The following is a 57,671-nucleotide window of genomic DNA, read 5'->3' on the forward strand; positions in this document are numbered from 1 at the left end:
AAAAACTTCTCCTGGCAATCCTGTTTTCAGCGCTGGCCACGGGCTCGGCTCTCGCGCAGCCGACGGAGGGCACCTCGACATATTTTCCCGCCCCGGCCGAAGAGATGGGCCGTCTCGTCATCAACGGCGCGGCAGACACATCCGCCCTGACACCGCTTCTGCTCGATTTTCAGCAGATCGAACCGAACGTCGCCATCGACTACACCGATTTCGTCACCAATGATCTCTATCGCGAGGCGGACGCCGCCTGCCGGGAGGAGAAGGATTTCGGCGACCTTCTGATGTCGTCTTCGGTGGATCAGATGGTGAAGCTCGCCAATGACGGGTGCGCCCTGTCGCATGTGTCGAGCGAGACGCGCGCGGTGGAGAACCATGCCAATAGCTGGCGCGACGAGGTCTATGGCTTCACATTCGAGCCGAGTGTCATTGTTTATAACAGCGATTATGTTCCGCCGCAGGACGTGCCGCATACGCGCGCCGAACTTGCCGATCTGCTGCGCCGAAAACAGGAGTTCTATCGCGGCCACGTCGCGACCTATGATCTTCGCCAGTCAGGCGTTGGTTATCTTCTGGCCTTCCTCGATGCGGAGCAGAATTCCACCGCCTATGGCCGCCTGCTGGAAAGCATGAGCCGCGTCGACACCCAACTGCGCTGCTGCAACAGTTCCGTGCTCTCCGATATCTCCAACCAGAAAATATATATAGGCTACAATGTCATAGGCTCCTACGCCTATGCGGCTACCCTGCGCGATCCGAAGCTGAAGATCGTCTTGCCGCGTGATTATACCCTTGTTCTCAGCAGGGCAGCGCTCATTCCGCAAAAGGCAAGGCAGCCAGCGCTTGCCGGACGCTTCATTGATTATCTTCTTTCGGAACGCGGCCGGCGTATCGCGCGGGAAAAATCCTTCTTCTTCTCGCAGGACGGAACCATGCCGACCGGTGTCGATGGCCCTCCCTCGCTCATTGAAAGCGGTGTTGGACGCCTCATCCGCATCGGCCCCGCCCTTCTGGCGACGCAGGACGCCGCCCAGCGCAAACGTTTCATCGACGACTGGACCGGTGTGATGACGTCCGGAAACAATTCCGGAGCGAACTGATATCTTGGAAAAATAGGACGGCACCCGGCGCATTCGGGCCGGCGGTGCGACAATTGCCGCCTCCATGCTGCGATGGACCGGCGCGTGGTTTCGGATGCCCGCCCTTCGACAGGCATCCTTCAGATCATTATGACGCGCTTCATATAACGTGTCATGTCCGGGAGGCTTTCACCTCCCGGTGCCGAAACCTCAATAATGGACCGAGAGGGAATCGATCGGCGTGCCCTTCGACGGGGTGAACTTGGTCAGATCGATCCCTTCGACGGCTGCCTTATACTCTTCCGCACTCGGCGTGCGGCCAAGGATTGCCGACAGGACGACGACCGGGGTCGAGGCCAGAAGCGATTCACCCTTCTTTTCAGCCGTGTCTTCCACGACGCGGCCCTGGAACAGGCGGGTCGAGGTTGCCAGAACGGTATCGCCCTTTTCCGCCTTCTCCTGGTTGCCCATGCACAGGTTGCAGCCCGGGCGCTCCAGATAGAGGATGTTCTCGTATTCGGTGCGGTTGGTGGTCTTCGGCTTCAGGTCGTCGAATTCGAAGCCGGAATACTTCTGCAGGATTTCCCAATCCCCTTCCGCCTTCAGCTCGTCGATGATGTTGTAGGTCGGCGCGGCAACGACGAGCGGCGCCTTGAACTCGACCTTGCCTTCGGCCTTCTCGATGTTCTTCAACATCTGGGCGACGATCTTCATGTCGCCCTTATGCACCATGCACGAACCGACGAAGCCCAGATCGACCTTCTTGGTGCCGCCGTAATAGGACACCGGACGGATCGTATCATGGGTGTAACGCCGGGAGACATCGGCATTGTTGACGTCGGGGTCGGCGATCATCGGTTCGTCGATGACATCCAGATCCACAACGACTTCGGCGAAATATTTCGCATTGTCGTCGGGGGTCAAGGCAGGCTTTTCGCCCGAGCGGATTTCGGCAATACGCTGATCCGCCTTGGCGATCAGGCCCTTCAGTGTCTGGGCGGCATTGTCCATGCCCTTGTCGATCATGATCTGGATGCGCGACTTGGCGATCTCCAGCGACTCGATCAGCGTCTCGTCCTCAGAGATACAGATCGACGCCTTGGCCTTCATCTCGGCCGTCCAGTCGGTGAAGGTGAAGGCCTGGTCGGCGAGCAGCGTGCCGATATGGACTTCGATGATGCGGCCCTGGAACACGTTATCGCCATGCTGCTTCAGCATCTGCGCCTGCGTCGCATGCACGACGTCGCGGAAGTCCATATGCGGCTGCATCGTGCCCTTGAAGGTGACCTTGACCGATTGCGGGATCGGCATGGTCGCCTCACCCGTCGCCAGCGCCAGCGCCACCGTGCCCGAGTCGGCGCCGAAGGCGACGCCCTTGGACATGCGCGTATGGCTGTCGCCGCCGATGATGATCGCCCAGTCATCCACGGTGATGTCGTTCAGCACCTTGTGGATCACGTCCGTCATCGAATGATAGACGCCCTTCGGGTCGCGCGCGGTGATGACGCCGAAATTGTTCATGAAGGACATGAGCTTCGGAATATTCGCCTGCGCCTTCTTGTCCCAGACGGAGGCCGTGTGGCAGCCCGACTGATAGGCGCCATCCACCAGCGGCGAAATGACGGTTGCCGCCATCGCCTCAAGTTCCTGCGCGGTCATCAGGCCGGTCGTATCCTGCGAGCCGACGATGTTGACCTTGACGCGAACGTCCGAACCGGCATGCAGCACCTTGCCGGGGGTCACGCCGACGGCGTTGCGGTTGAAGATCTTCTCAACGGCGGTGAGGCCCTGACCTTCGATCGCGATTTCCTTGTTCGGAGCAAAGACCGGAGTCGCCTCGATGCCGAGCGTCTGAGCCGCAAAGGTCTGGAGCTTCTTGCCGAAGACGATGGCGTAGGAGCTGCCGGCCTTCATGAATTCCATCTTCTGGGGCGTGAAGGCGGCGGCAACGTCAACCAGCTCATTGCCGCTTTCGTCGCGAAGCTTGCGGTTCTTGGCGTCGATCTTCAGGACAGTGCCGGTCTCGACCGAATATTTCTGCTCGAGGATCGGGTTGCCGTCATTGTTGAGGATCGGCTTGCCGTCTTCACCGAGCTTTTTCACCCAGTTTTTCAGGTTGATGCCAATGCCGCCCGTCACGTCGACGGTAGTGGCGAAGATCGGCGAGATGCCGTTGGTGCCGGCAACGACGGGTGCGAAATTGACGAAGGGCACATAGGGGCTGGCCTGCTTGCCGGTCCACAGCGCCACGTTGTTGACGCCGGACATGCGTGACGAGCCGACGCCCATCGTGCCCTTTTCGGCGATCATCATCACCCGCTTGTCGGGATGCTGCTTCTGAAGCGCGACGATTTCCGCCTGCGCTTCCGGCGTGATCATACACTGGCCGTGCAGCTGGCGGTCGGAGCGCGAATGCGCCTGGTTGCCGGGCGACAGAAGGTCGGTCGAAATATCGCCTTCGGCGGCGATGAAGGTCACGACCTTGATCTCGTCTTCCACATCCGGAAGCTTGGTGAAGAATTCAGCCTTGGCATAGCTTTCAAGCACGCCCTTGGCGACGGCATTGCCTGCCTTGAAGGCATCGCGCAGCCGGAACATGTCGGCGTCATAAAGGAAGACCTGGGTCTTCAGAACCTCACCCGCCTGCTCGGCAAGTGCCGCGTCATCACCGAGCGTGATGTCGAGCAGCACTTCGACGGAAGGGCCACCCTTCATGTGCGACAGCAGTTCCAGCGCGAAGGTGGGCGTGATCTCTGGCACGACCGCTTCGCCAAGGATGATCTCCTTCAGAAACGCAGCCTTGACGCCCGCAGCACTCGTGGTGCCCGGCAGGGAGTTGTAGATGAAGAATTTGAGGGCGTCCGTCCGGTATTCGCTACCGGCATCCTTGATCAGCGCAATGATTTCGGCGGTCAATGCGCCGTCATCAATCGGCTTGGGTGCGAGCCCTTGTTGTTCTCTGCTTTTGATCTCAGCCAGGTAATCCAAGTAAAGGTTCATCGCTATCCCAACGTCCTGATATGTATGGAGCCAAAACCCAGCACCACCGAACTGTCACGTCAATAGGTCTGGGTCTTTTACCGGTTTCGAGTACGCCAACCGGGGCCGGCTGACAAGATGTCGCATTTCAGTATAATCGTTTCAATCGTTCCGTTGTCCGACTGTCGCGACAAAAATGGGCGGCCCTTCTGCGAACCGCCCATTCCTATATCAGACCATCGTCTTGCCGGCGATCAAAAGGAGCCGTGAATCCGCCGTCAAAAACGCGGCAATCATCAAAACTCCTCCCAACTGTCCGCAGAGGTGCTCAGTGCGGCATTGCCGGAAAATGCAGCCCTGATCCTGCCGCCGAGCGCGCGCGCCGGAGATGCCGCGGGCCTGTCGGACGAAGAGACGGTGCGGACCGGAGCGGAAGCTTCACTGTAACCGCCTTCGGACAGCTTGAACTGGGCGATAAGTCCGTTGAGCGAAGACGCCTCGCGTGCAAGACCGTGGCTTGCAGCCGTGCTTTCTTCCACCATGGCGGCGTTCTTCTGGGTATCCTGATCCATCTGGTTCACAGCCGTGTTGATCTGCTGGAGGCCGGAGGACTGTTCCTGTGCCGATTCCGCGATCGCCGCGACGTGCCGGTTGATATCCTGCACTTCGGTGACGATCAGTTCCAGCGCCCTGCCGGTTTCGCCAACCAGCTGCACGCCCTGCTCCACCTGACTGTTCGATGTCGTGATCAGGTTCTTGATTTCTTTGGCGGCACCGGCGGAACGCTGCGCCAGTTCACGAACCTCCTGCGCGACAACGGCAAAGCCCTTGCCCGCATCACCGGCACGCGCCGCTTCCACGCCGGCATTCAGCGCCAGAAGGTTGGTCTGGAAGGCGATCTCGTCGATCACGCCGATGATGTTGGAAATCTGATTGGCGGATGTCGCGATCTGTTCCATCGCCGCGACGGCCTTCTGCACAACTTCGCCCGACTTTTCCGCGCCGACCTTTGCGCGGCCGACGAGATGACCGGCTTCCTGTGCACGTTTGGTGGAGTCCTTCACCGTGATGGTGATTTCTTCCAGCGCCGCCGCAGTCTCTTCCACGGCCGCCGCCTGCTGTTCGGTACGTCTCGCCAGATCATCTGCCGCAGACCGGATTTCGTTGGCGCCGGCATCGATGCCGCGGGCATTCTGTGCCACCTGGGTAAGGGTCGACTGCAACTGTTCTGCCGCCCGGTTGAAATCACCGCGAATACCGTCAAGGCCGGCAACGAACGGCTGAACGATCCGGTAGGTAACGTCGCCCTGAGCGATCTTCGAAAGCGCGGTGGCAAGATTGTCGACGGCAAACTGTACGTCGGCAGCCTCTTTCGCCTTCTGTTTCTCGCGTTCTATCCGGTCCTTTTCAGAAGTCGACCGGTTGGCCTCGGTTTCATTTTCAAGCCGCACACGCTCGATTGCGTTTTCACGGAAGGCCTGAACCGCAGCGGCCATCTGGCCAACTTCATCCTTCCGGTCCATTCCGTCGATTTCGCCTGCCGTATCACCGGCCGCCAGCGATCCCATGCGCTCACGAAGCCGCGCAATCGGGGTGGTGATGCCACGCGACGAGACAAACAGGCCAAGTGCGATCAGGGCCAGGGAAACAAGCGCAATGCCGATCAGGCCCGTCCAGATCGTCGTATCGGTGCTTGCGCTGAGCTGCTGCCGGCCGTCATTCATGACTTGGATAAGCTGCTCGTTGCCGGCGCTGATCTTCGGCGACACTTCGCCGATTTTCCGAAGGACGTTCAGCGCCATATGCTGCGCTTCGGCGGTTTTTCCCGCCTGCATCAGGGCGATGACCTGATTGCCGATCTCCTCGACTTCAACGACACCCTTCAGGATATCGCGGGCGGCATCCGTGCGGGCCGGCACCAGTTCCATGATCTTGTTCTGGCGCTCTTCGAGCTGTTTGCGGTCTGCCCTGAACGTCTTGACCGCCGATTCGAAATCACTGCCGGCGGGATCATTCAGGCTGGCGCGAAGCATCTGCATGCCGAGCGCATTGAGATTGCCGCTGGTCCGGGCGTTCAGCACCGCCGCAAGAGCCTCGTTGGCGATGAAGTCGCTATAGACGCGGTCGGTATTGTTATATTGCAGGCTGACGTAGCTAATGCCGGAAAGCGACATCAAACTCATCAGCGAGATGACAAAAACGACCTTCGTTTTTATCTTGGTATTCTTCAGGAAAGACATGAATGGCCTCGGGGCAAGCGCTCCGCCAGCCGTCCGCATGGGGTGGCCGGGGAGAGATATAAAGAAACATCGCGGGTAGCTGTGCCCTTCATAGGGCTACAAGCGGACATCAACTCAAAACCGCAAAGGCGTGGGTGAGATGGGGTCCGATTGCTCTACCGGCTCCGCCGATGAAACCTTGGAACCTGCGTATTTTAGATTTCACAAAACCACTGAATGAAGTGTTACCCGGCCCATGCAAGTCATGACAATTTGCGACATTGCTAAATTATTTAGACGCTAATTTTCGTCAGCCGATCTGCGTCTCCGGGTGTCACGAAAGCGTTAAGGAAAGTCATTAGAAACGCCGCCGACCCGTTAAAAAATGCACGGCTGTGCAAAGGCGGGCCAGCGCCGTTCCGATCTTTCCAAAAAGGGTCAGCGCTCAACAATTCCACTCGCCGAGAGCACTGGAGACAGAGATGAAACGCCGCACCTTCATGATATCAGCAGCTGGCGCCGCCGCTGGCCTTGCCCTTGCGCCGCGCATGAGCTTCGCCGCCCCGGGCACGATCGACTGGTATACTGGCGCCGACAGCAACATCCTCGATTTCTGGACCAACACGGTCAAGCCCGCTTTCGAGGCGGCCAATCCGGGTATCAAACTCAACCTCGTGGACGCCGGTGACAATGCCGGTATTATCGCCATCGGCGAACGCGCCATTGCAGCAAAGCAGACAGGCACCGACCCGCAGGCTGACTATTTCGAGCATTCCGATCCGCTGCTGCCCGCAGGCGCGATCGATGCCGGCATCTATGTGAACATGGCGAAGGCCGGTCTCTCCAACTATTCGCGCGTCAACCCGCTTGCCATCCGCAGCGAATACAGCCTGCCCTATCGCGGCAGCCAGGTTCTGCTCGCCTATGACACAGCCAAGCTGAAGCCCGCGGATGCCCCGAAGACCTGGGAGCAGCTGGTCACCTGGATCAAGGCCAATCCCGGCCAGTTCGTCTATAACCGTCCCGACAAGGGCGGTTCCGGCGGCAATTTCGTTCGCCGCGCCATCCATCAGGCCAATGGTCTCGACCCCAAGGCTTTCACGGTCGACAACTACACCCAGGAATTCGGCGACAAGGCACTGGGCAAGGCGTGGGATCTGCTCACCGATATCGCCCCGTCGCTTTATGACAAGGGCGCCTATGCCTCCGGCAACACCCAGTCTCTGCAGCTGCTGTCGCAAGGCGTCGTGACAATGACGCCCGTCTGGTCCGATCAGGTTCTGAAGGCGATCGATCAGGGTGTGCTTCCTGCGGAAACGGGCCTCGTTCAGCTTCAGGATCTCGCGCTTTGCGGCGATTTCTCCCGGGCCGTGGTGCTGGCGAACGGCACCAATCGTGATGCCGCCCTCAAGCTGGCGAATTTCGTTCTCTCCGAAGAAATCCAGGGCGCCATCCTCACCGAACTCGGTGGTTTCCCCGGCGTTTCCTGGGACTATGTCCCAGCCGATCTGCGCAAGCGCTTCGCCGACATCATTCCGCAGACCATTCCGACCTTCCCGGCCGGCAAATGGGAAACCGCCATCAATGACGGCTGGTACCGTCACGTTGCTCCGAACGTCGACCGCAAGTCGTGACCGAGGCAGCAGAAGGAGCGGTCCGCCCGCTCATCGACAATATGGCAGGCAGGAGGCCAATCGGCCTCCTGCTCGTCGCCATTCCCGTTTTCCTGATGATCTGGCTGGTCATCTGGCCGGCCATCAACGCCATAGGGCGCACCGTCTGGCGTACCGGGACCAATGGAGAAACGACGTTCGATCTTTCGAGCTACGTCTTCTTCTTTTCGGATCGCTATAGCCTCGACAATCTTGCCGTCACGCTCTGGACCACTCTGGTCTGCGCCATGCTGCTTCTGGTGATCTGCCTGCCGATCGCGCTTTATCTGCGCTTTTCCCAGGGCCGCCTTTCGGCCTATGTGCAGGCGCTGGCGATCTTTCCGATGTTCGTGCCTTCCATCATCCTCGCCTTCGCCTTCATCCGCGTGCTTGGGCCCAATGGCATGGTGGATATTCTGCTCAACGCGGTCGACCTGCCGAAAATCCGCACGCCTTATCTGACCCCCTGGGGGCCGGTCATCGGCCTTGTCTGGGACAATATCCCGCTGACGGTGCTGATTTTGCTGGCGGGCCTCGGCAGTGTCGCCAACCAGTCCGTGGAAGCGGCGCGGGATGTGGGCGCCAATGCGCTACAGGTCTTCTGGCACATCATCCTGCCGCGCATTTCCAATTCCATTCTCGTGGCGCTTTCCTTTTCGGTGCTCGGCATCTTCTCCTCCTTCACCCTTCCTTATCTGCTTGGCCCCGCATCGCCGGAAATGATTGGTCCCTTCATGCAGCGCACCCTTCGCGATATGCAGGACCCCATCGGCGCCATGACCCAGGCCGTTATCGCCTTCGGCTTCTGCATTGCCTTCGGCCTCTTTTATGTGCGCTCAGTCGCACGCAATCAGGGGAAGTAACATGGCCGCTTTTGCACCGGCGCGCAGGCGCCTCGACTGGCCCGGCATATTCTTCGCCGCCCTTCTGACCGTTGCGATCGTCGGGCCGCTCATCGTCGTCGGCACCTGGGCTTTCACCGAAGTCTGGCGTTACCCCAACGTCGTGCCGCAACAGTTCGGCTTCCGTTTCTGGGGCCAGACACTCGGACGCCCCGATGTGTGGAACGCCCTGATGCTGAGCTTTCGGCTGACGACGGTGGTGACCCTGCTTTCGGCGCTGATCTGCCTTCCCGCCGCCTATGCCTTTGCCCGCATGAGCTTTCCCGGCCGCAACCTCTTGTTCTTCTCCTTCCTTGCCGGTCATGCCTTCCCGAAATTCGGGCTGCTGGTGGCAATTGCGGCGATCTTTCTGCAGCTCAACCTCATCGGCACCTTCTGGGGCGTCGTCCTGATCCAGCTCGTCGGCACGCTGATGTTCATGATCTGGATACCCGTCGCCGCGTTTCAGGCCGTCGATCGCCGCATGGAAGAGGCGGCCCGCGATGTGGGGGCCAGTCCCCTGCGGGTCTTCTGGTCGATCACGCTGCCACAGGCCGGGCCGACCATTGCCGCCGCCGTGCTCCTGAGCTTCGTCGGCACCTTCTATGAAACCGAAGGGGCATGGCTCATCGGCGCCCCCGGCATCCGCACGATGCCGGTGCTGATGATCAGCTACATCAACAACCAGATGGTCATCCAGTATGGCGCGGTCCTGTCCGTCGTGCTCTGGGTGCCGTCATTCATTGCCCTCATGTTCGCCCGCCGCGTCATTGGCGGCGGCGCCTTCGCCCGCGGCTTCGGCGGTTAGGAATATTCATGTCCGTACTTCATATCCGCGGGGTTACGAAAACCTTCGCCGGTGGCACCAAGGCAGTCGACAACTTCTCGCTCGACGTCGCCGATGGTGAACTCGTCTGCCTTCTCGGCCCCTCCGGTTCCGGCAAATCAACGCTGCTGCGCATGGTCGGTGGTTTCGAACAGCCGACCGGCGGACGGATCACCATCGACGGCGAAGACGTCACCCATCTGCCACCCGAGCGCCGGCCCACCGGCATGGTGTTCCAGAGCCACGCGCTCTGGACCCATATGAACGTCTTCAAGAACCTCGCCTTCGGCCTCAAGCTGCGGCGCATGCCGGCCTCCGTCATCAACGAGAAGGTCGAAGCGGTACTCGAACTGGTCGGGCTTTCCGGTTATGGCGAACGCGCCACCAGCCAGCTCTCCGGTGGCCAGCAGCAACGCGTGGCGCTCGCCCGCTCACTGGTCCTGGAGCCGAAAATCCTGCTTCTGGATGAACCCTTCGCCAGCCTCGACCAGCATCTGCGCGAGCGCCTGCGGGAAGAGGTGCGCGATATCCAGCAGCGTCTCGGCATCACCACGCTGTTCGTCACGCATGGACAGGACGAAGCCCTTTCCATGGCCGACCGCATCGTCGTGATGGCCAATGGCAGGACCGAGCAGATCGACCGGCCGAACGTCATTTATCGCGAACCGCAGACCCCATTCGTCGCCGGCTTCATCGGCACCATGAACCTGATCGAAGGCGTGGTTTCGGGCGGAAACTTCACCCATGCCGGCCTGACCTTGCCGCTGCCCGTCTCCGACGGTCCCGCCATTCTCGCCATCCGCCCCGAGGCCGTTGATCTGAAGGCATCCGAGACGCCGCAGGCAAGCGTTCACCGGGTAACCGATTACGGCACCCATGGCCTTGTCGATCTCGATCTTCCCGATGGTGTCAGGATCAAATCGATGGTCGCCCATCCCGATCTCTTCCGGGCCGGACAGGGGGTCGATATCCTGCCCCGCTCCGTCACGGCCTTTCGCGACAACCGGCAAATCTACCGGAGCTGACCATGAACATGCCCATCCTCCTCGAACGCGACGGCCACCGCACCTGGCTTAAATGGCATCGCGGCCGCCGCCGCGCCGCCGATCCCGCCTTCACCGGCGAGCGCATCATCGAGGCCATGTGCCTTGGCGCGAGCATCGAAGTCGATCTCGTCATTCACGCCGACCACGGCTGCGCCGTGCTGCATGATCTGACGCTGGAGCGGGAAACCACCGGCGCCGGAAGGGTGCGAGATGCCTCCGCCGCCAGCCTGCGCCAGCTGCATCTGCGCGATAATCAGGGTCAGCCCGTATCCTCAAGGGTGATGCTGCTCGAAGACCTCTGCGCCCTGCTCGCCCGCGAGATCATCCATCCCGATGCCCTGCTGCAGCTCGATTTCAAGGAGAACCGGCACGCCCTCACCCCGCAGGTCATCGCCGGTTTCAGCGCAAGCATCGCGCCATTGGCGGGCTCCATGATCCTGTCCGGCGGGGATTTCGACGCCATCGCCGCGCTTGCTGCATCGGTCCCCGGTCTCAAGACGGGATATGACCCGTGTGAGGAAGACACACTCACCAGGCTGCAGAGGGGCGAAGACTTTTCCGGCTTCATCGAACAGGCGCTCGCTACGGCACCGGCTGCCGGAATGATCTATCTCGATTACCGGATCGTCCTCGCTGCCGAAGATGCCGGCATCGATATCATCGCCCCCGTCCACGCCGCAGGCCGCCGCGTCGATGCATGGACCATCAACAGCATCACGCCGCAATCGATCACCGATGTCGGGCGGCTGCTGCGGCTCAAGGTCGACCAGATCACCACCGATGACCCGGAAGGGCTAACCGAGGCATTCAGCCGATGACCGTCAATTACACCGCCATTCTGGAAGACATGATCGCCACCACCCGCGAGGCCGGCGCATTGACGCTCGAGCATTTCAGGCGCTTCCGCGACATCGAGATCGGCGTCAAGGGACCGGGCGATTTCGTGTCCGATGCGGACCGGCAGTCCGAAACGCTGATCCGCGAACGCCTCCTCGGCCGGTATCCCTGGGGGCTGACCGGCGAGGAATTCGCTCCGGTTGACGGGTCGGATGCCGAACATCGCTGGCTGGTCGATCCCATCGATGGCACCACCAATTTCATCTATGGCCAGCACTACACTATCACCATTGCACTGCGCCGCGGCAACGAGACGATCTGCGGGCTCGTCTATAATCCCGTCGCCGACGAGATGTTCACGACGATCAAGGGCGAAGGCGCATATCTCAACGGCGAACGCCTGCACGTCAATGCCAGCGGCGATATCGCGCTCATGTGCGTCGGCACAGGCCTGCCAACGCCCAATCTTTCGCTTTATCCCGGCGCCTACCAGCGTCTGGACGATATTCGGGCCCCAATCGGCGCGGTGCGGGTCGTCGGCAGCGCCGCCAATTCCTGCGCTTACGTGGCCTGCGGCCGGCTTACCGGTTATTACGAGGAGACAGGGTTTGTCGATACCGCAGCCGGTATCCTGCTCGTTGAGGAAGCCGGCGGCATCGTGACGGACTGGTGGGGGCGCGGGCCTGAAATCTATGAGCGGACCGGCACGCTGATCGTCGCCAATGCCGCAACCCACGCCTATCTTCTCGAACGGCTTCGCGGCGTTCCGCCCAAGGACCCCTGAGCGGCACAGCGCGCGTGGTCAGTACATCCGCCGGCACGTATCCGCCAATATGCGGGTCCTGCGAAGGATAGCGTGATCAATAACCACCCGTCATCAGCACGGTTTCACCGGTCATGAAACTGCAGGCCTGCGACGACAGGAAGATGGCGGCACCCACCATTTCTTCCGGCTGCCCGGCACGGCCCATCCAGTTCAGCGTCCGGACGTATTCCGCCCAGCCTTCGGGGTCCTCATCACGACGGTGGGCATTGCGGTCGGTGTCGATGAGGCCGGGCGCGAGTGTGTTGAGCAACACATTGTCGCGCGCATAATCCCGCGCCTGACTCTGGATCAGATTGTGCTGCGCAGCCTTGGTTGCGGCATAGGCGGTAACGATGCCCTTCGGACGCAGCTGATTGACCGAGCCGATGGAAACCACCCTGCCCCATTTACGGGCCGCCATGCGCGGCAGGGCCGCCTGCAGCATATCCACCGTCGAGCCCAGATTGACCGCCAGCTGAAACGCCAGATCGTCCGGTGTCAGTTCCGAAAGCGCGGCGTTGATCTGGGCGCTGGCATTGATAACAAGAATATCGACCGGTGCTATCGCCTCGGCCCGTTCGATGAGGTCACGACCGGCACCGGGTTCGGAAAGATCGCCCGCCAGTTCCTGCGCCGTGCCGCCGCTTGCAACGATCCGGTGCTGCACGGGCGCGGCAGCGCCCGGCTTTACGCCATGCAGGATGACATGGGCGCCCGCGCCCGCCAGCCCCTCGGCAATGGCGGCGCCTATGCCACGGCTGGAACCGGTGACGAGCGCCGTGCGGCCCTTCAATCCAAAGACGCTTTCGAGACGCATCCTTTATCCTTCAAACAGCGAAATGCGCGCACCGGCAATTCCCGGGCGGCAGGAAAACAGGCCGCCGGAGAGCGGCGCGTCGGCGAGTGTGGAGGCAGGCAGGCGCGTGCGGGCGCTGGTGATGAACAGCGTCGACAGGTCCGGCCCGCCAAAGGCGATGCTGGAAGGGCGCGGCACCGGCATGTCGATCACCTGGTCCAGCTTGCCGTTCGGAAGATAACGGCGCACGCACCAGCCATCCCAGATGGCGCACCAGACACCGCCTTCGGCATCCACGGCCAGACCATCCGGCCGGCCATCGGCCACCGGAATGCGGGCGAATTCGCGGCGCTGCGACAGCGCGCCCGTCGCCGGATCACAATCATAGGCATGGATGAGGCCGGGCACGGTATCGACGAAATAGAACGTCCTGCCATCCGGGCTCCAGCCGAGACCGTTGGAAACGATGATGCCGCCTTCCTTGCGCTCGGATGCGCCATTGGCATTGATGCGATAAAGCGCACCCGTGGGCTTGGAAGCATCGATGCGCATCGAGCCGACCCAGATCGCGCCATCCGGCCCGCATTTGGCATCGTTCAGGCGGTTATCGGCAATGCCCGCCTCCGGGCTGACAAAGGGTGTCAGCCGGCCGGAGGCAAAATCCAGCCATTCGACGCCATCCTGCGACGCCACCAGCAATCGCCCGCCGGTGACCGGAATGACGGCGCTGACCAGCTTGCCAGTCTCGCAGGTTTCGTTGCGGCCGGTGGCAGGATCGAAGCGGTGCACCGCCGGATGCAGGATATCCACCCAGTAGAGCGCGTTTTCCCCCTCGTGCCAGACCGGGCTTTCCCCCAGCTGCGCACCCCAAGGCAGAATGCAGCTGAGTTCGGCGCTGGGGCGGCCCGTTGCCGAACGCGGGCGTGGCCGCGAACTGATCGCCACGGCCCCGGCTGCCCCGGTAATGCGGCGGGCTGCGGCAATCAATTCACGCCCGGCGGGATGGATATTGGAGGAATCCAGCCGCGACGACGGCCCGAGTGCAACGAGCACGCCCATCGGCGTATTGTCACGGCCCATGACAGGGGCGGCGACCGAATTCACGCCCGGCAGATGCTCCTCGTAGGAAATCGAATAACCCCGCGCCCGCGTCAGCGTCAGATCGGCCTGCAGCGCATCGAGGCTGGTAATGGTTTTGGCTGTCTGCAGATCGAGCGTCAGGCGATCCAGCAGCGCACGGCCAACGGCGGGGTCCTGAAAGGCGAGCAGCGCCTTGCCCGGTGCGGTGCAATGCAGGGGCACGCGGCGTCCCACCTCGACGCGCACCGAAAGACCGTTCGGCGAACGTTCGGCGAGATATTGCGTCATGGTGCCGTCAAGCCGGCACAGCGCAACCGTCTCACCCAGTTCAGCCGCCAGCCGCTCCAGTTCCGGCGTCGCCGCCGAGACGAGATCGAAGCTCTCCCAGACCTTATGGGACATTTCCAGAAAACGCTGGCCCAGCACATAGGTGCCACGGGCCTCATCCTGACGGACGAGGCCATAAGCAATAAGGGTGCGCAGGATGCGCGCGAATGTCGGCTTCGGCAGACCGGAGGCGCGCAGCAGCTCAGCAAAACGCAACGGTTCCGGCGCATCGGCGACCATGTCGAGCAGGGTCAGGCCCTTGGCCAGCGCCGCCGTGCCGCCCGGCGTCTCCGGTTTCATTGCCTCTGCTCCTTCGCGAGTCGCTGCCGCCTTGCGGCCGCCGCGTCGTCCAGCATCCGGTCCATCGTCCATTCCGCTTCAAACCCCAAAGTGTTTCTGATCCGCTCGTTGGACGTATGGTAATAAACGCCGTCGCCGGGAAAATCGACTGTCACGATGGGCAGGCCGGTCAGCGCCGCAATTTTCGGCAGAAGCACGGCGAAATCGGCCGGTTCATCGGCACCGAGATTGAAGGTCCCGCCCGCCGCCTCTGGGTGATCGAGAGCAAGCAGAATGCCCGCCACCATGTCGCGCGTATCGGTTATATGCATACGGAACGGCCGGCCTTTTTCATTGCGCGCCAGAATGTGCGACGGCTCAGCGATATCGCGGGACTGGAGCAATTCGGCGATGGCGGTGTTTCCGAAATTCTGCTGCTGGCGAATGCGCGGCCGCAGGAAAAAGCGGGGACCGGAAAAGAAACTCTCTTCATCCAGCAGTTCCGCCGCATCCTGCGTATGCGAAAACCGCAGGATCACCGTTTCCATGGTGCCGCTTCGCTGGTGAAAGCGCACCAGCTCTTCGCCCATAAGCTTGGTCACCCCATAGGGCGAATTGGGGCAGAGCGGATGGTCCTCGGTGACCGGCAGGAACTCCGGCCGGTTTTCCGGATAGACCTCACCCGACGAAGCGAAGACGAACCGCCGCACGCCAACCGCCGAAGCCGCATCCAGAAGCCGGCGCGTGCCCTCGACATTGACGGCGAACATGCGGTCGCGATCCGCCGGAGCCCATGACATGAAGGCGCCCAGATGCAGGACGGCACTCACGCCCCTGATAGCCTCGGATAATGCCTGCGCATCCTCCAGCGACCCGACGACTTCCTCGCCGCCGGTTGCCGATGGCCTCAAATCAAAACCGCGAACGGCGCGGCCCTGTGCGCGCAAGGCGGCGACAACGGCACGGCCGACACGGCCTGCCGATCCGGTAACGAGGATCATAGCCGTGCTCCGGTCTTTGCATCGAAGAGATAAAGCTGGGCCGGATCGAAACCGAGCCGGAGCGCCTCATTGCCGGGAAGGCTGCCGGTATGCGAGACGCGCGCGATCAGCCCCTTGGACTTGCCCTCCTCGCCATCCGCGACCCTTGCGCCTTCCGCATCGAAATAGACGTATTTTTCCGATCCGAGGCTTTCCACCAGCGTCGGACGGACATCGAAGGTAACAGGTGCATCGCCCAGAACGAGATGTTCCGGCCGCAGGCCGACAATCACGCCGCCCTGGCGGCCGACGGCACCCGGCAGGGAGACCTGTTGCCCAAACAGGGTAACAGTGCCGTCACGCAGTTCCGCATTGAGGAAATTCATGCCCGGCGAGCCGATGAAACCGGCAACGAAAAGATTGGCCGGATTGTTGAAAAGCTCGTCGGGTGCGGCAATCTGCTGGATGATGCCGCCCTGCATGATGACGACGCGGTCCGCCATCGTCATCGCCTCGACCTGATCATGCGTCACATAAACGGTGGTGACACCGATGCGCTTGTGTAATGCGCCGATTTCGGCACGCATGTGGACGCGCAGCTTTGCATCGAGATTGGACAGCGGCTCATCCATCAGGAAGGCCTGCGGCTGGCGCACGATGGCACGGCCGAGTGCCACGCGTTGGCGCTGGCCGCCCGAGAGATCCTTGGGTTTGCGATCGAGATAGGGTGTCACTTCCAGAATGCGCGCCGCATCATCAACCCGGCGGTCGATCTCGGCCTTGTCGGTGCCGCGCATCTTCAGGCCGAAGCCGATATTCTGGCGAACGGTGAGGTGCGGATAAAGCGCATAGTTCTGGAAAACCATGGCGATGTCGCGGTCACCCGGCGCCAGATCCGTCACTTCGTTGTCGCCGATGAAGATCTGGCCTTCGCTTGCCGGTTCGAGGCCGGCGAGGATTTTCAGCATCGTCGACTTGCCGCAGCCGGAAGGCCCGACCAGCACCACGAACTCGCCGTTCTCGATCTCAAGCGAAAACGGCCTGAGCACGTTGAGAGCGCCATAGGACTTGCTGACGTTGCGAATGGAAATATTGGCCATGCTTATTTCTCCGCGCCAGCGGTAAGGCCGCCGACCAAATAACGTTCCAGGAACAGGTAGATTGCGATGATCGGCAGCGCGATGAACACGGATGCGGCGGAAATGTCGTTCCAGTAGGTGACATATTCGCCCTGCATCGTGGTGATGCCGAGATTGGCCGTCCAGTTGTCCGGCGAGTTGACGAGGAAGGTGCGCGCATAGGCATAGTCTGCCCAGCTGAGCACGAAGGCATAAAGTGCGGTGGCGGCAAGCCCCGGCGTGGCGATGGGAAGCACGACGCGCACCATCGCGCCGATCGGCGAGCAGCCGTCGACCATGGCAGCCTGTTCCAGTTCCTTCGGAATGGTGTCGAAATAGCCTTTCAGCATCCATGTGGCGAAAGGAATGATCATCGTCGAATGCGCCAGAACCAGCGTCCACAGGCTGCCGATCAGGCCGAAGCTGGAAAAGATCGAAAACAGCGGAATGACCAGCAGCGTCGCGGGCAGCATCTTCGCCGTCAGGACGAAGAGGCCCATGGTCGCGCCACCCCGCATGGAATAACGCGACAGCGCGTAACCGGCGCTGACCGAGACCAGCATTGACAGCGCCACCGAGCCGATGGCCGCCAGCATCGAATTCCAAAGCCACAGCAGGATCGGTTTTGCCGCCCAGACGCGGGCGAAGATGTCCCATTGCGGATCGTCCGGCCAGAAGGTCGGCGGCAGGCGGTAAAGCTCATCGGTGGTGGAAAGTGCCGTGACCAGCAGCCAGTAGACCGGGAACAGGATCATCACCAGCGTGAAGATCACAGTCGCGTAAAGGGCAAGGCTCTGTAAAAATGTCCGTTTCATCAAAGCCTCCTCAATAGATCGATTTCGAACGCCGGCCGAGCATCAGGAGGCTCGCGACGATGCAGATCACCAGCGTCAGCACGCCGACGGCGGCGGCACGGCCGAAATTGTGATACTGGAAGGCCTGGTCATAGGTCATGATCGACAGCGTCTGGGTTGAACGCAGCGGCCCGCCGCCGGTCAGAACCTTGATGATGGAAAAGTCGCGGAATACCCACAGCAGCGTCAGCACCAGCGTCACGCCCAGCACCGGCATCAAAAGCGGCATGGTGATCCAGCGGAAACGCTGCCACACACTCGCGCCATCGACCTTGGCCGCCGCATAATAATCGGCGGGGATGGACTGCAGGCCGGCCAGACACATGATCGAGACGAAAGGAAAACCCTTCCAAACCATGGTGATCGCCACGGCCCAGAATGCGGCCGTGGAACTGCTGATCCACGGGATCATCTGATCGGTGAAACCGAGCTTGATCGCCAGCCAGCCGAACAGGCCGAAGGAAGTGTCGAACATCCACGCAAAGATGACGACCGCGATGATTTCCGGCACCGCCCAGGGCAGCGCCATTCCCAGCCGCGCGACGGTGCGGCCCTTGAAACGGTTATTGGCGAGAAGCGCCGTGCTGAGACCGACGGCGACGCTGCCGGCGGTAACGACCACGACCAGTTTCAGCGTTACCCAGCAGGCCAGCCAGAATTCCGGCGACGAGAACAGCCAGGTGTAATTGCTCAGCGAAAACGGCCGGCTGGCGCCGCCAAGCCTTGGTATCTTGACCTGCTGGAACGACAGGTCGATGGCCAGCACGAGCGGCCAGACGATGATGGCGGCAACCATCAGGACCGCGGGCGCGATCAGAATATAGCCGAGGAGATGTTGCCGGCTGGGACGCGCAAGATCGAAGAACTTGCGACGCCCAGCCCGAACGGGTTCGGTCATGGATGGTCCTCCTGCCGGATGCGAATGATGGCCATGGCCCTTTACGGGGCCATGGCAGGACAACAAGATCAGGACAATGGGGGATCAACCCTTGATGGCTTCGGCCTTTGCCTGCATGGTTTTCGCCACCTCCGCGGGATCGAGATCCTGAATGATCATCCGCTGGCTTTCTTCCATCACCATCTTGCTGAACTCGTTGTAGAAAAGCTCAAGCCCGGTCGGAATGCGGTCGATACCGGCTTCCGACGCGGCCTTCATTGTTTCGATCAGCACCGGAAAATGCGGGATGGTCTTTTCAACACCCGAGACATCCGCCTTCGGGCTTGGCGGGGTGTTGCCGCCAAGGGTGGCGTAACTGCGCTGGAATTCCGGCGTCATCGTCAGCTTGATGAAATCCCAGACCAATGCCTTCTGGTCGTCGGGAATATCGGCCGGCATGGCCAGCACGTTGGACGAGCCGCCAAGCGGCGGATGAAGCGGCGGCGCGACATAAACGATGTCACTCTTGGCCGAACCCTTTTCAGTCGTGCCATAAAGCCACGGTCCATCGAGCCGCATGGCCATCTTGCCATCGGCAAACAGCTTGCGCACGTCGCTGGCGCTCATGTCGACCGGGCTGATGCCGCTCTTCATCACGGTTTTCCAGCGCGAAAGGCCCTCGACCATCTGGGGCGTGTCGATGGTGATGTTGCCATCCTTGTCAGTCCAGTAGGCGCCGGCATCGATGATGTAGTTCAGCATTTCCGTCAGATATTGCCCCGGACCACCCTTGGTTTCGTGGCCGGTGCCGAACTGGTCGATGATGCCGTCGCCGTTCAGATCCTTGGTCGTGGCTTTTGCAGCGGCCAGAAACTCGTCATAGGTCTTCGGAACCGCGACGCCCGCTTCTTCCAGCAGCTTCTTGTTATAGGCCATGACGAAACCGAAATAGTTGGTCATGATACAGACGGTTTCGCCGTTCCATTCGCATTTCTGCTGGCCAGCCCAGCCGGTCATGTCGATGCCATCCTTCTTCAGCCACGGGTCGAGCGGTTCCAGCCAGCCGCTATCGGCAAACATCTGGAATTCGAAGGACGCCAGATGTACGATCTGCGGCGGCTGGTTGGCGGCGAAAAGCGTGGTCATCGTATCCGCGTAGGAACTGCGCTCCGCCTTGGTGAATTCAATCTTCACCCCCGGATGCTGTTTCTCGAAGGCGGCGATGGCGGAATGCCACCATTCGCCCGTTCCGGCATCGTCGGTCTGCCAGGAAATGAACTTCAGCACGGTATCAGCCATGGCGGGCGCAACAGCGCCCATGGTCATCAAGACGGCGGTCGCGGTGCTGAGCGCCAGCTTTTTCATTCTTTTGGTCATGGTTTCCTCCTCCAAAAAACCAAATCAGATACGTTCAATCAGACCGAGCGCCGCCTCCGACGGTCTTACCCCAAGTCCCGGTCCGGACGGCAGGTGATACCTGCCTTCGCGGCAATCCATGTCGCCTTCCAGCAGGCGGCGGTTCGGCTCGAAGATCGAGTGCTGGAATTCGTGTCCCTTCAGCATCGACAATGTCGACGACGCCTGCAGGCTGGCGGCAAGGAAGATACCGGCGCCAACGGTGGCGTGCGGGATCACGTCAATGCCGTGTTCGGCGGCAAGGGCACCGATGCGGATGAAATTGGTGATGCCCTTATGGCCCATTTCCGGCTGCACGATCGCGATGCGGCAGCGTTCGATGCGGGCGCGCATATCCCAATGGGTGCGCCATTCCTCACCGACGGCAATCGGCACGTCGGTATTCTTCGAAACCTTCTCCAGACCGGCAATGTCCTCCGTCCAGACGGGTGCTTCGGCGAACCACGGGTCGAAGGGCTGCATTTCGGCAATCAGCTCCAGCGCCCGTTCCGGCGTCTGGTTCCAGTGCATGTCTGCGGCGATCTTCGCCTGGGGCCCAAGCACCTGCCGGAGATTGGCAATTTCCGCCGCCGGGCCGTCATCGGCCACCGGCGTTGCGAATTTGAAGGCGTTGAAACCGCGATCCTGCCAGTATTTCGCCAGTTCCCCGCGCGCCTTCAACGTCCTTTCAGGCAGGCCGGAAACATAGGCCGGAAACGTATCTACCCCGCCGCCGAGAAGGTCGCGAACCGATTTTCCGGCTTCCTGCCCGGCAATATCCCAGAGCGCAATATCGAGCGCGGCGAGCGCATCGACGTAAAAGCCGCCGGTATAACCGCGCACCCGCATCATGTCGTAGAGGTCGTCATAAACAGCCGAAGGATCGGACGCATTGCGGCCGATCACGAAACCGGCGAGAAGATCATTGATGAGGGCGGCGACCGCGCCGGGGGCGACGATGCCATAGGTCTCGCCCCAGCCGACGGTGCCGGCCTCGGTCGTCATGCGCACCAGCACGCTGCGGTCGAAGGTGGGGTAGACCGTGCGATTACCCTTGCGCACGATGTAGCCGTTGGGATTGACCACCTCGCCTTCCCTGAGTGCGCCAAGATAGGGCACCATGCGCGGCTGGGTCAGCGTGAAGACTTCGACGGTTGCGATGGGGCTGTTCATGCGGCCTCCGCAGCAACAAGGCCGAGTTCGACCAGATTGGCGTCAATATCGGCAATGGCCGCCGCATCAAGCTCGGGTGTCGGTGCACGCACACCGACACCTTCGATCACGCCGCGACGGGCGAGTACATATTTGGTCAGCCGCATGCGATAGACCGCCTGCAACACCAGAAGCGGCAGGGTGCGGACATAGATCCGGCGAGCCTCTTCCTGCCGCCCGGCAACAAGCGCCCGGTCGATGGCCACATGTTCTTCGGCGATCTCCAGCGCCGGCATGGCCGCCGTAGCACCCCGGGCATATTCGTCGAGAATGTAACGCGCGCCGCCGCCACCGATGACGCCCTTCAGTGTCGAAGGCGCATGGGCGATGATGTGGCTGATGGCCGGGCCGGCGGGAAGCGTTTCTTCCTTGACATAGGCCACCTGCGGCAAGGCGCGCACGATCTCCACGATTGCCTGCGGCGAAAGGTCGGAGCCGCGCGGCGCAGGCGCGTTCTGCAGGATGATTTCAACCTCGGGCAGCGCCTCGACGATCCGGCCGAGGAATTCGATCAGCGCCGGCGCATCCGTGCCGACCGATTTGGGCGGCTGCACCATCAGGTGGCGAATGCCGAGCGCCGATGCCGCCCGCCCGTGCTCGACCACCTCACGCCAGTCGGCCGCACTGGCGCCGGCCACAACAGGCACCCGACCGGCCACCGCATCCACGACGATCTTCAGCAGCGTTGCGCGCTCGGCGGCATTCAAAGCCTCCACCTCGCTGGCGAAACCGGGAAACACGACACCATCCACGCCCTTGTCGAGCGCAAAGACCACCAGCCGCTTCATACCCGCTTCGTCAACGCCACCATCAGCCAGAAACGGCGTGGGCAGAACAGGCAAAATCCCCTTGAGGCCAGCCACCATCTTTCTCCTCCCAATTAAGTATCATATTTTGATACCTTGAACTCACTAATTGACACTACATAGACTCGCGCCCTATGACAAGCCCCAAGATGAAATGAACGAGGAGGTTCAAGACATGGCAGCAGCGGCGACATCGATCATCGTTGATTGGGGAACGACATCACTGAGGGCGGCGCTCGTTGGTGAAGGCGGCGAAGAACTCGCTCATCTGGAAACCGCCGACGGTATTTCGAGCCTTGGCAAGGGTGAGCATGAGGCGGCGCTGATGGCTGCACTCGCACCCTGGTTCTCGCGCCACGGGGCCTTGCCCGTCGCCGCACTCGGCATGATCACCAGCCGCAACGGCTGGGTTGAAGTCGCTTACGTGCCGTGCCCGGCAGGCCCGGCGGAACTTGCCGCCGGCACGGTGCGCAGGACGCTGCCGAACGGCTCCGACCTCGTCTTCCTGCCGGGTCTCAACGACCCCGCCCGCCAGCCCTTTCCGGATGTGATGCGCGGCGAAGAAACCCAGATCGTCGGCCACGGCCTTGGCGAAGACGCCACCCTCATCATTCCCGGAACCCACAGCAAATGGGCGCGGGTGAAGGCGGGGCGGATCGACGGTTTCCAGACATTCGTGACCGGTGAAATCTTCAACCTGCTCATCAATCATTCCTTCATCGCGCGCGGTTCAACGCAGCCGCCGGTCGATGATCCCGAGGCCTATCGCTGGGGTCTGAAAGAGGCAAAACGATCCGCCGCCATGCTGTCGCTGCTGTTTTCAGCGCGAACCGGCGGGCTTGCCGGCCGGCTTTCGCCGGATCAGCTGCGCTCCTATGTGCGGGGACTGGTCATCGGCCAGGAGTTTCGGCAGGCCCGCGATGCCGGATGGTATGCGGAGGGAGACGAGGCAGCTATCGTCGGCAATGACGGGCTGAACGATCTCTATCTGGTTGCCGCAGATGTATTCGGGCTCAGGACATCGATCGGCGCGGACGACATCCTGACAAAAGGGGCGCTCGCCGTCCTCAAGCAGACGCTTTCCTGAGCGCCGACCATCGTCGGGTGCAATTCCGACAGATCAGGGTTCAGGCAGAGCCTGTTCCTTTCATGAAACGAGGCGGCCCATAAGCCGCCTCGTTTTGGTATCAGCACAAGCCAGACCTCAGGCAGGTCGTTCTTCACCCGCATTCGGCCGCCAGGTGATCAGCCTCTTCTCGGCAATATCGAGAATAAGGTCGATGATGAGACCGAAGACGGCGGGAATGCGGGCCACCAAAGTTTTCACCGCAAACCGCCCGCAACGCGGACGATCCGGTTGCTCGGAATTCCATCCGCCATTTCCCGATACCGCCCTCCGACGCAATATTTTTTTATGACAGGGTCCTAAAGAGCAAATCCTGCTCGTCTAAACAACGAGAGAGAATTTGAACGTCCTGTCTCTCGGTGTGAGGAGAACCATGTGATGTATCTGACCAGGGAATCTGAAATCGCCATCGGCATTCTGACGAACTTCGTACACGAAACAGAGGAAGCCCATACGACGCGAAAGCTTGCTCATCGGCTTGGGGTCACAAAAGATCACGCCGCAAGGGTGGTCGCAATTCTGGTCAGAAACGGGCTGCTGCAAAGCAGGCGCGGACGGACCGGCGGCATCGTTCTCAATGTGGATCCCGAAAGTCTTTCCGTGGGCATGATCCTGCGGGCGACACAGCCGACGATTGTCAGGCGGCCGCGCACACGCAATGCCAATCCTTCCGGCACGGCAGGCATTTTCCACATGCTGGCGGAGGCAACCTCCGACTATTTCATCGAACTGGCGGACACCTGCAAGATAACCGATGTCACCCCGACGAAGATCGGCAGTTCAAAGTGTCGCAGCCGACGAATGACGCTGCCAGCGCCATCTGCGGGAGAAACCGAAGCTGTAAGCCGGTTGAATGCGACAATCTGAAATCATGTTGAGGAGAGTTGCATTTGATACGCATCGTCAGAGCCAAGTTACACGGCATCACCGTAACGGGAGCCGATCTTGATTATCACGGGTCGATCACTCTGGATCCCGAGCATTGCGACCTCGCAGGTATCAGGCCTCTTGAATTCGTTGATATCTGGAACAAGCAAAGCGGCGCCAGAATTTCGACATATGTGATTTTCGGCGAGGCAGGATCAAAATGCTGCATTCTGAATGGTGCGGCAGCACGCACCTGCCAGCGTGGCGATCAGGTCATCATATGCTCGTCGTCTTACGTTCAGGAGAGCGCGCTTTATGACACCGCGCCCATGGTCCTCACATTCACGCCGAAAAACGACGTCAAGGATGTTCTGCGCTATCGCGTCAAGGAAACGGCACGTCGTCCCTTCGACTTCTTTATCGAAACCCTGCCCAATGGGCAAAACACCGATATGGAAGACGAGGACGTGGCAGATCGAGCCATAGCCTGAAAAAATGCGCCGGCCTTAACCGGCTGGCGCGACTAGCTGCGATAGCCGGACTGTCTGGCGACCAGAGGCTGAGGCTGGTCATCATCTGTCATGGAGATCGTTGCCTGGTGGCGGGACGCCATCAGGCCGCAATCCAGACAACTGACACGGAGATTACTGTCAGGAGCAATCAGATCGGCAACCGTGAAGCGATCGAGAAGGCGGGCAAAAAAAGACGATGTCGTGGAGACGATACGGCCAAGCAATGCTTCGGCGTCCGACTGGGGCGATGAGAGGTTATCTGCGCCTTCCCCGAGCAATTCGGGCTGTATCAGCCGCAGCACCTCGGTCAGCTTCACTGCCTCCGGCTCCCTTGCCAGTTTAAGGCCGCCACCGGGGCCTCGTTCGCTCAGCAGCAGACCGTTTCGCGCCAGCAGGGCGACAACCTGATAGGTGTGGTCTTTCGTAGAACCGATTTCCTGCGAGACCTTTTGAACCGATACGATTTCGTTCCCCTGTCGCGCGCATACTGCAAGTATGCCAAAGGCGATTTCAGTCTGCCGTTTCAGATGCATCGTTTATGAACGTCCTCATGACGAGTTGGGGATCGTCGATCCGGTTCTCACACTACCGTGTTATATCGCTCCGTTCAATTGTTCCAGGGATATAAGCCGGCCTCCGGCATGCCGTATGGATGATCCTGCCCCTATTGCCTTACCTCGCGCGCGAGCCAGCGCTGCAGGAACAGGCCGCCCTTTATGGTTTCCTCGATAATCAGCGCCCACCATACGCCCGTCACTCCGAGATCGAGGAACGAGCAGAAAAACCAGGCCATAGGAAGGCCGAGCCCCCATGTCACGGTCAGGCTGACCAAAACCGGCCAGCGGACATCTCCGACAGCCCGCAGCGATTGAAACAGGATCGTGTTGAATGCAAATCCGGGCTGAATGAATATCGTCAGAAACAGCAGGCTGCCGACCAATTCGATGATCGCCGGGTTGTCGGTAAACAACCGGGTATAGGGAACCGAGGCGAGCCAGATCAGCGTGGCAAGCCCGGTTGTTGCGGCTGCAGCGATGCTTGCCGACCTGAGAGCCTGACGGGTCGCCGCGTCAAGCTTGCGTTCGCCAAACCGGTAACCGATCAGAACTTCGTTGCCCTGACTGATTGCCATGACGACAACGATCAGAAAAGCCATGGCAAGCATCGTGTAAGTGCGCCCCAGCACGGCCTCGACGCCGAATCTGGCGACCAGCCCCAGAAGAATGATCTGGTAAAAACTGTAGGCGATGTAATCGGTCACGCTCGGCAAAGCGATTGCGATCATCCGCCGGGCCATCGCCAGACGCGCAATCGTATCTGCAAGCGAAAAACGCAGCCCGAGCTTGCGCACCAGAACCGGTGTCAGAACGGCAGCGGTCAGCAGGCGAACGCTCAGGGTGCCGATTGCCGCGCCCGTCACGCCCATGCCCGGCAGAGGCCCGGCTCCCAGAATGAGAACCCATTCAGCAATGAGATAAAAGGCCGATACCCCCACCCCGAATGCCAGGATCAGCCTGCTGTGACCGAATGCGCGCAGGCAGGCCAGACCGGCAGCAATGAAGCCGTTAAAGATCATGGCAACCGCGACGATGTTTAGATAGAGGCCAGCTTCAGCACTCAGCGACGTCGAACCCGCCAGTTGCTCAAGCACGAGGGGTCCCGCAACGATCAATGACAGCCCAAGCGCAAGACCAACGATCGTGTTGGTCAAAAGCGCGACCGCAACCACCTGCCGCGCCGCCTCCACCTCACCCCGGCCAAGGTGCCGGGAAATGACGATGACGGCGCCGATGCCGATAAGTCCGGATAATTCAAACGCTATCAGCAGAACCTGTTTGGCGACAGCAACGGCGGCTGCGGCTTCTGCGGAATAGGCACTTATGATCGCCGTATCGGCCAGATTGACGAAGAAGCTCAGCAGCGAATGAAGCAGGAGCGGAAAGCTCAGCTGGAATAAGGTGTGCTTTCCATGCGTGTTGATGTCTTCTGTCCCGGCGGTTGCGGCGCCCTGTTCCATGGCTGTTATCCTGATCGGCTTCATGGACAGGTCAGGCGAAATTGCCTGACCTGATGCGCCGCTGCAATTGCCGTTCACGCCCCTGTACCCTGGTGTCGCTTCGCCCCCGTCCACTCTCCGATGGCTCGGCTTTGCCGTGCTGCAGATCGATTATGTGGCCAGCGAGCGTTTGCAGTGTCGGAAAACGGAAGAAATCCGTGACTTCCAGCTCGATGCCAAGCGCATCGCGAACCCTCGCGGGCATGGCGACGATCAGCAGGGAATCGCCTCCCAGCTCGAAAAAATTGTCGCTGACGCCAATATCCTCGCGCTTCAGCATCTGCTGCCAGACGGCGTGCAATGCCTGTTCGACCCGGTTTCCCGGAGAACTGATTTCGGAAACCGCCCTTTCAGAGCGATCCGGCAGCGGCAGACGCTTGCGATCCACTTTGCCATTCGCATTCATGGGAAACTCTTCCAGAAGAATGAAATGCGACGGCACCATGTAACGCGGCAACCGAGCCGAAAGCGCCCTGCTGAGCCGGATACCCATGGCACCCTTGTCGACCTTGCCGGAGCGATCCTCAAGGAGAACATAGGCCAGAAGCTGCTCCCTGTTCGCATCGAGCAGAACCAGAACCTGATCGACCCCCTCTTCTTCCTGAAGCAGGCTCTCGATTTCTCCAACCTCGATGCGATAGCCGCGCAATTTGATCTGGAAGTCGGTTCGTCCGACGAATTCCAGATTGCCGTCCGGCCTGCGCACGACAAGGTCACCTGTTTTGTAAAGGCGGGAGCCCGGCGTCAATGTCCGGTCATAGGGATCGGGAACGAATTTTTCGGCCGCAAGCGCCGGCCGGTCCCAGTAGCCACGGCTGAGGCTTATGCCACCAATGTGCAGCTCTCCCGGCACGCCTTCGGGAACGGGATCCATATAGGCGTCGAGGACGAGGAAGGAGGTGTTATCCAGACGGCCACCGATCGGCACCTTGCCGCTTCTGGAATGTGCCTCCTCCACCAGCAATGCACCAGCCCAGATCGTCGTCTCGGTCGGGCCATAGACATTCCAGAGAGAACCGATCTTTTGGATGAGCCGGCCGGCAAGCTGGGCATCGAGAGCTTCGCCACCGCATAGTCCGGTGAGGGATTTTTTTCCTTCCCAGCCGCTGTCCAGCAGCATTCTCCATGTGGCGGGGGTCGCCTGAAAATGCGAAATATCATATTCGCCGATTGTCCTTCCCAGCTTCTCGGGTTGAAGCAAAAGGTCCGGTTCGCGCATGACGGCCGTGGCGCCGACGCTCAATGGCCAGAGCATTTCCAGAACGGAGATGTCGAATGCCGGCGTCGTCACCGAGAGCATCCGATCTCCAGCCCCTATACCGGGGTGGCGCGCCATGGACTGGAACTGATTGAGCAGGCCCGTATGCGTAATCGGCACTCCCTTGGGTCGCCCCGTGCTGCCGCTTGTGTAGAGAATATAGATGTCACTGTTATCAGGCATCGCCGGAAGCCGGGCATCCGGCTGATCTTCAAGATGATGAACAGGATCGATGCAGGCAATGCCAGGGAAAAGCCCCGCATTGTCAGTCAGCACCAGAACCGCTGCGGCATCCTCCAGCACGTAACCGATCCTGTCTGCCGGGTGGCGCGGATCGATCGGAACATAGACCGCGCCGGCCTTTATGATCGCAAGGAAAGATATGATGCAGCTCGCCTGCCCCGGCAGCGAAACCGCCACGCGCATTCCCGGTTTCACTGGCCGGTCCAGTGTCAGAAGCGCTCTTGCGAGATTATTCGACGCCTCTTCGAGCTGACTATATGTCCAGCTCCTGTCCAGGCATTCAATGGCAATCTTTTCGGGATGGAGACGTGCCGCACCGCTTATCATGTCGTGCACCCCCTTGACCGGGAGAGGCCGCGCCACGAGCGCGCCCGCCGACAGAAGACCCTCACGCTCGCCGACGGAGATATATTCGAAGGTCGGTAAAAGCGCGTCGGGGGAAGCAACGACCGACCGCAGCAGGTTTTCAAAATGCTCCAGCTGCCGCTCCATTCGCACCGCCTCGAATCGGCCGGACCGATACTCGACGGTGACGAGCGCGCCCGATGCGCGCTCCATGATCATCCAGCTCATGTCGAGCTTTGCTTCCGCGACCGGTATCGCTTCCTGCCTCACCCGCAGGCTGGCATTGCCCAGATCGAAGCCCTGCGCATTCTGCTGCCTGTAGCCCTGGGTCTGGACCTGAAAGGAAATCTGGAATGGCGAATTTTCCACCCCTTCGCGGTTGCTGCCCAGCACATCCATCAACTCCGCAAAGGGATAGTCCTGATGTTCCAGCGCGTTGGCGAAATCTTCCTGTATGCGTCTCGCCCAGTCCCGGAATGACATGGCCGGGCTGAGATCATTGCGCAACACGATCGTATTGGTGAACAGGCCAATCAATCCTGCCAAATCGGGATCGCTCCGACCGGCAACGGGGACGCATACGGCAAGGTCACGGCGACCGGTATAGCGATGGTGCAAAAGCTGGAAAACGGCGGCAAACACCACAAAGGTCGTCGTACCGAGCCTGGCGGCCAGAGCAGACACTTCCGCCATCAGATCCTGCGAAATCTCCTTCACCAGCGTTTCGCTGGCCATGTCAGCCGTTTCGTGGCGGGGATAGTCGGCCGGAAACTCCTGCGGCTCGAGATTTTGCAGCCGGTTGACCCAGTATTGTTTTTGCCGCTCGTAATCCTTTGTGCCGGACCATTTTTGCCTCGCGCGGACAAAGTCGCCATAGGATTGCGGCAAGGGATCGAGGGCCGGTTCCTGACCGTTCGCCACAGCAGCGTAACACAACGAAAATTCACGCATGAGAATGCCGCGCGACCATCCGTCGGCAACCGTATGATGAAAGACGAACACAAGAATATGCTCGTTTTCTCCAAGCTGCAGCAGATGCGTGCGCATCAGCGGCGCCTTGGACAAATCGAAAGGGGTGCGGGCGATCCGGCCTATCGCATCGTCACAATCGGAAGCAGACATGTTCCGGCAATCGGAAACGACCAGTTCGGGCGCCATACTGCCGTGAACCTGCTGCCACGGCCTTCCTTCTTCGAGCGGAAACGCCGTGCGCAACGGCTCGTGCCGCGCGACGAGAATTTGAAGCGTGCGGATGATGGCGTCATGGTCCAGCGGGCCATCAATATGCCACCTGAACGGAATGACATAGGCCGAACTATCAGGGTAGATCTTCTGCTGCAGCCAGAAATGCATCTGCGATGACGTCAGCGGCAATCGCCCGGCAGCCCCGGTAGCGCCGTCGTCGGGAGCAACATCCTGCCAGGACATGCCACGTGATTCAAGCTGCGAGCGCAGCCGTGCCCGCTGCTCCGGGTCAAGATTTGCGATGCGGTTACGCAATAGAGCAATCGTCTCGGCATTCGACATCATCGCAAATCCTTCAGACCGCTCTGGCAACACGAACCGGCGGGCGGTTCGCTTCCACGAGTTTCAGCAGAAATGGCAGGCTGCCCATGACGAGGTCGTAATCCTGAACGAAATCGATCAAGCAGGCGATTTCATCGACGCCCATTTCCGCCAATGTATCCACCGTCGACTGGCAGCTTTCCGGCGTGCCGATCAGCGACCTGCCTTTCATGAAACCCTCGATGCCGAACTCGATCAGGCTGTCGAGGTCGTCATCGCTGAAATTATCGAGCGTAATGTCGACACCCATGCTCCGCCCAAGGCCTTCGAGAAGATGATAATGGGTGCGAAGATAATCTCCGAAAGGTTTGGAAACATTTGATTTTACCTTACCGGTATCATCGCCCAAAAATGTGTGGACCATCATGCTGACGGTTCCCGCCGCCGGATCATGCCCATGTTTTTCCCGTGACTTGCGGTAGGCCTCGATCTTTGGCGCAAGCGACTCCGTCGTCTCACCAAGCAGGGCCGTCAGAACATTGAGGCCGCGGCGGCCTGCTTCGATGAAAGTCTCCGTGGACTGGCATGCAACCCAGAAGGGGATGCGCGACTGCACGGGCCGCGGCAGGGTTTTTGCGTCAACGATGTTACCGTCCGCATCCTCGAATGCGACCGCCTCACCGGCGAGAAGACGGCTGATCTGCTCATAAGAGCGCCACATGGTGCTGCGGCGGTTCCCGTGCGGTTCCTTCGAGAAGACGAATTCGTCTTTCGTCCAGCCGGCCGCTATCGCGATGCCTGCCCTGCCGCCGGACAGATTGTCGACGACCGCCCATTCCTCCGCCACGCGGGCAGGATGATGCAGGGCGGCAACGACGCTGCCGGCCCTCAGCTGTACCTTGCGCGTGACCATCGCCAATGCGGCACTGACGATCGAGGGATTGGGGTAGAGGCCCCCAAATGCGTGGAAATGCCGTTCCGGCACCCACAGTGCCTCCAGGTCATTCGCATCCGCAAACTGCGCGCTGTCCATCAACAGGCGGTAGTTTTCCTGACCCGGACGCGACCCGTCACCGTCAAAATAAAAAAGGCTGAATTTCATCAGAATGATCCCGATTGTGTGTGAGCGTTATCGGCGTCTTCAACGCCCGGCCTCGACGTCATCAAGCATCGAGGCAAGCATATCCGCCTCATGGTTGCGGGCGTCGAGACCCTCCTGAATGACCCTGGCGAGGCCGGCGGCCGTTGGTGCGTCGAAAAGCAGGGCCCGCATTGGGATTTCGACGTCGAAGCGCTTTCGAAGCCGGGCGACGACCTGGATGGCGAGCAGCGAATGCCCGCCGAGTTCGAAGAAATTATCGGCAACGCCGATACCATTTATCCCGAGGAGCTCCGCCATGATGGCGACGACTTCTTCCTCAAGCGGCCCCTGCGGCGCGGCATAGGCGGCCGACACCCCGCTGCGGGCGGATTTCTGGCCGTTCACCGTGGCGTCGTCGGAACCCTGGACGTCCGCTGCCGGACGGTTTTCGAGATCATAGGGCGTGACGACGATTGACGCCGGCGAAGCCTGCGAAAGCACCAGCGCCGTGACCTGCCAGACCTCCTCAGGGGTTATTTCCCGATGGGCCGCATGGCCGGCCTCCGTCGCGTGAACCGATGCGCAGGCATCCCAGTTGACGGATTTCCAGAGCGGACCGGACGCGTGCCCTTTTGCGGAGACGAAAGCATCCAGATAGGCATTTTCCGCGGCGTATCGGCCAAGGCCTTTGCCGCCAACGATTGATGATAGCGACGACTGGACAAGCACGAAAATGTCGCTGCGCTGTCCAAGAACACGATCAAGGGCGTCAATGGTACCGGATTTTACGGTCTGAAGGCTTTTGGCGTCGAAACTTTCATTGCCGAGCAGCCCGAAATACTGGTCACCCATCGCGGCTGTGTGGAAAACACCCTTCACGGTGCCGAGGCTTTCTTCTCCCTCCTCCAGTACGGAGCGAAGCCATTTCGCCTCACTGACATCCCCCGAGAAGAGAAGATAGTCCTTGCCAGGGGTTCCGAGCGATCTGAGCGTCTGGATGAAAAGGCTGACCGGATGACGGGGGCTGTGAGATGCAAGCCAGCGCTCCCAGTCCGGCACCAGCGGAATTCCCGCACGACCCGCCAGAATGACTTTTGCTCCAGCTTTGATGAGCGCGCGGGCATAGACCAGCCCCAGCCCTCCCAGAAGTTCGCCTATGACAAGATAGGTTTCACCGGGCTTTGCAAGGGAACCGGCTTCAACATCGCTGAGTTCGACCCGCTCATGGGAGAGCGCAAACAAAATACCGTCGCGAAGGGCATAAATCTGCTCCCCTTCGACCAGAGGCGAAGAGACGACATCCCGAAGGCATCTTGCGGCATTTACGTCCGGCAGACCCTGAACATCGATACTGCGGCACGATAGTCCCAGCAGTTCCTGGCTCAGCATTCGCGCCAGACCGTTAATCCGGGCTTTGGCGGGCTGAACGCCATCGGCGGCAAAAATACCGTGCATGGACCTTCCGATGAATGTCACATCCGGACGCTGGTTGCCAGCGGCAAGCGTTCTGGCAAGAGCAAGCGCAAAATTCCACGCGGCGTCCGGCAGGTCCGTATCCGCCAAGCCGAAAGCGCTGATGATCTGATCCGGCGTCCAGTTCTTTTTGGCGAGATCGTCGAACAGGGCAAGGAGATGCTCGGCGCTTGCCGGATCGATCGTATAGGCTTTCTCCGCAGCGCTGAATGTCGCTCCCTCACCCACAAGAACCGCATCGATCCCGTGCGGAATTTCCGGAAGAGCCGCGCCGAAAACAAGCCAGCGACCTTTGGCGGCTGCCGATACGCCGATTTTCAACGGCCGCGTCTTCCACACCGGCTGATGGAACCATTCGGCCATCGGTCTGTGGGTTGCGGCAACAGCCGTTTCCCGCCCAACCGTGGGTGGCGCAATCCAGTATGATTGCCGCTCGAAATGATAACCCGGCAAACCCACACGGCGGCGCGGCGATCCGTCGTCAAGCGCCTCCCAGCGGACATCGATGCCCGCCAGCCATAGCTGTCCGAACGCCAGCAACGCATGGTCGGCAGCGTCGACCGTTCCGGCCGCATCCGGCAGGGATGTTACGATGCGGCAATCATCATTCGCCTGCTGGCGCGCCAGCCTTGACAGCGTCGAGCCGGGCCCGACCTCCAGCAGAACGGGAGCGGAAAGTTCGAGAAGGTGTTTCATCCCGTCGCTGAAATTGACCGCCCTGCGAAGATGTTCGGTCCAGTATGCCGGGCTGCGGGCCTCCTCAGCCCGCAGCCAGTTTCCGGAAAGATTGGACATCACATCGATTGCCGGTGCAGAGAGAGCGATGCCATCGAACAGGCCCGCAAACTCCTCGAGAATCGGCTCCATCGCCGCACTGTGAAACGCATGCGATGTCCTGAGCAGCCGGCAGCCGGCCCCGTCCTTCTCCAGTCGTTCGGCAAACCGGCGCAGAACCTCCGTGTCGCCAGCAACAACGCAGCTACCCGGGCCATTCACGGCAGCTATTTCCAGCCCCTCATCCAGCCGGGCGCGCAGATCAGCCTCGGTCAACATGACCGACAACATTCCGCCGGCGGCGCAACCCTGCATCAACCGCCCCCGTGCCAGCACGAGGAACATGGCATCCTTGAGGGAGAACACGCCGGCGAGGCAGGCGGCGACATATTCGCCAACGCTGTGGCCAATCATGGCCCGCGGCTGCAAACCCTTGTGCATCCACATTCTGGCCAGCGCATATTCGACGGCAAATAGCGCAGGCTGGGCACGGTCCGTGCGGTCCAGCCCGGTATTGGAGGCATCCGGCCCTGCAAGAAGCAACGCCCGGATTTGAAGATCGTCCGGTATCAATGACAGGCATTCATCGAGTGCTGCCCGGAAATGCTCTTCGCGCTCATAGAGTGACCGGGCCATTCCCACATGCTGGCTGCCCTGCCCCGAGAACATGAATACCAGGCTTGGGTCATGCTGCGGGATCTGGCCTATGGCGTAACCGGGTCCGGAGGCGGCTTTCAGTCTCTCGGCGGCGTCGGATAATGTCGTCGCAAGCGTGATGGAACGGTGGTTGAAGGTCTCTCGTCCCGTCTGCAGTGTATGGGCAACATCGGCAAGGGACACCCCCTGATGTTTTCCGGTTTTCGAAAGCGCATCCGAAAGGGAAGATTGCATTGCGGCGAGCGAAGCCGCCGAACGCGCCGAGAGCGGCAGCAGCAACGCGCCCGTCTCGCCTTCCGCCGATTCCTGTCGTGCGGGTGCTTCCTCTATGATCACATGGGCATTGCTGCCCCCCATGCCAAATGCACTGATGGCGGCGCGGCGTGGCCTGTCGGCATCGGCTTTCCAGTCGGATTTGCCTGCCGCCACCCGGAAGGGGCTGCTTTCAAAATCGCAGGCGCCGCTGGGCGTCGTGAAGTTGCCGCTTGCCGGCAGGCATTCATGCCTCAGGGCAAGGACAGTCTTGATGAGCCCGCCAATGCCGGCCGCGGCATCCATATGCCCGACATTTCCCTTGAGCGAACCGAGGAGGCAAGTCCGGCCTTCGGCGCGAAGCGACGGCCCATAGATACGGTTCAGCGCGGTCAGTTCGATCGGATCGCCGATCGCGGTCGCGGTCGCGTGGGCCTCCACATAATCCACTGCCGAGGGAGCTATGCCCGCATTGGCCAGCGCCTTCTTGAGAACAGACGCCTGACCTTTGACGCTCGGAGCCGTCAATCCGACCTTGGAGCTGCCGTCGTTACCGATCGCCGACCCGGCAATAACGGCATAAACCGTATCGCCGGCCGCCCTCGCATCGCCAAGGCGCTTCAGGATCACGGCGCCAACACCGTTGGTGAATATGGTGCCGCTGGCAGCCGCATCGAAAGGCCGGCATTGGCCATCGGGGGCACCGATGCCCCCTGCCTCATAGAGATAACCAGCAGGCTTTGGCTGGCCAACGGAGACAGCACCTGCCACCGCCATCTCGCATTCGCCCGAAAGCAATGCCTGAACGGCGAGATGCACCGACACCAGACCGGTGGCACAGGTTGCCTGAACGCCCACACTCGGCCCCTCAAGATCGAGGTGGTAAGCCACGCGCGATGCGATCATGCCGGAAACATTGCCGAGCCCCGCCTGCAGCGGTGCCACGCTGTCGCGCAGGGACGGGTCGGAATGAATATGGGTGAAGTGATAATTCAGCGAACCGCCGGCATAAACACCCGTGCGGCCCCGGCTTTTCCCGCTTCCATAACCGGCATGTTCCAGCGCGTTCCAGGCGCATTCCAGAAATACCCGTTGCTGCGGATCAAGCAGCTGGGCTTCCCTTGGCGCATAACCGAAAAACCCGGCATCGAAAGCGGTCGGATCGCTGAACCCACCCCAGACCCTGACATAGTCGGGCTGCCCCGACAATTGCGGGTCGATACCGGCGCTTTCGAGATCCGCATCCGTGACCGCCGTTAATCCTGAGCCGCCACCGGCAAGCAGCTGCCAGAAACCGTCAATATCATCGGCACCGGGAAAACGGCCTGCGAGGCCGATGATCGCGACGCGCTCATCATGGCGTTTCTGGAAAATCTCCAGACGCTCCCGCGCGTCGCGCAATATTCCGAGCAATGTCGCCTGATCGGGCTGACTGCCGGCCCCGGCCTGTTGTTTTACGTTCATCGGCGATGGCTCCGATCATCGATTGCATGAAAAGCGTGAGATTATTTTCGGCCTGTTCCAGCCTGCAGAAGTGATGACAGGGCAGCCAGCTCGGACGACAGGTCGCTTTCTTCCCCCGCTTCGTCCGACCGGGAATTCTGCGCCGACCTCTCCTGCACTTGCGTCGTTACCTCGGGGGCGAGGAGATCGCTGCACAGATGCTCCACCAGCGCATCGATCGTCGCATGCTCGAAAAACAGCGTCGGTTGCGTTCTGATACCCAATTCACGCTCCAGCGTTCCGGCAAGGCCGACAAGCGCCACGGAATCCAGTCCGAGATCAAAAAAACCGGCATTTGCAGCAGGCAGGGTTCCGGCAGGAAGACGGGAAAGCCATGAAACTTCCTCCCTGATCCACTGCCGAAGCAAAGCCGGATGCCGAGATCGGTCAACCCGAGACAATTGTTGCGCCCAGTCGACAACCGCACCCGGATCGGCAACCGGCGTGAAACTCGCCTGCGGGGCGGCCTCCCAACGCTCGACCACCTTGAGATTGCCGTTCAGCAGATCCTGGCGGCAGGCAAAACGCCGGACCTTACCGCTCGGCGTGCGCGGCAGGCTGCTGGGGCGGATGAGGACGATGGTGGCAAGCTTGAGCTTGTGAACACGGGAGATGGCCCCGCGAATGGCGTGCAGAACGGCTTCGGCATCCAGATTGCGCAGACCATCACGGGTAAGCTCGCAGACGAGACCGACCTGTTCCTCACCATCCACATCAAGCGCAAAAGCACCCGCCCGCCCCTGTGCGAGCGCGGCATGCGACGAGAAGGCGGTCTGCTCTATGTCCTCGGGGTGATGGTTCTGCCCCCTGATGATGATGAGATCCTTCAGGCGGCCGGTAATGAAATATTGCCCGTCATGGCGAAAGCCAAGATCGCCCGTGCGGCGCCAGCCACCCTCGCCGGCAATTTTCTGGTCAAAGCTTTCCGCGCTTGCTTTTGCCCTCGCCCAGTAACCGGGCGTGACATTCGGACCACGGATCCACAATTCGCCGACCTGCCCATCGTCGAGCAGCCGGTTTTCCTCGGGCTCCATGACAACGATCTCGATATCCGCTCCGGGACGGCCGCAGGCCGCAAGTTCGATTGCATCATGCTCATCTGCACCAGCAGGGAGCGGCAGCGCCGTTCCCTGCTTTGCCAGCGTTTCACGCTCGAAGCTCCGCAATTGCGGCGGATCAGACGGGGCATTTCCGGTCAGAAAAAGCGTGGCTTCGGCCTGGCCATAGCAGCAATAAAAGGCTTCGTGCCGAAAGCCATGGTCGGCAAACAGCGCGCTGAAGCGCCTCAGCGTATGCGGGCGCACCGGCTCCGCACCATTATAGGCGATCCGGACCGTGGAGAGATCAAGCTGCGCGGCCGCTTCTTCACTGTAGCGGTCGGCACAATGCTCATAAGCGAAATTCGGTCCGCCTATGATGGTCGCCCGGTTTTGCGTCGCCAGTTCAAGGAACCGCAGCGGCCGTCGCAGAAAGCTCGCAGGCGCCATGATCGACACCGGAAATCCGTTAAAGATGGGTGACAGGATGCCGTCGATCAGTCCCATATCGTGATAATGGGGCAACCATGTCGCGGACCGATCCTCCGGGCCATAATGAAACGCGAGGCTGATCTGCCGCAGATTGGCCATCAGATTGGCATGCGTGACCATGACGCCTTTCGGGTCACTGGTCGAACCGGATGTATATTGTAGAAATGCAATCCGGCTTCCGTCGAGGACCGCTGGAAGGCTCGAGGAAGGCGTAAGATCCTGCAGCGGAATATTGGGATCGGCGCCTGAAGGCGCAAGGCAAAATCCATGGCCGACGGCCCTTTGAAGCGGTTCCAGCAGCTCCTTCAATTCGGCGGCGCACACTATTCCCGAGATGCCGGCGTCTTTCGCAATATGCAACCAACGGTGTATTCCCTCATTCCGCCGCGGCGCCGGGACAGGCACCGGAACGGCACCGGCATGCAGACATCCGAGAAAGGCCGCGATGAAGGCGAGACCCGGCGAGTAAACGATGAGGACCCGGCCGCCCTGCCCGACAAGACCCGTTCTGGACACCTCGTCGGAAACAATTTTAACGCGAGCGTTCAATTCCCCCCATGTCCAGCCATCACTGCGACTTTCGTCGATCGCACCTGGATCGTCAGGATAAAAACGGAAGGCCTCATCTGCTGGACGGTCGGCAGCGATGTCCTCAAGCCTATGTATTATTGTTATAAAACCTCTTTCCCCAGATGGCTTTCGAGCGAACATCGGTATGATCTGCATCTGAAAAAGCTCCTGACGTCGGGACATCAATATTCGCGACGAGCAACCATAGGATGCTCACCGTTCCAATTGCCCATACTTATCCGCCAGCGGCAGTCGTCGCTGCTCGCCGCGTCTCGATGACAACAATTACCTCTTGCATATAATTCTTGAATCGCCTAGTCAAGAATAAGAAATTGAAATTGACGACCGGTTTCAGGCAGCTGAATATGCAATTAATAGTTGTTTTGCCGATGAGAACACTGCTGCTTGACGCCAGCCTGAAAGGGCTTGTCGCTGGTTCTCCGGATCGCGTGACGCCGATACAGCCAAGGGACGGCTTATGAATTACATCGAGCCAGTCGAAACCCTCATAACCCGGCTTCATCAAAACAATATCCGTGTCTGGATCGACGCCGGCAGCCTGAAATGCTCGGACCCTGACGGTCGCCTGAACGATGCCGTGATGAGCGAAATCCGGACCAGAAAAAACGACATTCTGGCATTCCTCAACATGGCGCACGCGGAGGCCGGTGCACCCGGCCAGAACAATATTCCTGCCCGCCACGAGACCCGCCCGCCGCTTTCATTCGCCCAGGAAAGACTGTGGCTGATCGACCAGATCTATCCGGGCTCTGCATTGCATCACATCTGCATTGCGCTCGACGTTCAAGGCACCCTCGACCTCGATGCGCTGAGGGCGGCGCTTGCCGCTGTCATGAACCGCCACGCGGTGCTTCGCGCCCGCATATACAGCGACAAGGGCGTGCCCGGACAAACCATATCCGCAGATTGTGACACGCCTTTTTCCGTCGTCAGTATTTCACCTGCCGATGCGGCAATCGAAGATGTCATTCATGCGGAAACGAGCAGACCCTTCGATCTTGCCGCCGAACCGCCCATCCGCCTGCTCGTCGTCAAGTGCGGCGATGGCCGCCATGTCCTCGTTTTTACGCTGCACCACATATGCGCCGACGGCTGGTCCACTGAAATCCTGCTGAGAGACCTCGGCGCGTTTTACAGCGCGCAGGTGTTTGGCAGCGCGACGCCGGAAGCTGCGTTGCCGATACAATATGGCGACTTCGCCGCATGGCAGCGCCAGCGTCTGGCGGCGGAAACGGCAGGAGCACTCGAGGAATTCTGGAAGCAGCACCTTTCGCAGCCTTTGCAGACAACGCAGCTGGTAACGGACATGGCGCGCACTGCAGGCCATGGCCATGCAGGTGAACTGCATGACTTCTCGATCGACAAAGCGACGGCCGATGCGCTGCGCAAGATTGCCGCAGCGCATGGCACGACGCTGTTCACGGCGCTTTTTACCGCCTTTAACCTGCTGATCCACCGCTATACCGGGCAGACCGATCTGGTGATCGGCACGCCCGTCGCCAGCCGCCCGCATGTGGAGACGGAAGATCTGGTCGGGCTGTTCGTCAATCCTCTCCCCGTCAGATCGCGTGTCGATCCCTACGGCAATTTTGAAAAGGCCCTGCGGCAAACACATGAGACCCTGCAGCAGGTCATCAGCCATCAGGACATGCCGTTCGAGCGCATCGTCGATATGGTCGGCGTGCAACGCGACCCCGACAGCCACCCGCTGTTTCAGATAAAATTTCAGCTCGACGCAGCACCACGCGAGCGCATCCGGCTTCCCGGGCTGGAAATGCGCCGGCTGGCGCGCCAGGACAAGGTTTCGAGGCTCGACCTGTGCCTTGATCTACGCGAGACGGAGGCCGGGCTTTCCGGCACGGTCGAATACAAGACCGCACTGTTCTACGCCGAGACGATCGGCCGGTTCGCCAGCCATTTCCAGCAACTGCTGAAATCCATCATCGCCAACCCCTCCCTGCCGATCGCAACCCTTGCGCTTTTGACACGGGAAGAACAACAGCAGCGGGTTTGCGACTTCAACAGCACGGCGCAGGAAAACGCTGGCCCGCACTACTTTCATGAGCTGTTCGAAGCGCATGTGGCGCGCGCGCCGGACGCCGTGGCACTCATCATGCCGTGCGCGGAAACTGATGGCATCCTGACATATGGCGAACTCAACGCGCGCGCAAACAGGCTGGCGCGGCTGTTGCAGCGTAAAGGCGTTACGCCGGAAACCGTCGTCGCAATCTCGTTGCCGCGCGGTTTCGACATGATCGTCGCCTGGCTTGCGGTCTGGAAAGCAGGCGGTGCCTATCTGCCTCTCGATCCGGATTATCCCGCGGAGCGGATTGGCGCGATGCTGTCGGATGCACGCGCCCGGCTTGTCGTCAGCCACAGCTCGATCGATCTCCCAGCGACAGCCGACCGGCTCAATCTGGATGAGGATTTCCCCCACGACGAACGCGCCGACAATCTTGAAACGGTGACGCATCCGTCACAGCTGGCTTATGTGATCTACACGTCGGGATCGACAGGCAAGGCAAAGGGCGTCCTTGTCGATCATAGCGGGTTGATCAATCTGACGAGGGACAAGATCCGCGCCTGCGACATCAGGCCCGGCGATTGTGTGCTGCAATTCTTCAGCTTCAGTTTTGATGCCTCCATTCCCGAACTCGTCATGAGTCTCGGCGCCGGCGCCAGACTTCTCCTTCTGCCCGGATATGCGACGCTTCCCGGCGCCGAACTGGCCGATATCCTGCACACGCGACAGGTAACGCACCTGACGATGACGCCATCCGCCCTGCTTTCCCTGCCGGTCGACGATCTGCCATCGCTGCGCACCGTTCTGGTCGGGGGAGAGGTTCCGATGCCGGAACTCATCGAAAGATGGGGAAAGAACCGTCGTTTCATCAATGCCTATGGCCCCACCGAAACCACCGTCAATGCCAGCATGGTCGACATGGGAGGCGGGCGTGCCGGCCTGCCGGTGCTGAGGCCTGCGGCAAACAAGCAGCTCTATGTGCTGGATGATAATCTCGAGCTGTTGCCCTTCGGCGTGCCGGGAGAACTTCATATCGGCGGTTGCGGCATTGCCCGCGGTTATCACGACCGGGCGGCGCTGACGGCCGAACGTTTCGTTCCCGATCCATTTGCCACAAACGGGAGAGCGGGCGTGCTCTACCGCACCGGCGATCGCGCCATGCTGCTTGCCGATGGCCGGATACACGTGTCAGGGCGGCTGGACAGCCAGGTCAAGATCCGTGGATACCGCATTGAGCCCGGGGAAATAGAGGCCGGCCTGCTTGCCCACCCGTTCATCGTTTCGGCGACTGTGGCGGTACGTGACGACGGACGCGGCGGCAAAAGGCTCGCCGCCTATGCGGTTCCCCAAACCGATCAAGACGTGGCAGTCAGACCCACGCCGTCGGAGATCCGCGCATGGCTGGCACACCGCCTGCCGAAATTCCTTGTGCCCGACACGTTCGACTGGCTTGACGCGTTGCCGCTCACCGTGAACGGCAAGATCGATCCCTCAAGGCTTCCCGCGCCGCGCGCCGAAACAAACCCCGATGGCCGGGCGCCGGAAGGCGAAATGGAAACCCGGATAGCCAGCGCATTCGGGCATGTTCTGAATATTGATCAGGTTGCCGCAACCGATGACTTCTTCGCGCTTGGCGGCCACTCGCTGCTGGCCACGCGTTTCTGCGCCGTCGCGAAAGAAAAATTCGGACTCGATATCGGCGTTCTCGATCTTTTCAATGCCTCCACAGTGGAAGCGTTGGCGAACCGCCTGCGGACCAGAGACGCCGGCGATAGCGGCAGCGACGAAGAAACCCTGCTGCTGAAGCGCGACATAAAGCTGGATGACGCAATCCGCCCGAGTGCGACGGCAAGAGCGGAAAGCGGTACCGCCCACGTCTTCCTGACGGGCGCGACCGGCTTTCTCGGCACCTATCTGCTCCACGAGCTGCTTCGCGCCCCTGCGAGAAAAGTCACCTGCCTGGTGCGTGGCGATGACGGAATGAACCGCCTGCGGCAGGCCTTCCGGCAATATGACCTGCCCCAATCCGTGCTGACGGAACGTGTGACGACTTTGACGGGCGAGCTTTCCAAACCAAATCTCGGGCTAGCCGCGGCAGACTACGACCATATTGTCCGGAATGCCGACTGCATTTTCCACAATGGCGCGGAAGTGCACCATCTGCATCGGTATGAGCGGTTGCGCGAGACCAATGTGCTTGGAACCCGCGAAGTTCTCAAACTGGCCTGCGCCGGGGCGGGGCGGCATGTTCATTACATCTCGACACTCAGTGCGCTGACGCCGCGCCGCGGTTCCGGCAGCGATGCCAGACCTGTCTGCGAACTGGAGAGCGTGGAAGGGTTTGCCCCACCCGCCGGCGGTTACAACCGGAGCAAATGGGTGGCGGAGCATCTCGTCAACGAAGCCGGAAAGCGGGGATTGCCGGTAACGATCTACCGGCCGGGAGCGATATCCGGCGACAGCGTTACCGGCGCCTTCAACGGCTCGGACATATTGTGCCGTCTGGTTCAGGCCTATCTTTACACCGGCACAGCGCCAGAAGGCGAAAGACTGCTCGATATGCTGCCGGTCGACCATGTGGCCCGGGCGATTGTCCATCTTTCCGGCAAGCCGGCTTCGGCGGGACAAGTTTTCCATCTCATTCATTCCTCCCCCGTTTCAAGCGCCCGGCTCTTCGAGGCCTGCGAAATGGAGGGGATCGAGCTTGAGCGGGTTTCGCAGCGGGAATGGCAGGACATGCTGGGCGATGTGGCGCGTGGAACGCCAGACCACCCGCTTTATCCATTGCTGGGACTGCTGCGCTCGCCTTCCGCCGCCGGCAAGAGCGATGAAAAACAGACGCGCAACTTCGATTGCCACCTCACGCAGGCGGCAATGTCCGACGCACCATTCCGCGAACCGGCCCTGACATTCGAGCTTTTGCGAACATATCTGCGCGCATTTGCCAAGGCCAACTTTCTGAACGCGACGTCCGATGACGCGCGAAAGCAGGGTGAACGATGAGCACAGTCATATCAAGCGAAGCCGGCAATTACGACCATTGGGCCTGGCTCTACAACCACACGCTTGGCCCGCGCTATAGCGAGCAGAAGATCGAGCCCCTGGCACGCGCGGTTCTTTCGCAACTGCCCGACGGCGCTTCGGTTCTCGATCTCTGCTGCGGAACGGGACATCTTGCAAAGCTGATGGCTGCGCGCGGATATGCCGTGACCGGGCTGGATGGTTCGCAGGACATGATAAACCATGCCCGCGGCAATGCGCCCGATCTTGAATTCGTTCTGGGGGACGCAAGGGATTTCACCTTTGAACACCCCTTTGACGGCGTGGTGTGCACCAGCGCATCGTTGAACCACATCCAGAATCCCGAAGACCTGCGGAAGGTTTTTTCAAGCGTTCGCCGTTGCCTGAAGGATGACGGAATTTTTGCTTTCGACATAAACCATCCCGGCCAGATGGTGCGCTACTGGCGCGATGTGCCGGCTGAGGGTGAACTCACCGACGATTATGCCTGGCTGATCACGCCTCGTTATAATTCACGGTCGAACGAGGGGTCCTTCACGGTTGAAATCCATACGAGGTCAAAAGAGGCGGGCTTCTCCCCGGTGGAGGCGGCATACAGGCTGGCGGCCCGGCTGCTTTCCAATCGCCGGCGGCTCGCTCTCATCGCCCGCTTCGGCATTCCCGGAAAGAACTGGCAGCGTCACTCCGTGACCAACCCTGTCTGGGGGCACAATCTGGAAACCGTGACCGAACTTCTCCGGGCATCGGGCTTTTCGGTGAAAATGCGAAGCACCGATGGCGGTCCGGTGACCGACGAGAGGGCGGTCTACTTCCTCTGCACGAAGATTGCCGGCGACGGCGCGGGGCAGGAAGTCACACAGGAGGCCGTCGAATGAATATTCACAACAATCCCGGCCCAGCGACTGCCCCCGCGACCGACCCTGTCACCACAATCGTTGCCAGCTTCAATCTCAAGACACCGGGTTCGAAGCGCGCCGCCGCCTATAACCGGGATTTCCTTTCGGACAAGAGCTCGATCGGCCTTCCCTTCACGATGCAAACCAAAGAGGCCCTGTATCCCATCGTCGCCACCCACGCGGAAGGCGCCTATTTGCAGGACATCGACAACAACAGATATGTCGATATTCTCATGGGCCTCGGGACCAATCTCTTCGGCCATAATCCGTCCTTTATCCGCACGGCAATCGAAGCGCAGCTGGCCAAGGGCTTTGCACTTGGGCCGCAATCGGATCTGGCCGGCGAGACCGCGGAACTGTTTTGCCGCATCACCGGAAAAGACCGCGTCACATTCAGCAATACCGGCACCGAAGCCGTGCAGACGGCCATGCGCATCGCCCGTGCAGCAACGGGGCGCGACAAGATCGTGCTGTTTACAGGTTCGTATCACGGCCATTCCGACCCTGCCCTACATAAGGCGACCAAACTGGAATATATCCGCAGGGGCGCGTTGCTGCGGTCTCATCCGGCATGGCTGGTGGCGCTGAAGCCGCTCCTGAAACGCATGGTGCTGACGAAAGCAGTTCCCGGCTTTTCGGGCGTCGCCCCTTCCTCCGCTCGCGATATCGTGCTGCTGGAATACGGCAATCCCCGCTCCATCGATTATATCAGGCGTCACGGCGAAAGCCTTGCCGGTGTGCTCGTCGAGCCCGTTCAGAGCCGGAACCCGGAACTGCAGCCGCGCGAGTTTCTGCATGAGTTGCGAAGCGTGACCCAAAAGACCGGAAGCGCGCTGATATTCGACGAGATGATCACCGGCTTCCGCGTCGCACCCGGCGGCGCGCAGTCCCATTTCGGCATAGATGCTGATATTGCCACCTATGGCAAAATCGCCGGCGGCGGGTTGCCGCTGTCGCTCATCGCCGGCAAGGGGCGGTTCATGGATTTCGTCGATGGCGGAGCATGGGCTTACGGCGACAGCTCCTTCCCGAAAGTGGCCCCGACATTTTTTGCCGGAACCTATTGCCGCCATCCGCTGGCGCTCGCAGCCGCAAAGGCGGTTGCGACGCGGTTGCTGGAAAACGGACCGGCCCTGCAAGAAAGCCTCAACGCCAGGACCCAGGCATTCGTGGAACGGCTGAACGGCACGCTCAGGGATGCGGGGTTGCCCGTTGCGTTCATGAGCTTCGGTTCGTTCTTTGCCATATCCGCTGCCCGCAGCCGCATCTCGCCGCAGGCTGTCACCATGCTCTCCTTCCTTCTTCTGACCTCCGGCGTTCACCTTCGTGCCGGAGATCGCGGCGGTTTTCTCTCAACCGCCCACAGCGATGACGACATTACCTTTGTTCACGACGCTGTTCTGCAAGGCCTGACGGCTCTGGCGGACCATCGTCTTATCGACAGACATTGATCGGAGTGACCACCATGAGTTCCCAGACCCCGGCTGAAGACCTGCACTACAACGTCGTGATCAGCGACGAGGAGCGATATTCGATATGGCCGGTCTACAAGGCGGTCCCGACAGGGTGGCGACCGAGCGGCTTTTCCGGATCGAAGCAGGCGTGCCTCGATCATATCGAGGTGGAGTGGACCGACATGCGCCCCTTGAGTTTGCGGCGGCTGATGGACGGCGAGGCAGTAAACACAACCAGCGTGCAAGAATAGGACGTGACCCCATGGACGACCAACCATGGCCAAGCCCGGTGCCCCGCGAGGACGCCGGACCGGACAGGGACTGGCTTGCGCAGGATGCCATTCTTGATCTGCTCCTGCCGGAGGCACTGGCACCGGTAATGGTGCCGGAAGAACACGAAAGAGCCCGCCTGCAGCACATCATCTGCGAGGCGCTCGAAGCGTTCACGCTGCATCATCCCGAATGCCGCGCGCGCATCGCCGCGCTTCTGGGCAACATGGAAAAGCCGATGTCAGACCCCGGCGTCGTGGATATCAGCGGCCTGCCGCTGACGTCCTTTCACGCCAATGACTACGACCGGTATTTCCGCGTGAACCGCATTACCACTGCCCAGCCCGCCCATGTTCTGCTGCGCAGCTTCCTGCAGGTCGCGCTGTCGGTTACCGATCTTTTCTGCCGGGCGCCACACCTGTCGGAAAAGGCCGCTAAAGCCCAGTTTGATGGTTTTAAGGTTCATGCAAGGCTTCTTGCAAGGTGCTTTGGCGTGGAGTGTGCAAGATGACCATTGCTTCCCCCTCGCCTTCCCGGATCTGGCGCGAATTCCACTGGGCGTTCTTCATGAACGTGCAGGGGCTGGTTCTGTGCCTTCGTCGTTTCAATATGCAGGTGCATGAGGGCAACCATGCCGAAGCGGACAGGGAATTGCGGGCCGCCGCGGTGCTTCTGCGCACATCTGCCAGCTCCATGGACCTCGCCGCAAGCTTCAGCAAGGCGGATTACGAAAATACCATCCGCGTGTCCATGACGCCGCCATCAGTCGAATCCGATGATTTCAGCGGGCTGATGTCGTTTGATCATGCCGTCCTCATTCAGGTCTGGCGTGAAATGAAGGACGTGTTCGCCACCCTGCCGGTCGAACTCCATGACGCACACGCGGAATTCGTCGCAGCCTACAAATATCTGGCGGAAGGGCATGTCGGCGTCTGCTCACGTTTCGTCGGCTCCGACGCCGGAAGCCTGCGATACGGCGACCGGAAGGCAATCGATACGCTCCAGCGTTTCGAACGCGGTCGCCTCGGCATGATCGATCCGCCCAAAAAAGGCTGCCCGTTCCACAAGTAACGTGCGTGTTCAATTTCTAATCCAGCGAGAACTGCATATGTCCGACTATACCAGCGCTTCAAACCAGGATCGGAATGCCTTTCGGGTCGCCGTCATCGGTATGGCAGGCCGCTTTCCGGGAGCCTCCGACATTGAGAGCTTCTGGGATAATCTGGTTCATGGCCGGGAGTCGGTCAAAGAATGGACCGACGAGGAACTCAGCGCGCTGGGTGTTCCGCCCGAGCAGCTCATCGATCCGGATTTCGTGCGGGCTTCAGCGCCGCTGGAGGGCGCCGACCAGTTTGACGCCGAATTTTTCGGCTACAGCCCCAGCGAGGCGGAGATTCTCGATCCGCAGCAGCGCCTGTTTCTCGAATGCGCCTGGGCGGCGCTGGAGCGCGCCGGATATCAGGGCGACACTTTCGACGGTTCCATCGGCGTCTATGCCTCGAGCGGCTTCAACACCTATCTTCTGAACCTGCACGCCAATGCCGCGGTGCGCCAATCGATCAGCCCCTTTGAACTGTTCGTCGCCAACGACAAGGATTTTCTGGCGACGCGCACGGCTTACAAGCTCAATCTGCGCGGACCGGCCATGACGGTGCAGACGGCCTGCTCTTCATCACTTGTTTCCATCCATGTCGCGGCCCAGAGCCTCATTGCGGGCGAATGCGATATTGCGCTTGCGGGCGGCGTGACGGTTTCCCGTTCGCACGGATATGTAGCGCGCGAAGGCGGAATATTGTCTCCTGACGGGCATTGCCGGGCATTCGATGCGGATGCCGCCGGAACCGTTCCCGGCAGCGGCGTCGGCGTTGTCGTGCTCAAGCGCCTTGAAGATGCGCTTGCAGACGGCGACACGATCGATGCCGTCATCATCGGTTCGGCCATCAACAATGACGGCGCGCTGAAGGCGAGCTTTACCGCGCCGCAGGTGGACAGCCAGGCCATGGTCATAAGCGAGGCCCACGCGGCTGCAGGAATATCGGCCGATTCCATCGGTTATATCGAAGCGCATGGCACGGGAACATCGCTGGGCGACCCCATCGAGATCGCGGCGCTGACGCAGGCCTTTCGCAAGACGACGACGCGCACCGGATATTGCGTCATCGGCTCCGTGAAGACCAATATCGGCCACCTCGATACCGCCGCAGGCATTGCGGGTTTCATCAAGACCGTGCTTTGCCTCAAGCACGGCAAAATCCCCGCAAGCCTTCATTTCAAACAGGCAAACTCAAAGATCGACTTCCCGGCAAGCCCCTTTGCGGTCAATACGGCCCTGCGAGACTGGGATGCTAAGGAAAGCCCCCGGAGAGCCGGCATCAGTTCTCTCGGTATCGGCGGAACGAATGCGCATCTGGTGCTGGAAGAGACACCAACCGACGCAGGCGCGCGCGCCAAGACGCAACCGGCATCGCCGCAGCTTCTGGTATTTTCGGCGCGCAACGATGCGGCGCTCTCGGCACTGCTTTCGGCACAGGCGAAAGCGTTCGAGGCGAACCCGGAACTTGCGATCAACGACGTTGCCTTCACGCTGCGTCATGGCCGGAAGGCTTTCAGCCATCGCCAGTCGCTGGTTGCGGATGATCTGGCGTCAGCCGCAACGGAACTGCACCGTCTTGCTGCGCAAAAACCATCCATTGCCGGCAGCACGCCGTCCGCGGTTTTCCTGTTTCCCGGACAGGGAAGCCAATATGCCGGAATGGGCAAGGATCTCTACGAGCGGGTGGAGCTTTTCCGTGCGCCTTTCGATGCCTGCGCGGATCGTCTTTCGAAGATCATGCAACGCGATTTCCGCGCTGATCTCTTTGCCGGACATGAGGATATCCATGATACGGAATTTGCCCAGCCGGCGCTGTTTGCCGTGGAATATGCCCTTGCAAAGGCATGGATGGCGCAGGGTGTGATACCGCAGGCGCTCCATGGCCACAGCATCGGCGAATATGTGGCGGCCTGCCTGGCGGGCGTCTTCGATCTGGATACGGCACTTTCGCTCGTGGTGGCGCGCGGCCGGTTGATGCAACAGGCCGCCCCGGGCGCAATGCTTGCGGTCGTTCATCCCGACGCGCCGATCGACCGCTGGCTTAACGCGGACATCGCCCTGGCGGCCAGCAATGCGCCGGGCCTCAGCGTCGTTTCAGGCAGCACGGATGCCATCGCAAGGCTCGAAACGGAACTCAAACAGGCGCGTTACGTGACGCGGCGGCTGAAGACCGGACATGCGTTCCATTCGCCGATGATGGCGCAGGCCGCAGCGCGCTATCTGGAGGAACTGCGAAATGTCAGGCTTTCCCCGCCATCCATTGCAATGATCTCCAATGTGACGGGAACGTGGCTGAGCGCCTCGCAGGCGACGGATCCGAATTACTGGGCCAGACATCTGGAACAGACCGTGCGTTTCGACGAGGGGATGCGAACCCTTCTCGGCATAGACAATACAGTCTTCATAGAGGCCGGACCCGGCTCGGCACTGTCGGGTCTCATCAGCGAACAGGCTATCGCGGAAGACCGGATCATACCCTGCCTTGGCCGTGCCAGCCCGGAAAACGAGACGGGCCAGTACCTTGCCGCACTGGGACGATACTGGCGGACCGGGGGGCATCTCGACTGGCAGGCCGTATCGGCTGAAGGCAGCCGCGTGCCACTCGCCACCTATCCTTTTCAGGGGCAGCGTTACTGGATTTCCGCCCAGACGGCAAAAAATCAGGCGCCCGTCTCCACCGCCGTCGACAGCGCCAGAATCTATCGTCCGACATGGCAGCGCCTGTCGCCGGCAACCCCGGCAGATAGCAGAAACCGCCGTGTCCTGATCCTTGATGAAGGACGCATCGGCAAATCCCTCGCCTCACGGCTGGAAGGCGCCGGCGCTCAGGCCTATCGCGCCATTGAAGGCGACAGGTTCGACGAGTGCGATTTCCGCTGCTTCAGCCTTGCCGGACATTCCGCGGCGGATTTTGCCCGGCTGCTCGACACAATGGGCGAACGCGGGGCTCTGCCACAGGACATCCTATATCTCTGGCCGCTGAAGCCTGGCCGGCGGGACGAGGTTACGACCCTGCTCAATCTCGTGCGGGCGCTCACCGCACAGGGGCACAAAAGTAATCTGACGCTGGTGACCAATGGCGCAACGGATGTCACCGGTCTGGAAAATCTCGACGAGCTGCAGTCTCAGTTGTCGGGCGTCCTGAAGGTTGCGGGCCAGGAATATGAAGACCTGACCTGCAGGCACATCGATATCATGGTCGCGCAGGACATGGCGGATCAGGCGGTTGCGGATCGCCTCCTGGCGGAATTCAACGGAACCGGCCCGGCGGTCGCCATAAGGGGCCCGCATCGCTGGTCGCATGGATTTGCGCCGCTCGACCTGCCTGAACCGCAGGCAGCCGCCCGCCTGAAGAAAAACGGCATTTATGTCGTGATCGGCAATATCGCCGAAGGTGTCGGCACTGTCTGGCTGGATCATCTGGCGAAAATATCCGGCACACGCCTGTCCGTGCTGCACTCCATCAAGGATGCGGAGACCGCCATTCAGTTGGATGCAGCTATCGATACGCGCCGGATCGACTGCAATGATCCCGTTGCCATCGGCGCAGCACTCGATGAGGTGGTGTCGAAGCATGGCCGGATCGACGGGATTTTTCTGAGCATGCCTCAGGCAAACCGGCAGGCGGCAGCGCCGCTCTCAATGATGGACGACACGCATCTCAGCTACAATGAAGCGGTTCGCATCGCGCCGCTGCGGGCGCTCATAACGGCGATGGAGCAACGGCGGGCAGGTTTCTGCTGCATCCAGTCATCGCTCGCAACCGTCATCGGCGGCGTGGGATTGGCCGCCTATACATCGGGATATCAGGCGGTGGAGCTGCTTGTGGCTGCCCAGTCGCGCAGCGCGAGAATGCCCTGGTTCGCCATTGGTTATCCGCTCATCGATGTGCTGGCCGCCGGCAAACGTTCCTCGCTCGATACCAACGCCTATGCGGTTGCCTCTGATGATGCCTGGGACCTGACGAGAAGGATCATCGAGAACGGCATTACCGGCACAACGATGCTTTCGCGCAGCGACATCACCGTCGCCCCGACGGCGGTCAAGAAGGCGCAGCTGTCGAAGGCGCCTGTTTCGGGCCGTGCAAGGCCGGCGATGTCCACACCCTTCATCGCCCCGCGCACCCACACCGAAACCACAGTCGCGGGCATTTTCGAAGAACTGATCGGCGTGAGCGGGATCGGCGTCGATGACGGATTTTATGAGCTGGGCGGCCACTCGCTTCTGGCCATCCGCGTTGTCGCCAAGCTCAGGGAAACATTCCCGGTCAAGATCGAAATGCGCGAACTCCTCTTCGAAAACCCGACGGTCGCCCGCGTGGCGAGCATGATTACCGCCCATATGCCTGATGAAGGCGACCTGGACGAGATGGCAGCGCTGTTGATGGAAATCGAAAGCCTTTCCGACAGTGAAGTCCAGAGCGCGCTTGGAGGAGCAGAAGCACGATGAACGAATTCTACGCCAAACTCGCGAACCTTTCGCCCGAGCGCCGTCGCCTCATAGAGCAGCGTCTTGCCGAGCGGGGATATCAGTCGGCTCTCGACTCCGCCATTCCGGGACGTGAGGAAGGCGATGGTGATCGGCCCCTGTCCTTTGCGCAGCAACGCCTGTGGTTCATGCAGCAGCTTGAACCTGACAACACGGCTTACAACATGCGCAGTATCCTGCGGTTTCGCGGAAAACTCGACAGGACGGCGCTGGAAGAGGCGCTGGCGAAGGTCGTACAACGGCATGAGCCGCTGCGAACGCGCTTCATTCCCGGCGCCGACGGCTTTCCGGAACAGGATATTCTTGCAGCCGGCGACGCGGCAATCGAATTCCTCGACCTCGCGCAGGACACCGATGCGGAAGCCACAGCCAAGCAGCACATCCTGCAACGGCTTTCCGAACCCTATGACCTGAGCCATCCGCAATTGCGCGCAATGCTGGTGCGCCTTTCGGCCGAAGATCATCTGCTGGCGGTCGGGCTGCATCACATCACCGGCGACCGGTGGTCGATGACCGTGCTCGCCCGTGACCTCGCGGGCTTCTACAAGGAGATGACCGGCCAGTCACACCATCTGCCTGATATTCGCGTTCAATATGCCGACTGGGCGATCTGGCAGGGAAAGATGCTGCGCGGCCCGGTGCTTGAAAACCAGCTCGCATACTGGAAAAAGGCGCTCGGAACGGATCTGCCGGTGCTGGACCTGCCATTCGACCGTCCGCGACCGGCCATCGCCACTTTCTTCGGCGCACAATTTGCGGTTTCCGTCGACCCTGCACTTTCAGGACAGCTGAGGGCGCTGGCACGGGCACATAATGTCAGCCTCTACGTTCTGCTTCTCTCCGCTTTCAAACTGGTGCTGCATCTCTATTGCGACAGCGACGACATCGTCGTGGGCAGCGAAGTCGCAAACCGCGACCGGCCGGAAACCCAGGCGATGATCGGCCCTCTGGTCAACACGCTGGTGCTGCGTACCGATCTTGCGGGCAATCCGGATTTCTCCGGCCTGCTGCAGCGCGTCGGCGAGACCGTCCGCACCGGTCTGGCGAACCAGGACGTGCCTTATGAGCGGATCGTCGAGGCTCTCAATCCAAAACGCTCCCTGTCCGAGATGACGCCGCTGTTTCAGGCAAAATTCGATCTTCAGCACAATCTGGCAAGATTGCCTGAACTCGACGGTCTTGCCATCGAGACACTGCGCCTGCCCGATGGTGCTGCAAAAAACGAAATCCGCTTCAACCTCGAGGACAATGACCCCGACATCGGCGGCAAGATCGAATATGCAACCGATCTCTTCAATGAGGAGACGGTCGCCACGATCTGGCGGCGTTTCGAACATGTATTGCGCACGATCGCCGAGGACCCCGCCCGCCGGATATCGGAATTCTCCCTTCTTTGCGACGACGAGCATCAGGAGCAGATCCGCCGGTCTGCCGGTCAGGCTCTGGCACAGAGCGGGCTTTGCCTGCACGAGGTGCTGACGGCGCAGGCGGCGCGCACACCGGAAAAATCCGCAGTGGCTAGCGAACATGGCGGCCTCACCTATCGGGAGCTCGATCAACGAAGCAACGCGATTGCCGCTGCGCTCGCCGCCGGCGGGTTTGGCCGCGGCTCCATCGTCGGCGTCTGCATGCAGCGCACGCCGGATCTCATCGCGGCCCTGTTCGGCGTGTTGAAAGCCGGCGCGGCCTATGTGCCGCTCGACCCGGACTATCCGTCCGAGAGGCTCGCCTTCATTGCACGGGATGCGGCCATCAGGGTCGTCCTGACGGATAGCGATCGGCTGGCATTCGACGCCACGGATGAACTGACCCTCCTTGAGGTCGGCAAACTTCCCGATGCGGTCTTTTCCGCCGCTCACGCCTGCGATCCGGCCGATCTCGCCTATATCATCTATACATCAGGCTCGACGGGACGACCGAAGGGCGTGGCGATCACGCATGGCAATGCCGCCGCCCGCATGCAGTGGACCGGCAGCAATTTCACCGGTGACGAGCTGGCAGGCGTTCTGGCATCGACCTCAGTGTGCTTCGATCTCTCCATATTCGAGATTTTCGGCACGCTTTCCTGTGGCGGTCAGGTGGTTCTGGCCAACACGCTCTTCGATCTGCCGCGTTTGCAGCATGTCGCCGAGGTCAGCCTGATCAACACCGTTCCGAGTTTGCTGCGCGAATATCTGCGCCACGACACGCTTCCGACATCCGTTCGCACCATCAATCTCGCCGGGGAGCCGCTGCCGCCGGTCCTGCTTGAAGAACTGGCAAAGAAGGCACCACAGGCGCGCATACACAATCTCTACGGGCCTTCGGAAGATACGACTTACTCGACGGGCGCGATGGTTTGCGCCGTCAACGGGGAAAAAACGGTTTCCATCGGCGCACCCCTGCCGGGCACGGAAGCGTATGTCCTCGACCGGGCCGGACGTCTCCGGCCTGACGGTCTTGCGGGCGAACTATATCTCGGCGGAGCCGGTGTCACCCGCGGATATCTGCGACGCCCGGGCCAGACGGCCGAGCGTTTCGTTCCGGACGCTTTTTCCGGCAGGTCGTCCGCCTATCTCTACCGCACCGGCGACCGGGTCAGACGCCGCGCGGATGGCACGCTGGAATTCCACGGACGTCTCGATAATCAGGTCAAGATCAGGGGCCTGCGGATCGAGACCGGCGAGATCGAGCACCGGCTCGAGGATATCGACGGCGTCAACGAGGCCGTCATTGCAGTCATAGGCGATGAAGCAAGCCCGGAACGCCAGCTGGCCGCCTATATTTCGCTCGATGCTGGGCGACAGCTGACAGTGGACGACATCCGCTCTGCACTGGCAAGGCAGCTGCCCTCCCACCTCGTCCCGGCCTTATGGACCATCCTGCCGGCCATGCCGCATCTGCCGAACGGCAAGATTGACCGGAGCGCCCTGCGCGCACTTGAAATAAAGACGCCAGAGGGAAGCGGTACCGCGCCGCGAAACCAAATCGAGGAACGGCTTGCAGCCATATGGCAGGACGTCCTTCAGACCAGCATGATCGATGTCGAGCGCAGCTTCTTCGAGATGGGCGGACATTCGCTGCTCGCCATCAGGATCATTGCCCGCATCAAGGCCGATTTCGGGGTTTCACTGCCGCTCAAGGCAATTTTCGAGACACCGACGATCGCCGGGCTGGCAAACCGGCTTGATAATGAGGCCGCGGACACCCTCAACGTCGACGGCCTTGCAGTGGTCCATAATCCTGAAGATCGCCATGAGCCGTTTCCGCTGACGGATATCCAGCATGCATACTGGATCGGCCGCAACCAGGGTTTCGAACTCGGCAGCGTCGGTTCCCACGGCTATCGGGAATTCGATATCGACAATCTCGATACGGGTGCGCTGGAAAACGCCATAAACGGTCTTGTCGCGCGCCACGACATGCTGCGCGCGATCGTTGATGCCGACGGGCGGCAGCGCGTGCTGGCAGACGTTCCCCATTACGCGCTGCCGGTCGTGGACCTGCGTGATGCGGCCGATCGGGCCACGTGCCTGTTGGACATCAGAAACAGGCTGTCTCACAATATTTTCAAGGCGGACCGCTGGCCGCTGTTTCACATCGAAGCTGCCCGGCTCGATGAAAAAACGACGAGGCTGTTCGTCAGTTTCGATGTTCTCATCGGTGACGCCTGGTCGCTGAAATTGATGGGTACCGAGCTCGCGGCGCTCATGCAGAAACGCGCGCTTCCCGAAATCGGACTGACATTCCGGGATTATGTTCTGTTTGAGAAATCCGCGCATAACAGTGCAGCCTATGAGCGGGCGCGGGAGCACTGGTCTGCCCGGATAGCCGCCCTGCCAGCCTCACCGGATCTGCCGCTGGCATGCAACCCATCGCAGATCGAGCATCCGCGCTTCACGCGTCGCCGGGGCCGGCTTGCCGCGAAAGAGTGGTCACGCTTCAAGGAACTGGCCCAGAGCGCCGGCCTCACCCCGACAGCCGCGATCATGACGATCTTTGCGGAGGTTCTGGCGCGCTGGAGCAGGCGTCAGGATTTCACCCTCAATCTCACCGTCTTCAATCGTGAGCCGGTTCATCAGGACGTGGAAAAGATCGTCGGCGATTTCACGGCGTCACTCCTGCTGGGGCTCGATTTTTCGGCCCGCGCCGACTTCACCACGCGTGCCCGTCAGGTTCAGTTGCGCCTGATGGAAGATCTGGAACACCGGCTTTTCAGCGGCGTTTCCGTGCTTCGTGAGCTGGCGAAACAGAACGGGCGCTCCGGCGGCGCCCTGATGCCCGTGGTTTTCACCAGCGTTCTAGGCCAATCCTCGAGAGACGACAATGCTCCGCGTCTCGATACACGACTGGTGGACAGCGTCAGCCAGACGCCGCAGGTCTATCTCGACCATCAGGTTTCCGAAGATCAGGGCGAGCTCGTCTATAACTGGGATGCGGTCGAGGAACTCTTTCCGCCTACCATGCTGGACATGATGTTTGCCGCCTATGAGACCCTGCTGCGGGCGCTGGCCAGCGACGACGCGGCATGGCAGACCGAGCCTGATATCGTTGATTGCCAGGCGTTCGAAACGCTGAACGACAGGGCGAAAATCGCGCTTCCCGACGACACGCAGCTCCTGCATGAGGCATTTTTCGAGAGAGCTGCGGAAAGCCCTGACAAGATCGCCGTCTGCGCAGGCGGCATCGAACTGACCTACGGACAGGTGGCCGAACGGGCGCTGGCGCTGGCGGCTGATCTGCAGAAGGCCGGTGCAGGTCCGAACGACCGGGTTGCCGTTTCTCTGCCGAAGGGCGCAGGTCAGGTAATCGCCTGCCTCGGCATTCTGGCAAGCGGCGCGGCCTATGTGCCTGTTGACCCCGACCTGCCTGCACAGCGGCGTTTCGAGCTTGTGGAAGACACGGCGGCCGATCTCGTCATCGCCGAAGGAGGCGACTGGCCGCAGCGGGTAACCGTGATCGCGGTCCCCGAAGATGGCGGAGCCAGACCTTCTCCCTCGGCGACCAAACCATCGGATCTTGCCTATATCATCTTCACCTCGGGTTCGACCGGCAAACCGAAAGGTGTGATGATCGATCATCGCGGTGCGCTGAATACGATCCTCGACATCAATCGCCGCTTTGGCGTTTCAACTGAGGACCGGGTTTTCGCGCTCTCGTCGCTGAGCTTCGATCTTTCTGTTTACGATATATTCGGTCCGCTTGCGGTTGGCGGCGCCATCGTCATTCCCGTGCGCGAGGAAGTGTCGGACAATGCCCGCTGGATGAAGCTTCTGCTGCAACATCGGGTGACTGTATGGAACTCGGTGCCGGCCCTTGCGCAATTGCTGCTGGCCGAGCTGCCGGCGCTCAGGGAAAAACCACCCCTGCGCCTGATCATGATGAGCGGAGACTGGATTCCCGTCAGCCTGCCTCCCTCCCTGAAAGCACAATTGCCAGATGCCGATCTCATCAGCCTCGGCGGGGCAACCGAAGCTTCCATCTGGTCGATTTTCCACCCGATCGGGGAAGCACTGCGGGACTGGACGAGCATCCCCTACGGCCAGCCGCTGGCAAACCAGCGCTGGTATGTCCTCGATGATCAGGGGCGGCCCTGCCCGCCATGGGTCACGGGCCGGCTGTTTATCGGCGGCATCGGTGTTGCGCGTGGTTACTGGGGGCGGCCGCAGCTGACCGCCGATCGCTTCATTCCCGACAGTTTCGCGGACGAAGAAGAGGCTGGAAACGGCGCGCTGCTGCTTTACGAAACCGGCGATCTCGGGCGGCTGCGGCCGGAGGGACTGCTGGAGTTTCTGGGGCGCGAAGATTTCCAGGTGAAGGTCAACGGCTTCAGGATCGAACTCGGGGAAATCGAGACCGCGCTGCTGCAAAATGAAAATGTCGCCGAAGCCGTGGTGACGACGACAGGCCAGCCACCTGCCCTCGTTGCCTATATCGTTCCGGATACCCAAGGCAGCCTCATCGGCAAACTGGAAGCGAAGTCGGGCCGGTCAGGTGATGGCGGCTTGGCCGATGGCAGATTGGGCGATGCCGGAAGAACCATCGACTTGGCCACGCCGGACGGCCTGTTCCATGAAGCGATTGCCCGGCAAAGTCATCGCCGGTTTTTGACCGCCCCGGCCGAGCTTCAGAGCATCGGCCATCTGCTCGCCAGCATAAGGGCCTTCGATGTCCCCGGCACACCGCTGAAAAAGGCGCTTTACCCGTCAGCGGGCGGACTTTATCCGGTTCAGACCCATATTCTGGTCCAGGACGGCCGGATCGAGGGGCTGTCCGCCGGCTGGTATCGTCATCATCCCGCCGAACACCGGCTGGAATTTCTGGCGGCCGTTTCGCAGGAACAGATCGCGGCAATCGCCGGTAAAAGCGACGATATAGTCAGGCAAAGCGCTTTCCTCGTGGTTTTCACCGGCCTCAAGGCGGCCATGGCGCGCAGCTACGGGCAAAAGGCCAGAGACTTCTGCCTGCTGGAAGCCGGCCATATGGCGCAGGTGATGATGCTGCATGCGACGCGTCTCGATATCGGCCTGTGCGCGGCCGGCGGCGTCGATCTGACCGCCATCGCATCGGCACTGGCAACCGAAGAAGACGAGGAGCCGCTTTACGTACTGGCCGGCGGTTCCATCGAT

The 57,671-nt window shown here is 60.7% G+C and carries 35 protein-coding genes and 1 pseudogene (2 of these 36 cut by a window edge); 18 read left to right on the forward strand and 18 right to left on the reverse strand.

Features of this window, described 5'->3' with window-relative positions; translation table 11 throughout:
- Positions 1-1,097 carry the 3' portion of an ABC transporter substrate-binding protein gene (locus M0412_RS22895; RefSeq protein ID WP_269702892.1) on the forward strand. The gene continues 4 nt to the left of window position 1, outside the view, so the window shows 1,097 of its 1,101 coding nt (coding positions 5-1,101); the start codon falls outside the window, past its left edge; the stop codon is at positions 1,095-1,097.
- 189 nt (positions 1,098-1,286) lie between these two features.
- Here the strand turns inward: M0412_RS22895 and M0412_RS22900 are convergent, their stop codons facing one another.
- On the reverse strand, positions 1,287-4,076 hold the full coding sequence (locus M0412_RS22900) for a bifunctional aconitate hydratase 2/2-methylisocitrate dehydratase (RefSeq protein ID WP_142843090.1): 2,790 nt from the start codon (positions 4,074-4,076) through the stop codon (positions 1,287-1,289).
- Between the two features lie 275 nt (positions 4,077-4,351).
- Positions 4,352-6,295, reverse strand: a complete 1,944-nt coding sequence (locus M0412_RS22905; RefSeq protein WP_269702889.1) for a methyl-accepting chemotaxis protein — start codon at positions 6,293-6,295, stop codon at positions 4,352-4,354.
- Positions 6,296-6,756: 461 nt separating this feature from the next.
- On the opposite strand from M0412_RS22905, the gene M0412_RS22910 reads away from it, so the two are divergent.
- Genes M0412_RS22910 through M0412_RS22935 form a run of 6 tightly spaced genes read left to right on the forward strand, consistent with a single transcriptional unit; the run spans position 6,757 to position 12,300 of the window.
- A complete protein-coding gene (locus tag M0412_RS22910; RefSeq protein ID WP_065116457.1) occupies positions 6,757-7,908 on the forward strand; it encodes an extracellular solute-binding protein in 1,152 nt (383 codons plus the stop codon).
- Between the two features lie 41 nt (positions 7,909-7,949).
- Positions 7,950-8,789: an ABC transporter permease gene (locus M0412_RS22915; RefSeq protein WP_236774484.1), complete on the forward strand. Its 840-nt coding sequence runs from the start codon at positions 7,950-7,952 to the stop codon at positions 8,787-8,789.
- A gap of 1 nt (position 8,790) precedes the next feature.
- Positions 8,791-9,615 (forward strand): ABC transporter permease, encoded by an 825-nt coding sequence (locus M0412_RS22920; RefSeq protein ID WP_110760116.1) that lies wholly within the window; start codon positions 8,791-8,793, stop codon positions 9,613-9,615.
- 8 nt (positions 9,616-9,623) lie between these two features.
- Positions 9,624-10,658: an ABC transporter ATP-binding protein gene (locus M0412_RS22925; protein ID WP_269702885.1), complete on the forward strand. Its 1,035-nt coding sequence runs from the start codon at positions 9,624-9,626 to the stop codon at positions 10,656-10,658.
- A 2-nt stretch (positions 10,659-10,660) separates the two neighbouring features.
- Positions 10,661-11,497, forward strand: coding sequence for a glycerophosphodiester phosphodiesterase family protein (locus tag M0412_RS22930; protein ID WP_269702883.1), 837 nt, complete (start codon positions 10,661-10,663; stop codon positions 11,495-11,497).
- A complete protein-coding gene (locus M0412_RS22935; protein ID WP_269702881.1) occupies positions 11,494-12,300 on the forward strand; it encodes an inositol monophosphatase in 807 nt (268 codons plus the stop codon). Before M0412_RS22930 ends, M0412_RS22935 begins: the two co-directional genes overlap by 4 nt.
- 76 nt (positions 12,301-12,376) lie before the next feature.
- On the opposite strand, the gene M0412_RS22940 is transcribed toward M0412_RS22935, so the two are convergent.
- The 9 genes from M0412_RS22940 to M0412_RS22980 all read right to left on the reverse strand — a co-directional run bounded on the left by M0412_RS22940 (position 12,377) and on the right by M0412_RS22980 (position 22,105).
- Entirely contained in the window at positions 12,377-13,138 is a 762-nt protein-coding gene (locus M0412_RS22940; protein ID WP_269702879.1) for an SDR family NAD(P)-dependent oxidoreductase, read from the reverse strand.
- A 3-nt stretch (positions 13,139-13,141) separates the two neighbouring features.
- The gene (locus M0412_RS22945) at positions 13,142-14,824 is read right to left on the reverse strand and encodes an SMP-30/gluconolactonase/LRE family protein (protein ID WP_065116464.1); all 1,683 of its coding nucleotides are present in this window, start codon (positions 14,822-14,824) and stop codon (positions 13,142-13,144) included.
- Positions 14,821-15,804 carry an NAD(P)-dependent oxidoreductase gene (locus tag M0412_RS22950; protein WP_269702876.1) on the reverse strand — a complete coding sequence of 328 codons (984 nt, stop codon included), beginning with the start codon at positions 15,802-15,804 and terminating at the stop codon, positions 14,821-14,823. Before M0412_RS22950 ends, M0412_RS22945 begins: the two co-directional genes overlap by 4 nt.
- A complete protein-coding gene (locus tag M0412_RS22955; protein ID WP_142859518.1) occupies positions 15,801-16,883 on the reverse strand; it encodes an ABC transporter ATP-binding protein in 1,083 nt (360 codons plus the stop codon). Before M0412_RS22955 ends, M0412_RS22950 begins: the two co-directional genes overlap by 4 nt.
- 2 nt (positions 16,884-16,885) lie before the next feature.
- Complete coding sequence (locus M0412_RS22960) at positions 16,886-17,716, reverse strand: carbohydrate ABC transporter permease (RefSeq protein WP_046800465.1); 831 nt, start codon at positions 17,714-17,716, stop codon at positions 16,886-16,888.
- A 10-nt stretch (positions 17,717-17,726) separates the two neighbouring features.
- The gene (locus M0412_RS22965) at positions 17,727-18,653 is read right to left on the reverse strand and encodes a carbohydrate ABC transporter permease (RefSeq protein ID WP_269702865.1); all 927 of its coding nucleotides are present in this window, start codon (positions 18,651-18,653) and stop codon (positions 17,727-17,729) included.
- Positions 18,654-18,737: 84 nt separating this feature from the next.
- Positions 18,738-20,009, reverse strand: coding sequence for a sugar ABC transporter substrate-binding protein (locus tag M0412_RS22970; protein WP_065116468.1), 1,272 nt, complete (start codon positions 20,007-20,009; stop codon positions 18,738-18,740).
- A gap of 24 nt (positions 20,010-20,033) precedes the next feature.
- Positions 20,034-21,200: a mandelate racemase/muconate lactonizing enzyme family protein gene (locus M0412_RS22975; protein ID WP_269702861.1), complete on the reverse strand. Its 1,167-nt coding sequence runs from the start codon at positions 21,198-21,200 to the stop codon at positions 20,034-20,036.
- A complete protein-coding gene (locus M0412_RS22980) occupies positions 21,197-22,105 on the reverse strand; it encodes a dihydrodipicolinate synthase family protein (protein WP_269702859.1) in 909 nt (302 codons plus the stop codon). Before M0412_RS22980 ends, M0412_RS22975 begins: the two co-directional genes overlap by 4 nt.
- 115 nt (positions 22,106-22,220) lie before the next feature.
- On the opposite strand from M0412_RS22980, the gene M0412_RS22985 reads away from it, so the two are divergent.
- The gene (locus M0412_RS22985; RefSeq protein WP_269702857.1) at positions 22,221-23,132 is read left to right on the forward strand and encodes a 2-dehydro-3-deoxygalactonokinase; all 912 of its coding nucleotides are present in this window, start codon (positions 22,221-22,223) and stop codon (positions 23,130-23,132) included.
- 117 nt (positions 23,133-23,249) lie between these two features.
- On the opposite strand, the pseudogene M0412_RS22990 reads toward M0412_RS22985, so the two are convergent.
- Positions 23,250-23,351, reverse strand: a pseudogene (locus tag M0412_RS22990) (ABC transporter permease); the annotation flags it as partial.
- A 198-nt stretch (positions 23,352-23,549) separates the two neighbouring features.
- Between M0412_RS22990 and M0412_RS22995 the strand changes: the two are divergent.
- Both M0412_RS22995 and panD read left to right on the forward strand, forming a co-directional pair.
- Positions 23,550-24,038 carry an Rrf2 family transcriptional regulator gene (locus M0412_RS22995; RefSeq protein WP_269702976.1) on the forward strand — a complete coding sequence of 163 codons (489 nt, stop codon included), beginning with the start codon at positions 23,550-23,552 and terminating at the stop codon, positions 24,036-24,038.
- Positions 24,039-24,061: 23 nt separating this feature from the next.
- Entirely contained in the window at positions 24,062-24,529 is a 468-nt protein-coding gene (gene panD / locus M0412_RS23000) for an aspartate 1-decarboxylase (RefSeq protein WP_110760109.1), read from the forward strand.
- A gap of 32 nt (positions 24,530-24,561) precedes the next feature.
- Here the strand turns inward: panD and M0412_RS23005 are convergent, their stop codons facing one another.
- The 6 genes from M0412_RS23005 to M0412_RS23030 form a co-directional block, all read right to left on the reverse strand.
- Positions 24,562-25,083: an Rrf2 family transcriptional regulator gene (locus M0412_RS23005; protein ID WP_065662646.1), complete on the reverse strand. Its 522-nt coding sequence runs from the start codon at positions 25,081-25,083 to the stop codon at positions 24,562-24,564.
- Between the two features lie 131 nt (positions 25,084-25,214).
- Complete coding sequence (locus M0412_RS23010) at positions 25,215-26,645, reverse strand: MATE family efflux transporter (protein WP_371338336.1); 1,431 nt, start codon at positions 26,643-26,645, stop codon at positions 25,215-25,217.
- Positions 26,599-29,982 (reverse strand): amino acid adenylation domain-containing protein, encoded by a 3,384-nt coding sequence (locus M0412_RS23015; protein ID WP_269702850.1) that lies wholly within the window; start codon positions 29,980-29,982, stop codon positions 26,599-26,601. The genes M0412_RS23010 and M0412_RS23015 overlap by 47 nt, the downstream gene beginning before the upstream one ends.
- 10 nt (positions 29,983-29,992) lie before the next feature.
- Entirely contained in the window at positions 29,993-31,060 is a 1,068-nt protein-coding gene (locus M0412_RS23020; protein WP_269702849.1) for an LLM class flavin-dependent oxidoreductase, read from the reverse strand.
- Between the two features lie 39 nt (positions 31,061-31,099).
- Positions 31,100-35,659 (reverse strand): type I polyketide synthase, encoded by a 4,560-nt coding sequence (locus tag M0412_RS23025; protein ID WP_269702848.1) that lies wholly within the window; start codon positions 35,657-35,659, stop codon positions 31,100-31,102.
- Positions 35,660-35,700: 41 nt separating this feature from the next.
- A complete protein-coding gene (locus tag M0412_RS23030) occupies positions 35,701-37,980 on the reverse strand; it encodes an AMP-binding protein (protein WP_346348734.1) in 2,280 nt (759 codons plus the stop codon).
- Between the two features lie 295 nt (positions 37,981-38,275).
- On the opposite strand from M0412_RS23030, the gene M0412_RS23035 reads away from it, so the two are divergent.
- The 8 genes in view from M0412_RS23035 to M0412_RS23070 are tightly spaced (at most 37 nt apart) and all read left to right on the forward strand, a layout consistent with a single transcriptional unit that may run on beyond the window.
- Entirely contained in the window at positions 38,276-42,844 is a 4,569-nt protein-coding gene (locus M0412_RS23035; protein ID WP_269702847.1) for a non-ribosomal peptide synthetase, read from the forward strand.
- Positions 42,841-43,737 carry a class I SAM-dependent methyltransferase gene (locus M0412_RS23040; RefSeq protein ID WP_269702845.1) on the forward strand — a complete coding sequence of 299 codons (897 nt, stop codon included), beginning with the start codon at positions 42,841-42,843 and terminating at the stop codon, positions 43,735-43,737. The genes M0412_RS23035 and M0412_RS23040 overlap by 4 nt, the downstream gene beginning before the upstream one ends.
- Positions 43,734-45,209: an aspartate aminotransferase family protein gene (locus M0412_RS23045; RefSeq protein ID WP_269702844.1), complete on the forward strand. Its 1,476-nt coding sequence runs from the start codon at positions 43,734-43,736 to the stop codon at positions 45,207-45,209. Before M0412_RS23040 ends, M0412_RS23045 begins: the two co-directional genes overlap by 4 nt.
- Before the next feature lie 14 nt (positions 45,210-45,223).
- Positions 45,224-45,463, forward strand: coding sequence for an MbtH family protein (locus M0412_RS23050; protein ID WP_110760101.1), 240 nt, complete (start codon positions 45,224-45,226; stop codon positions 45,461-45,463).
- An 11-nt stretch (positions 45,464-45,474) separates the two neighbouring features.
- Entirely contained in the window at positions 45,475-45,993 is a 519-nt protein-coding gene (locus tag M0412_RS23055) for a siderophore biosynthesis protein (protein WP_269702841.1), read from the forward strand.
- The gene (locus tag M0412_RS23060; RefSeq protein ID WP_269702839.1) at positions 45,990-46,553 is read left to right on the forward strand and encodes a siderophore biosynthesis protein; all 564 of its coding nucleotides are present in this window, start codon (positions 45,990-45,992) and stop codon (positions 46,551-46,553) included. The genes M0412_RS23055 and M0412_RS23060 overlap by 4 nt, the downstream gene beginning before the upstream one ends.
- A 37-nt stretch (positions 46,554-46,590) precedes the next feature.
- Complete coding sequence (locus tag M0412_RS23065) at positions 46,591-51,024, forward strand: type I polyketide synthase (protein ID WP_269702837.1); 4,434 nt, start codon at positions 46,591-46,593, stop codon at positions 51,022-51,024.
- On the forward strand, positions 51,021-57,671 hold the 5' portion of the coding sequence (locus M0412_RS23070; RefSeq protein WP_269702835.1) for a non-ribosomal peptide synthetase. It continues 564 nt past the right edge of the window; only the first 6,651 of its 7,215 coding nucleotides appear in the window; it begins with the start codon at positions 51,021-51,023; its stop codon lies off the right edge, out of view. The genes M0412_RS23065 and M0412_RS23070 overlap by 4 nt, the downstream gene beginning before the upstream one ends.

This window comes from Agrobacterium sp. O3.4 (genome assembly GCF_041414895.1).
In the GTDB taxonomy this organism is placed as follows: domain Bacteria; phylum Pseudomonadota; class Alphaproteobacteria; order Rhizobiales; family Rhizobiaceae; genus Agrobacterium; species Agrobacterium cucumeris.

Excerpts from the sequence above, each read along its gene's own strand:
- M0412_RS22900 (WP_142843090.1), bottom strand. The coding sequence starts at position 4,076 with ATGAACCTTTACTTGGATTACCTGGCTGAGATCAAAAGCAGAGAACAA.
- M0412_RS22905 (WP_269702889.1), bottom strand. The coding sequence starts at position 6,295 with ATGTCTTTCCTGAAGAATACCAAGATAAAAACGAAGGTCGTTTTTGTC.
- M0412_RS22910 (WP_065116457.1), top strand. The coding sequence starts at position 6,757 with ATGAAACGCCGCACCTTCATGATATCAGCAGCTGGCGCCGCCGCTGGC.
- M0412_RS22915 (WP_236774484.1), top strand. The coding sequence starts at position 7,950 with ATGGCAGGCAGGAGGCCAATCGGCCTCCTGCTCGTCGCCATTCCCGTT.
- M0412_RS22920 (WP_110760116.1), top strand. The coding sequence starts at position 8,791 with ATGGCCGCTTTTGCACCGGCGCGCAGGCGCCTCGACTGGCCCGGCATA.
- M0412_RS22925 (WP_269702885.1), top strand. The coding sequence starts at position 9,624 with ATGTCCGTACTTCATATCCGCGGGGTTACGAAAACCTTCGCCGGTGGC.
- M0412_RS22930 (WP_269702883.1), top strand. The coding sequence starts at position 10,661 with ATGAACATGCCCATCCTCCTCGAACGCGACGGCCACCGCACCTGGCTT.
- M0412_RS22935 (WP_269702881.1), top strand. The coding sequence starts at position 11,494 with ATGACCGTCAATTACACCGCCATTCTGGAAGACATGATCGCCACCACC.
- M0412_RS22940 (WP_269702879.1), bottom strand. The coding sequence starts at position 13,138 with ATGCGTCTCGAAAGCGTCTTTGGATTGAAGGGCCGCACGGCGCTCGTC.
- M0412_RS22945 (WP_065116464.1), bottom strand. The coding sequence starts at position 14,824 with ATGAAACCGGAGACGCCGGGCGGCACGGCGGCGCTGGCCAAGGGCCTG.
- M0412_RS22950 (WP_269702876.1), bottom strand. The coding sequence starts at position 15,804 with ATGATCCTCGTTACCGGATCGGCAGGCCGTGTCGGCCGTGCCGTTGTC.
- M0412_RS22955 (WP_142859518.1), bottom strand. The coding sequence starts at position 16,883 with ATGGCCAATATTTCCATTCGCAACGTCAGCAAGTCCTATGGCGCTCTC.
- M0412_RS22960 (WP_046800465.1), bottom strand. The coding sequence starts at position 17,716 with ATGAAACGGACATTTTTACAGAGCCTTGCCCTTTACGCGACTGTGATC.
- M0412_RS22965 (WP_269702865.1), bottom strand. The coding sequence starts at position 18,653 with ATGACCGAACCCGTTCGGGCTGGGCGTCGCAAGTTCTTCGATCTTGCG.
- M0412_RS22970 (WP_065116468.1), bottom strand. The coding sequence starts at position 20,009 with ATGACCAAAAGAATGAAAAAGCTGGCGCTCAGCACCGCGACCGCCGTC.
- M0412_RS22975 (WP_269702861.1), bottom strand. The coding sequence starts at position 21,200 with ATGAACAGCCCCATCGCAACCGTCGAAGTCTTCACGCTGACCCAGCCG.
- M0412_RS22980 (WP_269702859.1), bottom strand. The coding sequence starts at position 22,105 with ATGGTGGCTGGCCTCAAGGGGATTTTGCCTGTTCTGCCCACGCCGTTT.
- M0412_RS22985 (WP_269702857.1), top strand. The coding sequence starts at position 22,221 with ATGGCAGCAGCGGCGACATCGATCATCGTTGATTGGGGAACGACATCA.
- M0412_RS22995 (WP_269702976.1), top strand. The coding sequence starts at position 23,550 with ATGTATCTGACCAGGGAATCTGAAATCGCCATCGGCATTCTGACGAAC.
- M0412_RS23005 (WP_065662646.1), bottom strand. The coding sequence starts at position 25,083 with ATGCATCTGAAACGGCAGACTGAAATCGCCTTTGGCATACTTGCAGTA.
- M0412_RS23015 (WP_269702850.1), bottom strand. The coding sequence starts at position 29,982 with ATGATGTCGAATGCCGAGACGATTGCTCTATTGCGTAACCGCATCGCA.
- M0412_RS23020 (WP_269702849.1), bottom strand. The coding sequence starts at position 31,060 with ATGAAATTCAGCCTTTTTTATTTTGACGGTGACGGGTCGCGTCCGGGT.
- M0412_RS23025 (WP_269702848.1), bottom strand. The coding sequence starts at position 35,659 with ATGAACGTAAAACAACAGGCCGGGGCCGGCAGTCAGCCCGATCAGGCG.
- M0412_RS23030 (WP_346348734.1), bottom strand. The coding sequence starts at position 37,980 with ATGTCCCGACGTCAGGAGCTTTTTCAGATGCAGATCATACCGATGTTC.
- M0412_RS23035 (WP_269702847.1), top strand. The coding sequence starts at position 38,276 with ATGAATTACATCGAGCCAGTCGAAACCCTCATAACCCGGCTTCATCAA.
- M0412_RS23040 (WP_269702845.1), top strand. The coding sequence starts at position 42,841 with ATGAGCACAGTCATATCAAGCGAAGCCGGCAATTACGACCATTGGGCC.
- M0412_RS23045 (WP_269702844.1), top strand. The coding sequence starts at position 43,734 with ATGAATATTCACAACAATCCCGGCCCAGCGACTGCCCCCGCGACCGAC.
- M0412_RS23050 (WP_110760101.1), top strand. The coding sequence starts at position 45,224 with ATGAGTTCCCAGACCCCGGCTGAAGACCTGCACTACAACGTCGTGATC.
- M0412_RS23055 (WP_269702841.1), top strand. The coding sequence starts at position 45,475 with ATGGACGACCAACCATGGCCAAGCCCGGTGCCCCGCGAGGACGCCGGA.
- M0412_RS23060 (WP_269702839.1), top strand. The coding sequence starts at position 45,990 with ATGACCATTGCTTCCCCCTCGCCTTCCCGGATCTGGCGCGAATTCCAC.
- M0412_RS23065 (WP_269702837.1), top strand. The coding sequence starts at position 46,591 with ATGTCCGACTATACCAGCGCTTCAAACCAGGATCGGAATGCCTTTCGG.